The 57671-nt window shown below is 72.9% G+C and carries 44 protein-coding genes (1 of these 44 running past the window's edge); 15 read left to right on the top strand and 29 right to left on the bottom strand.

Features of this window, described 5'->3' with window-relative positions; all coding sequences use genetic code 11:
* Nucleotides 1-66 precede the first annotated feature (66 nt).
* The 3 genes from ACIGAN_RS02775 (at nt 67) to ACIGAN_RS02765 (ending at nt 3930) form a co-directional block, all read left to right on the top strand.
* Nucleotides 67-1290, top strand: coding sequence for an arginine deiminase (locus ACIGAN_RS02775; RefSeq protein WP_365092010.1), 1224 nt, complete (start codon nt 67-69; stop codon nt 1288-1290).
* Between the two features lie 97 nt (nt 1291-1387).
* Complete coding sequence (gene argF / locus ACIGAN_RS02770; RefSeq protein WP_365743382.1) at nt 1388-2395, top strand: ornithine carbamoyltransferase; 1008 nt, start codon at nt 1388-1390, stop codon at nt 2393-2395.
* A gap of 104 nt (nt 2396-2499) precedes the next feature.
* A complete protein-coding gene (locus ACIGAN_RS02765) occupies nt 2500-3930 on the top strand; it encodes an amino acid permease (RefSeq protein WP_365092006.1) in 1431 nt (476 codons plus the stop codon).
* Here the strand turns inward: ACIGAN_RS02765 and ACIGAN_RS02760 are convergent.
* Nucleotides 3887-4354, bottom strand: coding sequence for an ATP-binding protein (locus ACIGAN_RS02760; RefSeq protein ID WP_365092140.1), 468 nt, complete (start codon nt 4352-4354; stop codon nt 3887-3889). The two genes, ACIGAN_RS02765 and ACIGAN_RS02760, sit on opposite strands and share 44 nt — an antisense overlap.
* A 307-nt stretch (nt 4355-4661) precedes the next feature.
* On the opposite strand from ACIGAN_RS02760, the gene ACIGAN_RS02755 reads away from it, so the two are divergent.
* Together ACIGAN_RS02755 and ACIGAN_RS02750 are read left to right on the top strand one after the other, a co-directional pair.
* Nucleotides 4662-5489: an enoyl-CoA hydratase family protein gene (locus ACIGAN_RS02755; RefSeq protein WP_365092004.1), complete on the top strand. Its 828-nt coding sequence runs from the start codon at nt 4662-4664 to the stop codon at nt 5487-5489.
* Entirely contained in the window at nt 5474-7837 is a 2364-nt protein-coding gene (locus ACIGAN_RS02750; RefSeq protein WP_399854538.1) for a bifunctional salicylyl-CoA 5-hydroxylase/oxidoreductase, read from the top strand. Before ACIGAN_RS02755 ends, ACIGAN_RS02750 begins: the two co-directional genes overlap by 16 nt.
* Here ACIGAN_RS02750 and ACIGAN_RS02745 read toward each other — a convergent pair.
* From ACIGAN_RS02745 to ACIGAN_RS02735, 3 genes are all read right to left on the bottom strand, one after another.
* Entirely contained in the window at nt 7834-8415 is a 582-nt protein-coding gene (locus ACIGAN_RS02745; RefSeq protein ID WP_399854537.1) for a cysteine hydrolase family protein, read from the bottom strand. The two genes, ACIGAN_RS02750 and ACIGAN_RS02745, sit on opposite strands and share 4 nt — an antisense overlap.
* Before the next feature lie 106 nt (nt 8416-8521).
* Nucleotides 8522-9334: a PaaX family transcriptional regulator gene (locus ACIGAN_RS02740; protein WP_399854536.1), complete on the bottom strand. Its 813-nt coding sequence runs from the start codon at nt 9332-9334 to the stop codon at nt 8522-8524.
* Between the two features lie 15 nt (nt 9335-9349).
* A complete protein-coding gene (locus ACIGAN_RS02735) occupies nt 9350-10948 on the bottom strand; it encodes an AMP-binding protein (protein WP_399854535.1) in 1599 nt (532 codons plus the stop codon).
* 125 nt (nt 10949-11073) lie between these two features.
* Here ACIGAN_RS02735 and ACIGAN_RS02730 point away from each other — a divergent pair, with 125 nt between their 5' ends.
* Together ACIGAN_RS02730 and ACIGAN_RS02725 are read left to right on the top strand one after the other, a co-directional pair.
* Nucleotides 11074-12273, top strand: coding sequence for an acyl-CoA dehydrogenase family protein (locus tag ACIGAN_RS02730; protein WP_399854534.1), 1200 nt, complete (start codon nt 11074-11076; stop codon nt 12271-12273).
* A complete protein-coding gene (locus ACIGAN_RS02725; protein WP_399854533.1) occupies nt 12270-12668 on the top strand; it encodes a RidA family protein in 399 nt (132 codons plus the stop codon). The genes ACIGAN_RS02730 and ACIGAN_RS02725 overlap by 4 nt, the downstream gene beginning before the upstream one ends.
* Nucleotides 12669-12681: 13 nt before the next feature.
* Here ACIGAN_RS02725 and ACIGAN_RS02720 read toward each other — a convergent pair whose 3' ends face one another.
* The gene (locus ACIGAN_RS02720) at nt 12682-12876 is read right to left on the bottom strand and encodes a DUF5999 family protein (RefSeq protein ID WP_365091986.1); all 195 of its coding nucleotides are present in this window, start codon (nt 12874-12876) and stop codon (nt 12682-12684) included.
* Between the two features lie 246 nt (nt 12877-13122).
* Between ACIGAN_RS02720 and ACIGAN_RS02715 the strand changes: the two genes are divergently transcribed.
* The 6 genes from ACIGAN_RS02715 to ACIGAN_RS02690 all read left to right on the top strand — a co-directional run bounded on the left by ACIGAN_RS02715 (nt 13123) and on the right by ACIGAN_RS02690 (nt 18871).
* Complete coding sequence (locus ACIGAN_RS02715; RefSeq protein WP_365738618.1) at nt 13123-13557, top strand: DUF6299 family protein; 435 nt, start codon at nt 13123-13125, stop codon at nt 13555-13557.
* A gap of 172 nt (nt 13558-13729) precedes the next feature.
* Nucleotides 13730-15319, top strand: coding sequence for an ABC transporter substrate-binding protein (locus ACIGAN_RS02710; protein WP_399854532.1), 1590 nt, complete (start codon nt 13730-13732; stop codon nt 15317-15319).
* Nucleotides 15320-15339: 20 nt separating this feature from the next.
* Nucleotides 15340-16308: an ABC transporter permease gene (locus ACIGAN_RS02705; protein WP_399854629.1), complete on the top strand. Its 969-nt coding sequence runs from the start codon at nt 15340-15342 to the stop codon at nt 16306-16308.
* Nucleotides 16298-17197: an ABC transporter permease gene (locus ACIGAN_RS02700; protein WP_365091978.1), complete on the top strand. Its 900-nt coding sequence runs from the start codon at nt 16298-16300 to the stop codon at nt 17195-17197. Before ACIGAN_RS02705 ends, ACIGAN_RS02700 begins: the two co-directional genes overlap by 11 nt.
* A gap of 98 nt (nt 17198-17295) precedes the next feature.
* Nucleotides 17296-18225 (top strand): ABC transporter ATP-binding protein, encoded by a 930-nt coding sequence (locus ACIGAN_RS02695; RefSeq protein ID WP_399854628.1) that lies wholly within the window; start codon nt 17296-17298, stop codon nt 18223-18225.
* Nucleotides 18218-18871, top strand: coding sequence for an ABC transporter ATP-binding protein (locus ACIGAN_RS02690; protein WP_399854531.1), 654 nt, complete (start codon nt 18218-18220; stop codon nt 18869-18871). Before ACIGAN_RS02695 ends, ACIGAN_RS02690 begins: the two co-directional genes overlap by 8 nt.
* Nucleotides 18872-18883: 12 nt before the next feature.
* Here ACIGAN_RS02690 and ACIGAN_RS02685 read toward each other — a convergent pair whose 3' ends face one another.
* The 18 genes from ACIGAN_RS02685 to ACIGAN_RS02600 all read right to left on the bottom strand — a co-directional run bounded on the left by ACIGAN_RS02685 (nt 18884) and on the right by ACIGAN_RS02600 (nt 41897).
* On the bottom strand, nt 18884-19183 hold the full coding sequence (locus ACIGAN_RS02685) for a hypothetical protein (RefSeq protein WP_365738610.1): 300 nt from the start codon (nt 19181-19183) through the stop codon (nt 18884-18886).
* Between the two features lie 136 nt (nt 19184-19319).
* Nucleotides 19320-20084, bottom strand: a complete 765-nt coding sequence (locus ACIGAN_RS02680; protein ID WP_365091972.1) for a class I SAM-dependent methyltransferase — start codon at nt 20082-20084, stop codon at nt 19320-19322.
* Nucleotides 20085-20174: 90 nt separating this feature from the next.
* Entirely contained in the window at nt 20175-21371 is a 1197-nt protein-coding gene (locus ACIGAN_RS02675; RefSeq protein ID WP_399854530.1) for an aminotransferase class V-fold PLP-dependent enzyme, read from the bottom strand.
* 5 nt (nt 21372-21376) lie between these two features.
* A complete protein-coding gene (locus tag ACIGAN_RS02670) occupies nt 21377-22696 on the bottom strand; it encodes a pyridoxal-phosphate dependent enzyme (RefSeq protein WP_365738602.1) in 1320 nt (439 codons plus the stop codon).
* Nucleotides 22693-24174: a Y4yA family PLP-dependent enzyme gene (locus ACIGAN_RS02665; RefSeq protein ID WP_399854529.1), complete on the bottom strand. Its 1482-nt coding sequence runs from the start codon at nt 24172-24174 to the stop codon at nt 22693-22695. Before ACIGAN_RS02665 ends, ACIGAN_RS02670 begins: the two co-directional genes overlap by 4 nt.
* A 290-nt stretch (nt 24175-24464) precedes the next feature.
* Nucleotides 24465-25160 (bottom strand): MOSC domain-containing protein, encoded by a 696-nt coding sequence (locus tag ACIGAN_RS02660; RefSeq protein ID WP_399854528.1) that lies wholly within the window; start codon nt 25158-25160, stop codon nt 24465-24467.
* A complete protein-coding gene (gene gntA / locus ACIGAN_RS02655) occupies nt 25157-25861 on the bottom strand; it encodes a guanitoxin biosynthesis heme-dependent pre-guanitoxin N-hydroxylase GntA (RefSeq protein WP_399854527.1) in 705 nt (234 codons plus the stop codon). The genes ACIGAN_RS02660 and gntA overlap by 4 nt, the downstream gene beginning before the upstream one ends.
* A gap of 124 nt (nt 25862-25985) precedes the next feature.
* Nucleotides 25986-27863, bottom strand: coding sequence for a non-ribosomal peptide synthetase (locus ACIGAN_RS02650; RefSeq protein WP_399854526.1), 1878 nt, complete (start codon nt 27861-27863; stop codon nt 25986-25988).
* Nucleotides 27860-29179, bottom strand: a complete 1320-nt coding sequence (locus tag ACIGAN_RS02645) for an MFS transporter (RefSeq protein ID WP_399854525.1) — start codon at nt 29177-29179, stop codon at nt 27860-27862. The genes ACIGAN_RS02650 and ACIGAN_RS02645 overlap by 4 nt, the downstream gene beginning before the upstream one ends.
* Nucleotides 29176-30051, bottom strand: a complete 876-nt coding sequence (locus ACIGAN_RS02640) for an alpha/beta hydrolase (protein WP_365738590.1) — start codon at nt 30049-30051, stop codon at nt 29176-29178. The genes ACIGAN_RS02645 and ACIGAN_RS02640 overlap by 4 nt, the downstream gene beginning before the upstream one ends.
* Entirely contained in the window at nt 30048-30467 is a 420-nt protein-coding gene (locus tag ACIGAN_RS02635; protein WP_365091951.1) for a RidA family protein, read from the bottom strand. Before ACIGAN_RS02635 ends, ACIGAN_RS02640 begins: the two co-directional genes overlap by 4 nt.
* Nucleotides 30464-36658 carry an amino acid adenylation domain-containing protein gene (locus ACIGAN_RS02630; RefSeq protein ID WP_399854524.1) on the bottom strand — a complete coding sequence of 2065 codons (6195 nt, stop codon included), beginning with the start codon at nt 36656-36658 and terminating at the stop codon, nt 30464-30466. Before ACIGAN_RS02630 ends, ACIGAN_RS02635 begins: the two co-directional genes overlap by 4 nt.
* Nucleotides 36659-36942: 284 nt before the next feature.
* On the bottom strand, nt 36943-38166 hold the full coding sequence (locus tag ACIGAN_RS02625) for an ATP-grasp domain-containing protein (protein WP_399854523.1): 1224 nt from the start codon (nt 38164-38166) through the stop codon (nt 36943-36945).
* Nucleotides 38167-38778: 612 nt separating this feature from the next.
* Complete coding sequence (locus tag ACIGAN_RS02620) at nt 38779-40308, bottom strand: helix-turn-helix domain-containing protein (protein WP_365091942.1); 1530 nt, start codon at nt 40306-40308, stop codon at nt 38779-38781.
* An 85-nt stretch (nt 40309-40393) separates the two neighbouring features.
* Complete coding sequence (locus ACIGAN_RS02615) at nt 40394-40594, bottom strand: DUF4236 domain-containing protein (protein ID WP_365091939.1); 201 nt, start codon at nt 40592-40594, stop codon at nt 40394-40396.
* A gap of 171 nt (nt 40595-40765) precedes the next feature.
* Nucleotides 40766-41182, bottom strand: coding sequence for a nuclear transport factor 2 family protein (locus ACIGAN_RS02610; protein WP_399854522.1), 417 nt, complete (start codon nt 41180-41182; stop codon nt 40766-40768).
* Between the two features lie 81 nt (nt 41183-41263).
* A complete protein-coding gene (locus ACIGAN_RS02605; protein WP_399854521.1) occupies nt 41264-41395 on the bottom strand; it encodes a hypothetical protein in 132 nt (43 codons plus the stop codon).
* 70 nt (nt 41396-41465) lie between these two features.
* Entirely contained in the window at nt 41466-41897 is a 432-nt protein-coding gene (locus tag ACIGAN_RS02600; RefSeq protein ID WP_399854520.1) for an Rrf2 family transcriptional regulator, read from the bottom strand.
* A gap of 300 nt (nt 41898-42197) precedes the next feature.
* On the opposite strand from ACIGAN_RS02600, the gene ACIGAN_RS02595 reads away from it, so the two are divergent.
* Complete coding sequence (locus ACIGAN_RS02595) at nt 42198-44996, top strand: aconitate hydratase (protein ID WP_365738575.1); 2799 nt, start codon at nt 42198-42200, stop codon at nt 44994-44996.
* A 99-nt stretch (nt 44997-45095) separates the two neighbouring features.
* Here ACIGAN_RS02595 and ACIGAN_RS02590 read toward each other — a convergent pair whose 3' ends face one another.
* Genes ACIGAN_RS02590 through ACIGAN_RS02570 form a run of 5 tightly spaced genes read right to left on the bottom strand, consistent with a single transcriptional unit; the run spans nt 45096 to nt 52831 of the window.
* A complete protein-coding gene (locus ACIGAN_RS02590; protein WP_399854627.1) occupies nt 45096-46481 on the bottom strand; it encodes an ABC transporter substrate-binding protein in 1386 nt (461 codons plus the stop codon).
* Between the two features lie 29 nt (nt 46482-46510).
* On the bottom strand, nt 46511-47797 hold the full coding sequence (locus tag ACIGAN_RS02585; RefSeq protein WP_399854519.1) for a sugar ABC transporter permease: 1287 nt from the start codon (nt 47795-47797) through the stop codon (nt 46511-46513).
* Nucleotides 47788-48567 carry an ATP-binding cassette domain-containing protein gene (locus ACIGAN_RS02580; protein ID WP_399854518.1) on the bottom strand — a complete coding sequence of 260 codons (780 nt, stop codon included), beginning with the start codon at nt 48565-48567 and terminating at the stop codon, nt 47788-47790. Before ACIGAN_RS02580 ends, ACIGAN_RS02585 begins: the two co-directional genes overlap by 10 nt.
* Nucleotides 48568-48581: 14 nt before the next feature.
* Entirely contained in the window at nt 48582-49658 is a 1077-nt protein-coding gene (locus ACIGAN_RS02575; RefSeq protein WP_399854517.1) for a sugar ABC transporter substrate-binding protein, read from the bottom strand.
* Nucleotides 49655-52831 carry a SpoIIE family protein phosphatase gene (locus ACIGAN_RS02570; RefSeq protein ID WP_399854516.1) on the bottom strand — a complete coding sequence of 1059 codons (3177 nt, stop codon included), beginning with the start codon at nt 52829-52831 and terminating at the stop codon, nt 49655-49657. The genes ACIGAN_RS02575 and ACIGAN_RS02570 overlap by 4 nt, the downstream gene beginning before the upstream one ends.
* 452 nt (nt 52832-53283) lie before the next feature.
* Here ACIGAN_RS02570 and ACIGAN_RS02565 point away from each other — a divergent pair, with 452 nt between their 5' ends.
* Entirely contained in the window at nt 53284-53655 is a 372-nt protein-coding gene (locus ACIGAN_RS02565) for an MmpS family transport accessory protein (RefSeq protein ID WP_399854626.1), read from the top strand.
* Nucleotides 53656-54010: 355 nt separating this feature from the next.
* Here the strand turns inward: ACIGAN_RS02565 and ACIGAN_RS02560 are convergent, their stop codons facing one another.
* Nucleotides 54011-57671, bottom strand: the 3' portion of a protein-coding gene (locus ACIGAN_RS02560; RefSeq protein WP_399854515.1) for a GH92 family glycosyl hydrolase. 140 nt of this gene lie beyond the right edge of the window; the window shows 3661 of its 3801 coding nt (coding positions 141-3801); the start codon falls outside the window, past its right edge; the stop codon is at nt 54011-54013.

The following is a 57671-nucleotide window of genomic DNA, read 5'->3' as shown; positions in this document are numbered from 1 at the left end:
GAAACGGTGCGGCCGGAAACGCGCGCGGGGTGCGTCAAGACGGGCTCCGGCGGTCAGGATGAAGGCATGGCATACCACGTCCACTCCGAGGCCGGGCGGCTGCGCCGCGTCATCCTGCACCGGCCCGACCTGGAGCTCAAAAGGCTCACCCCGAGCAACAAGACCTCGCTGCTCTTCGACGACGTGCTGTGGGTGCGCAGGGCCCGCGCCGAGCACGACGGGTTCGCCGACGTGCTGCGCGACCGGGGCGTCGCCGTCCACCTCTTCGGTGACCTGCTGGCCGAGACGCTGGAGGTCCCCGAGGCCAGATCCCTGGTCTTGGACCGGGTCTTCGACGAGAAGGAGTACGGCCCGCTGGCCACCGACCACCTCAGAGCCGCCTTCGAGCACCTGCCCGGGCGGGAGCTGGCGGAGGTGCTCGTCGGCGGCATGACCAAGCGCGAGTTCCTCGACGTGCACCCGGAGCCGACCTCCGTGCGCTTCCACGTCATGGAGCTGGACGACTTCCTGCTCGGCCCCCTGCCCAACCACCTGTTCACCCGGGACACCTCGGCCTGGATCTACGACGGCGTGTCCATCAACGCCATGCGCTGGCCCGCCCGGCAGCGCGAGACGGTGCACTTCGAGGCGATCTACCGGCACCACCCGCTGTTCCGCGACGAGAACTTCCGCGTCTGGTCGCAGGGGCAGGCCGACTACCCGTCGACGATCGAGGGCGGTGACGTGCTGGTCATCGGCAACGGGGCCGTGCTCATCGGCATGAGCGAGCGGACCACCCCGCAGGCCGTGGAGATGCTCGCGCACAAGCTGTTCGCCGCCGGCTCGGCCGAGACGATCGTCGCCCTCGACATGCCCAAGCGCCGCGCGTTCATGCACCTCGACACCGTGATGACGATGGTCGACGGCGACACCTTCACCCAGTACGCGGGCCTGGGCATGCTCCGCTCGTACACCATCGAGCCCGGCGTCGGCGAGAAGGAGCTGAAGGTCACCGACCATCCGCCGGAGCACATGCACCGGGCGATCGCCGCGGCCCTCGGCCTGAACGAGATCCGCGTGCTGACCGCGACCCAGGACGTGCACGCGGCCGAGCGCGAGCAGTGGGACGACGGCTGCAACGTCCTGGCCGTCGAACCCGGCGTCGTGGTCGCCTACGAGCGGAACGCCACCACCAACACCCACCTGCGCAAGCAGGGCATCGAGGTGATAGAGATCCCGGGCAGCGAACTGGGCCGGGGCCGGGGCGGACCGCGATGCATGAGCTGCCCGGTCGAGCGCGACCCGGTGTGAGCACCCCGTTCCGTATAGGCATGCTGAGCTTCGTATAGTATTCCAGGGAGTCAGTGTCCCCGTTCCGTCACCGTCCCCGTATCCCTGGAGCGCCCCCATGGCGACAGTCCCGACCGCCCTCGCCGGCCGCCACTTCCTCAAGGAGCTGGACTTCACCGAGGAGGAGTTCCGCGGCCTGGTCGCGCTGGCCGCGGAGCTGAAGGCCGCCAAGAAGGCCGGGACCGAGACGCCGTACCTGCGGGGCCGGAACATCGCCCTGATCTTCGAGAAGACCTCCACCCGCACCCGCTGCGCGTTCGAGGTCGCGGCCGCCGACCAGGGCGCCTCGACCACGTACCTCGACCCCTCCGGCTCCCAGATCGGGCACAAGGAGTCGGTCAAGGACACCGCGCGGGTGCTGGGCCGGATGTACGACGCGATCGAGTACCGGGGCGACAGCCAGCAGAAGGTGGAGGAGCTCGCCGCGCACGCCGGGGTGCCCGTCTACAACGGGCTCACCGACGACTGGCACCCCACCCAGATGCTCGCCGACGTGCTGACCATGACCGAGCACTGCGCCAAGCCGCTGACCGAGGTCGCCTTCGCCTACCTGGGCGACGCCCGCTTCAACATGGGCAACTCCTACCTGGTCACCGGCGCGCTGCTCGGCATGGACGTACGGCTTGTCGCGCCGAAGGCCTACTGGCCCGCCGAGGAGGTCGTCGACCGGGCCCGCGCGCTCGCCGGGCGCAGCGGCGCCCGGATCACGCTCACCGAGACCGTGGACGAGGGCGTCCGCGGCGCCGACTTCGTCGCCACCGACGTGTGGGTCTCCATGGGCGAGCCGAAGGAGGTCTGGGACGAGCGCATCACCGCCCTCGCCCCGTACGCCGTGACCATGGACGTCCTGCGCGCCACCGGCAACCCGGACGTGAGGTTCCTGCACTGCCTGCCCGCCTTCCACGACCTCGGCACGAAGGTCGGCCGGGAGATCCACGCCTCGCACGGCCTGGACCACCTGGAGGTCTCCGACGAGGTCTTCGAGTCGGCCCACTCGGTCGTCTTCGACGAGGCGGAGAACCGGATGCACACCATCAAGGCGGTCATGGTGGCAACCCTCGCCTGAACAGGCCTTATGCTGACCGGCGGCCCGGAACCACCCCTTCTCCGCGGCCGTCCGCGCGACGCACCCGTCGCATCCGAGCACCACCAGAAACGAGCACCACCCGCATGCCCCGCTACAAATCGCCCCACCTGCTGGTGGCCGAATCCGGAGCCGACCGCGAAGGCCACGGCCTGAAGCGCACGATGGGCCTCTTCCAGCTCGTCTGCTTCGGCGTCGGCGCGATCGTCGGCACCGGCATCTTCGTCGGCCTGTCCGACTCGGTCGCCCAGGCCGGCCCCGCCGTCGTGATCTCCTTCGTCCTGGCCGCGATCACCTGCGTCTTCACCGCGTTCGCCTTCGCCGAGCTGGGCGGCGCGATCCCGGTCTCCGGCTCCTCGTACTCCTTCGCCTACGCCGGACTCGGCGAGGGCACGGCCTTCCTCGTCGGCTGGTGCCTGCTGCTGGAGTACGGCGTGTCGGTGTCCGCGGTGGCGGTCGGCTGGAGCCAGTACGTCAACGAGCTCCTCGGCAGCCTCGTCGGACTGCGCCTGCCCACCGCCCTGTCGGGCGGCCCCGCCGAGGGCGGCGTGGTCAACCTGCCGGCCGTGATCGTCATCGCCATGGCCGCCGTCCTGCTGGTCCGCGGGGTGCGCGAGAGCGCCCGGGCCACGGCGGCGATGGCCGTCCTCAAGCTCGCCGTGCTCGTGGCCTTCGTCGCGATCGGCTTCACCGCCTTCGAGGACGGCAACCTCACCCCGTTCTCGCCGGAGGGCCTGGCCGGCATCGGCGCGGGCACCACCGCCGCCTTCTTCTCGTACATCGGCTTCGACGCGATCACCACGGCCGGCGAGGAGGCGAAGAACCCGCGCCGGGACATCCCGGTCGCGATCCTCGTCTGCATCGGCCTGGTCACCGTGCTCTACTGCGCGGTCGCGCTCGCCGCCATCGGCGCCATCGGCGGCGACGCGGTCGGCGGGCGGCCCGCCGCGCTGTCCTACGTGGTCAACCAGGTCACCGGCTCCACCGTCGGCGGCGGCGTGATCGCCTTCGGCGCGGTCGTCGCCATCGCCTCGGTGGTGCTCGCCGTGATGTACGGCCAGACCCGGATCCTCATGTCCATGTCCCGCGACGGTCTCGTCCCGCGGGTCTTCGAGCGGGTCTCGCCGAGGACCTCCACGCCGGTCGCCGGCACGCTGCTCGTCGCGCTCGTCTTCGCGCTGCCCGCGGCGTTCGCGCCGCTGGACGCCGTGGTCAACCTGTGCACCATCGGCACGCTCGCCGTCATGGCCGTCGTCAACGTCGCGGTCATCGCCCTGCGCCGCCGCGAGCCGGGCCTCGCCCGCACCTTCCGCGTGCCGCTGTACCCGCTCACGCCGCTGCTCGGCGTCGGCTTCTGCCTGTACCTGATGTACGAGACGGGCCCGGCGACCTGGCTCCAGTTCGCCGTGTTCCTCGCGGCGGGCCTGGCCCTGTACCTGCTCTACGGGCGCCGGAACTCGCGGCTGGCCCGGCTCACGCCGGCGGACGCCGCTGAGCGGGAACCGCAGGCAGTCTGAACCACACGGCCTTGCCGGACTCCGTGGGCCGGTGTCCGCAGGAGGAGCTGAGGGCGCGGATCAGCAGCAGACCGCGCCCGTGTTCCTGCCAGGGGTCGGGCGGCCCGCAGGCCGGACGGGTGAGGTCGCCGGGCGGGGCCGGGTCGGTGTCGTGCACCTCGACCTGGCAGCCCGACGGCATCAGCTCCACCACCAGCTCTATCGGCGTCTCGCCCGGGGTGTGCTCCACGGCGTTGGCCACCAGCTCCGCCGTGAGCAGCTCGGCGGTGTCGCAGTCCGCCCCGTGCTCCAGCTCGGCCAGCGCCGTACGGACCAGGGCACGGGCCGCGGGCACCGCCGCGGCGGTGTGCGGCAGCGCGACGCGCCAGGAGGCGGGGGCTGAGGGGAGTTCGTACAAGGCGGGTCCGTTCATGGAGCAGGACATCCTGCTGTCAACCTTATGCATGGTACGGCGCCACTTCCCGGACGCGTCCGAGGGGCACCGGCGGGGGCACCGTCGCCCTCCTCGCCGACGGCTTACCCAGGTGAACGCGGTGCCGCGCACGGCTGCTCCCACCGTTACGCCGGTGTGGACGAGCTGTGACGGATGTGACCGGCCCGGAGCACTCCCGGCCTCACCGGAGTCCTACCCGGTCCTTCTATCGCGCACTCATGACGGCGGTCACGGATGAGTGATAGCTTCGGGGGGTAGAGCTCAGTGAGGCAGTGCCCGTCCGAGGAGGCCGCCCGTCATGAGTCCCTTCACCGGCTCCGCCGCCCGCACCCCCCGCTGGGAGCACCTGCGCGTCGACGTCGCCGACGGCGTCGCGACCGTCACCCTGGCCCGCCCCGCCAAGCTCAACGCGCTCACCTTCGGCGCCTACGCCGACCTGCGCGACCTGCTGGCCGAGCTCTCCCGGGAGCGGGCGGTGCGGGCCCTGGTGCTGGCCGGCGAGGGACGCGGCTTCTGCTCGGGCGGCGACGTCGAGGAGATCATCGGTGCCACGCTCGCCCTGGACACCGCCCGGCTCCTCGACTTCAACCGGATGACCGGCCAGGTGGTCCGCGCGCTCCGCGAGTGCCCGTTCCCGGTGATCGCCTCGCTGCACGGCGTGGCGGCGGGCGCCGGGGCGGTCCTGGCCCTGGCCGCCGACTTCCGCGTGGCCGACCCCACCACCCGCTTCGCGTTCCTCTTCACCCGCGTCGGCCTGTCCGGCGGCGACATGGGCGCGGCCTACCTCCTGCCCCGGGTCGTCGGCCTGGGCCACGCCACCCGACTGCTGATGCTGGGCGACCCGGTCCGCGCCCCCGAGGCGGAGCGCATCGGCCTGATCAGCGAACTCACCGGGGAAGGCCAGGCGGACGAGGCGTCCCGGCAGCTGGCCCGCCGCCTGGCGGAGGGCCCGGCCCTCGCGTACGCCCAGACCAAGGCCCTGCTGACGGCCGAGCTGGACATGCCCCTGGCGGCCTCGGTCGAACTGGACGCCGCCACCCAGGCCCTCCTGATGACCGGCGAGGACTACGCCGAGTTCCACGCGGCCTTCACCGAGAAGCGCCCCCCGAAATGGAGCGGACGCTAGTGGACGTCCCCGAAGGGGCGCGGGGAACCGCGCGACGAACCACCACGCACCCGCGGCCGCGGCACGGCACCGGTCGCCCCCTGCGCGTCGCTGTCATCGGCGGCGGCCCCGGCGGCCTCTACGCCGCCGCCCTGCTCAAACGCCTCGACCCCACCCGCGACATCACCGTCTGGGAACGCAACGCCCCCGACGACACCTTCGGCTTCGGCGTGGTCCTCTCCGACGAGACCCTCGGCGGCATAGAACACGCCGACCCCACCGTCCACGAGGCCCTGCGCAGGGACTTCGTCCGCTGGGACGGCATCGACATCGTCCACCGCGGCGTACGGCACACCTCCGGCGGCCACGGCTTCGCCGCGCTGGGCCGCCGGCGCCTGCTGCAGATCCTCCACGGCCGCTGCCGCGACCTCGGCGTCCGCCTCCGCTTCCGCACCGAGGCCCCCGACGGCCTCTGCGCCACCCACGACCTGGTCATCGCCGCGGACGGCATCCACAGCACCACCCGCGACGCCCGTGCGGACGTCTTCCGCCCCCGCGTCACGGCCCACCGCTGCCGCTACATCTGGCTCGCCGCCGACTTCGCCTTCGACTCCTTCCGCTTCGACATCGCCGAGACCGAGCACGGCGTGATGCAGCTCCACGGCTACCCCTACGCGCCGGACGCCTCCACCGTGATCGTCGAGATGCGCGAGGAGGTCTGGCACGCGGCCGGCTTCGACCGGCTCGGGGAGGCGGAGTCGATCGAACGCTGCGCCAAGATCTTCGCCGACACGCTCCACGGCCGGCCGCTGAAGTCGAACAACTCCACCTGGACGACCTTCCGCACGGTCGTCAACGAACGCTGGTCGCACGGCAACGTCGTCCTGCTCGGCGACGCCGCCCACACCGCCCACTTCTCCATCGGCTCCGGCACCAAACTGGCCGTCGAGGACGCCCTGGCGCTCGCCGCCTGCCTGGCGGAACAGGACTCTCTGCCCGAGGCCCTGGCCGCCTACGAGGCCGAGCGGCGTCCGGTCGTCGCCTCCACACAGCGCGCGGCACGCGCCAGCCTGGAGTGGTTCGAGAACCTCGCCCTCTACCTGGACCAGCCGCCCCGCCAGTTCGCCTTCAACCTGCTCACCCGCAGCCGCCGCGTGACCCACGACAACCTCCGGCTGCGTGACGCGCGCTTCACTCAGGCGGTGGAGCGCGAGTTCGGCTGCCCGCCCGGCACGCCCCCGATGTTCACCCCGTTCCGGCTGCGCGGCCTCACCCTGCGCAACCGGGTCGTCGTCTCACCCATGGACATGTACTCGGCCGTCGACGGCGTCCCCGGCGACTTCCACCTCGTCCACCTGGGCGCGCGGGCACTGGGCGGGGCCGCACTGGTGATGACGGAGATGGTGTGCGTCAGCGAGCGGGGGCGGATCACGCCCGGCTGCGCCGGCCTCTACACCGGACGGCAGGCCGAGGCATGGAAGCGGATCACCGACTTCGTGCACACCCGGGCCCCCGGCACGGCCATCGGCGTGCAGCTCGGCCACAGCGGCCGCAAGGGTTCCACGAAGGTGATGTGGGAGGGCATGGACGAGCCGCTGCCGGAGGGCAACTGGCCGCTGGTGGCCGCGTCGCCGCTGCCCTACAAGCCGTCCGGCCAGACGCCCCGTGAGCTCTCCCGCGCCCAGCTCACCGATCTGCGCGAGCAGTTCGCCGCCGCCGCCGTGCGCGCCGCCCGGGCCGGTTTCGACCTGCTCGAACTGCACTGTGCCCACGGTTACCTGCTCTCCGGCTTCCTCTCCCCGCTGACCAACCGCCGCACCGACGCCTACGGCGGCACCCTCGACAAGCGGCTGCGCTTCCCGCTGGAGGTCTTCGACGCCGTCCGCGGCGCGTGGCCGGGGGAGCGGCCCATGACGGTCCGCATCTCCGCGACCGACTGGGCCGAGGGCGGGACGACCGCCGAGGAGGCCGTGGAGATCGCCCGGGCCTTCGCCGCGCACGGCGCCGACGCGATCGACGTGTCGACCGGGCAGGTCGTGGCGGACGAACAGCCCGAGTTCGGACGGTCGTACCAGACGCCCTTCGCGGACCGCATCCGCAACGCCACCGGCGTCCCGGTGATCGCGGTCGGCGCGATCTCCTCCTGGGACGACGTCAACTCGCTGATCCTGGCGGGCCGTACGGACCTGTGCGCGCTGGCCCGCCCGCACCTGTACGACCCGCACTGGACCCTGCACGCGGCGGCCGAACAGGACTACACGGGCCCGGCCGCCCCCTGGCCGCCCCCCTACCGCGCGGGCAGCCGCCGCCCCCGCACGGGCCGCACGGACGCCCCGAAGCCACGGCTGAGCCTGTCGGACACGCCCTAAGGCACCGGGTGCGGGGCGGCGCGGGTGAAGTCGAGGTCCTCGGCCGTGACGATCCGGGCGCCCATGTTGCGTTCCATCATCTCCAGGGCCGCGTCGGCCAGGTGCGGATGGATGGAGGCGACGGCGTCCCGGGGCACGGTGACCTCCAGGTGGCGGATGTGCGCGTCGAGAGCGGAGTACAGGATGCACTGCTCGGTGACCTGGCCGATCAGCACCACGTGCCCGACGCCCAGGTTGCGCAGCAGGTAGGCCAGGGGCGTCTCGAAGAAGACCGAATGGCGGGCCTTCACCACGAACAGCGACTCCTCGTCGGGCCGGATCGGCTCGATCAGACGGGCCTGCGGCCGGGCGAGCGCGGCGTCGACCAGCTCTCCGTGGTGGGAGCGCCACCGTCCGAAGTTGTCGTTGGCGTAGATGACCGGCACGTCCGCCTTGCGGGCCCGGTCGATCAGGTCCGCGACGACGGGTACGATCTGCTCGACGGACGGCACGAGCAGCTCGGCGTCCTCGTGGTCGTAGGTGTTGATCATGTCGACCACGATCAGGGCCGGCCGCGTCGAGCCTTCCTGGCGTTCCATGGCCGTCTCCCGTGTGCAGGGGGTGGTGCGGGTGCCGAGGCGTGCTGCCGAGTACCCGGGGGCGTGGCGGAGCTAACGGGGGACACGGAGCGGGTCCACCGCGCCGTCACACCCCCACGAACCCCGCCCCCGCCTCCCGCAGCCGCTCGTGCAGCCCCCGGAACACCGCCGACGAGCGGACCCCCGGCCAGTCCTCCGGCAGAAGCGCGGCGGGCAGGCCCGGATCGGTGTAGGGGAGGTGGCGCCAGGAGTCCAGGGCGAGCAGGTAGTCGCGGTAGGCCTCCTCGGGTGGGGTGTCCTCGCGCTTGTCCCAGGCGCGCAGGACGTGTTCGTGGCGGTCGAGGAACGCCTCGTGCTCCTTGGCGATGGCGGCCAGGTCCCACCAGCGGGCGACGGCGTCGGCGGTCGGCGCGAAACCGAGGTGGTCGCCGCGGAAGAAGTCGACGTACGTGTCGAGCCGCAGCCGCGCCAGGGTGTGCCGGGTCTCCTCGTACAGCCGGGCGGGCGCGATCCACACGCCCGGGGCGGCCGTGCCGAAGCCGAGTCCGGACAGGCGGGAGCGCAGCACGTGCCGCTTCTGCCGCTCCGACTCCGGCACCGAGAACACCGCCAGCACCCAGCCCTCGTCCTCCGGCGGAGCCGCCGCGTAGATGCGCCGGTCGCCGTCGTCGAGCAACTGGCGGGCGTCCGGGGACAGTGCGTAGCCCGCCGCGCCCTGGGTGGTGCGGGCGGGCACGAGCAGCCCGCGTCTCTTGAGCCGCGACACCGAGGAGCGTACGGACGGGGCGTCCACGCCGACCGCGGCCAGCAGCCGGATCAGTTCGGCTACGGGCACGGGGCCCGGGACGAAGCGTCCGTACGCGCCGTAGAGCGTGACGATGAGAGACCGTGGTGCATGCTGGTCGGACACGTTGATCATCTTAGGTCGTACGGATCAGTCCCGGCCGCCTTCCGTGCGCAGCCGGAACCGCTGGAGCTTGCCGGTGGCCGTGCGCGGCAGCGCGTCCAGGAAGACGATCTCCCGCGGGCACTTGTACGGGGCCAGTTCCTCCTTGACGAAGGCGCGCAGGGCCCCGGCGTTACGTGCGGCGCCCTCCCTCAGCACGGCGAAGGCCACCACGACCTGGCCGCGCTCCTCGTCGGGCCGTCCGACGACCGCCGCCTCCACCACGTCCGGGTGGCGCAGCAGCGCGTCCTCGACCTCGGGGCCCGCGATGTTGTACCCGGCCGAGATGATCATGTCGTCGGCGCGGGCGACGTACCGGAAGAAGCCGTCGGGTTCGCGGACGTAGGTGTCACCGGTGATGTTCCAGCCGTCGCGCACGTAGAGGCTCTGCCGCGGGTCGGCGAGGTAGCGGCAGCCGACCGGTCCGCGCACGGCGAGCAGCCCGGGCCGCCCGTCGGGCACCGGTGTGCCGTCGGCGTCCTGCACGCGCGCCTGCCAGCCCGGCACGGGAACGCCCGTGGCGCCCGGGCGGATGTGCTCGTCGGCGGCGGAGATGAAGATGTGCAGCAGCTCGGTGGCGCCGATGCCGTTGATGAGGCGCAGCCCGGTGCGCTCGTGCCAGGCCCGCCAGGTGGCGGCGGGCAGGTTCTCGCCCGCCGAGACGCAGCGGCGCAGGGACGACAGGTCGTGGCCGTCGAGCTCGCCGAGCATCGCGCGGTACGCCGTGGGGGCGGTGAACAGCACGGAGACCCGGTGCCGGGCGATGGCCGGCAGCAGTTGCTTCGGGCCCGCCTGCTCCAGCAGCAGCGCGCTCGCCCCGGCCCGCAGCGGGAAGACCACCAGCCCGCCGAGGCCGAAGGTGAAGCCGAGCGGGGGACTGCCCGTGAAGACGTCGTCGGCGCGGGGCCGCAGCACGTGCCGGGAGAAGGTGTCGGCGATGGCCAGGACGTCCCGGTGGAAGTGCATACAGCCCTTGGGGCGGCCGGTGGTGCCGGAGGTGAAGGCGATCAGCGCCACGTCGTCGGCCGCCGTCGGGACGGCCTCGAAGGGGGTCTCGGGCGCCGGGCGGTGGAGCAGGTCGCCGGGCGCGTCACCGCCGAAGGTCGTGATGCGCAGGCCGGGGATCTCGGCCTTGGCGAGGTCGTCGACGGAGCGGACGTCGCACAGCGCGTGCCGCACCCGGGCGATCTCGCACATCGTGCTCAGTTCGTGCGGGCGCTGCTGGGCGAGCACGGTGACCGCGACGGCCCCCGCCTTCAGCACCGCGAGCCAGCAGGCGGCGAGCCAGGGCGTGGTGGGGCCGCGCAGCAGCACCCGGTTGCCGGGGACGACGCCGAGCTCGCCGGTGAGCAGATGGGCCACGCGGTCGACCCGGGCGCGCAGCTCGGCGTACGTCCACGGCGCACCGGTGGGGGTGTGGAACGCGGGGCGGTCGCCGGGCTGGCCGGTGAGCAGTTCGGCGGCGCAGTTGAGCCGGGCGGGGTAGCGCAGCTCCGGCAGGTCGAAGCGGAGCTCGGGCCATTGGTCGGGGGGTGGCAGATGGTCGCGCGCGAAGGTGTCGACGTGGGCCGTGCGCCGTGCATGCATACGGTTCGCCCCCTCGGCGTGGTGGGCTCGCCTCTGGAGCGTATCGTGTTGGTGACGGCAGTCAACGGTTCGCGATAGCCTCGGAGTGCCCGGCCGGACGCAGGGTGGCGGAGAAGGGACCGGCGATGACCGCATTCTCGCTCGAACCGGCACAACTCGCCTGGTGCGCCGAGCTGCGCGCCCTGGCCGCCGAGCGGCTGCGCCCCCTGGCCGAGAAGGGCGAACCGGGCCGGGTGAACCGGCCCCTGGTCGCCGAACTGGGCCGGCTGGGCCTGCTGCGGCGCGTGTTCGCCTCCGGCGCCCTCGACCTGTGCCTGATGCGCGAGTCCCTGGCCCGGGCCTGTACGGAGGCCGAGACGGCCCTGGCTCTCCAGGGCCTGGGCGCCCACCCCGTCCACGCGCACGGCACCGCGGCCCAGCGGGCCCGCTGGCTGCCCGGGGTCACCGACGGCACGGCCGTCGCGGCCTTCGCGCTGAGCGAGCCCGGGGCGGGCTCGGACGCGGCGGCCCTGGAGCTGACCGCCCACCCGGACGGCACGCCCCACACGGAGGGAACCGCCCACCCCGACGCCACCGCCCGCCCCGACACCACCGCCCACCCGGACGGCACCGGCCGCTGGCGGCTCACCGGCGAGAAGTGCTGGATCTCCAACGCCCCGGAGGCCGACTTCTACACCGTCTTCGCGCGGACCACCCCGGGCGCCGGCGCCCGCGGGGTCACGGCGTTCCTGGTGCCCGCCGACCGCCCGGGCCTGACCGGACGCGGGCTCGACATGCTCGCGCCGCACCCCATCGGCGCACTCGACTTCGACGGCGTGCCGGTGACCTCCGGCGACGTGCTGGGCGAGGTCGACCGCGGCTTCCGCGTCGCCATGGGCACGCTCAACCTGTTCCGGCCCAGCGTCGGCGCCTTCGCCGTCGGCATGGCGCAGGCGGCGCTCGACGCGACCCTCGCCCACACCGCCCGCCGCGGTGCCTTCGGCGGCACCCTGCGCGACCTGCAGGCCGTCTCCCACCAGGTCGCGGAGATGGCCCTGCGCACGGAGGCGGCCCGGCTGATGGTCTACGCGGCGGCGACCGCCTGCGACGAGGGCGCCCCGGACGTGCCCGCGCGCTCCGCCATGGCGAAACTGCTCGCCACCGAGACCGCGCAGTACGTCGTCGACACGGCCGTCCAGCTGCACGGCGCCCGGGCCCTGCGCCGCGGCCACCTGCTCGAACACCTCTACCGCGAGGTCCGCGCGCCCCGCGTCTACGAGGGCGCCAGCGAGGTCCAGCGCGGCATCATCGCCAAGGAGCTGTACGCCCGGCAGGAGGCCCGGTGAGCGCCGAACGCGTCAACCCGCCCGGCCTGTCGCCACCGGCCGGCTTCTCCCACGCCGTCGTCGTCACCGGCTCCCGCGTGGTGTTCCTGGCGGGACAGACCGCGCTGGACGCCGGCGGCAAGGTGGTCGGAGCGACCCTGCCCGAGCAGTTCGAGCGGGCCCTCGCCAACCTGCTGAGCGCCCTCGCCGCGGCCGGCGGCACCCCGGCCGACCTGGCCCGTGTCACCGTCTACGCAACGGATGTCGCCGCCTACCGCGCCCACGCCCCCGAACTGGGCCGCCGCTGGCGGAAGCTGGCGGGCCGTGACTACCCGGCCATGGCGGTCGTCCAGGTGGTCCGGCTGTGGGACGAGGAGGCACTGGTGGAACTCGACGGCTTCGCGGTCCTGCCCTGAGGCGGTGCTCCGGTCAGGCCGCGGCGGCCAGTCGCTCCCCGCCCGTCCGGTGGGGCTCCACCACACGTCCGTCCGGCAGCAGTTCGCCGGTGTCGTCGAAGACGATCGCCCCGTCGCAGCGCAGGCTCCAGCCCTGCTCGGGGTGGGCGGCGACGACGTGCGCGGCGGGGGAGCCGGTCGCGGGGCACAGGGGCTGGTGGGCACACATGGCGCACCTCCACGTCGGTAGGGCCGTCCGAACGGTTCGGACGACGCGTACAGACAGACCATCCTCCCGCCCCGCACTCATCGGAACGGCGCGGCCGGAAGCGTGACACGCCCCGGACATGTGCCGGACCGTTCCACGACGCCCGGCGCCAACTCGCCACCGAAGGGGTGAGGGTCACCGGCCGCGGCCCGGAGGGCCGGTACGAGTGGTAGTACGACATTCCGCTCATTACGGGAGGTTTCCCCCATGCGTGTGCGTTCCCTGCTCGGCGCGGCGGCCGGTGCCGCGCTGCTGGCGCTGACCGGCGCCACCCCCGCCACCGCCTCCGTCCTCGCCCCGTACGACTCCGTGACCGTCGACGCGGTCGCCGGTGTCGCCGCCGACGGCACCGTCACCCTGTCCGGCACCTACCGCTGCGCGAGCTCCAGCGGCCCCGTCTTCGTCAGCTCCTCCGTGCGCCAGGGCATCTCCACCACCCGCTACGGCGTCGGCGGCACCCGGGCCGTGTGCGACGGCGCCGTGCACCGCTGGGTGAACACGGGCCGGCCGGCGCCCGGCGTGCTCGTGCCCGGCGCGGCGCACGTCGAGGCCACCCTGATGGAACTGCGCACCTTCAGCGGCCTGCCGCTGCCCACGTTCCACGCCGTCACGGAACAGGACATCACCCTGACCCGCAGCTGAGCCGGCGGGCGAACGGGCCGGTGGCACACCCGCGTTCGGGGTGCGCCACCGGCCCGCGCGCGTCGACGACCCGGCTCTCGCGCACCGCGATGGTGCGCGACCCTCCCCCTTGGCTGTTTAATTGCGAGGTCTTGGCAACAACCTGACTAGCGCAACAAGGGTGTGAGGTCACATGTCGACCCGTCGGATACGAGGGGCCGCCATCACGGCGGCGCTGGCCGCGGCGGTCACCGCCTGCTCCGCGCCGAGCAGTGGCGGCTCGGACGACGGCACGTCCGCCGGATCCGTCGTCATCGGGGTGGCCTCCGAGCCGGACACCCTGAGCCCGCTGCTCGGCTACGGCAAGGACGGCAACTCCAAGATCTTCGACGGGCTCCTCGCCCGCGACGCCGGCCTGAAGCTGAAGCCCGCCCTGGCGGCCGCGCTGCCCGAGGTCACCGACGGCGGCCGCACGTACACCTTCACCCTGCGCGAGGGCGTCGAGTTCAGCGACGGCGAGCCGCTGACGGCCGCCGACGTCGTCTACACCTACCGGACCGTGCTCGACGCGAAGACGAACAACACCTTCAAGAGCGAGCTGGACGCCGTCGAGGAGGTCCGGGCCAAGGGCGACGACCAGGTCGTCTTCACCCTCAAGTACCCCTACGCCCCCTTCGCCGCCCGCACGGTCCTGCCCATCGTCCCCGAGCACCTCGCGGGCAGGCAGGACCCGAACACCGGGTCCTTCAACACCAAGCCGGTCGGCACGGGACCGTACGTGCTGTCGAAGTGGAGCAAGGGCGAGAAGCTCACCTTCAAGGCCAACCCCCGCTACTGGGGCGGCGCGCCGAAGGTGAAGAGCTTCACCATGGCGATCGTCGCCGACGACAACGTCCGCGCCACCCGCCTGCGCTCCGGCGACCTCGACGGCGCCGTCCTGCCGCCCAACCTCGCCGCCACGTTCAAGAACGAGGACGGCAAGCGCACCTACCAGGCCCGCTCCTACGACTTCCGGGCCGTCACCCTCCCCACCGCCGGCGAGGTCACCGGCGACCGCGCGATCCGCCGGGCCCTCGACGCCGCCGTCGACCGCGAGGCCATGGTCGACCGGATCCTGGACGGCGCGGGCCGCCCGGCCTACGGGCCGCTGCCCGTCGACGACCCGGCCTTCAGCAAGGCCGTCGAACGCGCCCACGACCTCGGCAGGGCGAAGAAGATCCTGGACGAGGCCGGCTGGAAGCCCGGTGAGGGAGGCATCCGCGCCAAGGACGGCCGGCGGGCCTCCTTCACCCTGCTCTACCCCTCCGGCGACAAGGTCCGCCAGGACCACGCCCTCGCCTACGCCTCCGACGCCAAGAAGGCCGGCATCGACGTCCGGGTGGAGAGCGCCACCTGGGAGGTCATCGAGCCGCGCATGAAGGACACCGCCGTCCTCGCGGGCTTCGGCAGCACCGGCGACCCCGACTTCGGCCTCTACACCCTGCTGCACTCCTCCCTGGCCGGCGACGGCTTCAACAACATGGCCCGCTACGACAACCCGGCCGTCGACCGCGCCCTCGACGAGGCCCGCCGCAGCCAGGACCCCGACCAGCGCCGCTCCGCCTACGCCACGGTGCAGCGCGCCCTGGTGCAGGACCCCGGCTACACCTTCCTCACCCACATCGACCACCTCTACGTGCTGGCCGACCGCTGGGACGGCCTGACCACCCAGCTGGAGCCGCACGAGCACGGCTTCGCCAGCGGCCCCTGGTGGAACATCGAGGACTGGCAGCCGAAGAAGTGAGCCGCGTGCCCTGGGGAGCCATGGCACGGCTGGCGGGACGGCGGGCGCTGTTCGCCGTCCCCGTCCTGCTCGTCGTCACCTTCGGCGTGTTCGCCATCGCCGCCGCCTCCCCCTTCGACCCCGTCAAGGCCTACGCCGGCACCGCCGCGCTCGGCGCCGACCAGGAGACCCTGGACCGGCTGCGCGAGAACCTCGGCGTGGACCGGCCGTTCGCCGTCCGCTGGTGGGACTGGCTGGCCTCCGCGCTCACCGGCGACCTCGGGCACTCCAGCGTGCTGCGCCAGCCGGTCGCCCAGGTGATCGGCGAACGGCTGGTGTGGTCCGCGCTGCTGTGCGCGGCCGCCTTCGCCGCCGCCGTGCTGGTGGGCACGGTCCTCGGTGTGCTCGCCGCCCGCCGCCCGGGCTCGGCCGTCGACCGGGCCGTCACCTCCGTCGCCTACACCCTGGAGGCGGCCCCGGTCTTCTGGATCGCGCTGCTGGCGATCTGGCTGTTCGCCCTGCGGTGGGACGTCCTGCCGGCCGGCGGCCTGACCGACACCGGCAGTGAACAGGTGACGTTCGGGCAGGTCACGAGCCACCTCGTGCTGCCCGCCGGAGTCCTCGCGATCTCCCAGCTGCCCTGGTTCACGCTGTACGTCCGCCAGGGCGTCGGCGACGCGCTGGCCGAGGACCCCGTGCGCGGCGCCCGCGCCCGCGGCCTGAGCGAACGCACCGTGCTGCTCGGGCACGCCCTGCGCTCCGGGCTGCTGCCGGTCATCACGCTCATCGGCTCGCGCGTGCCCGAACTCATCACCGGCGCCCTGCTGGTGGAGAGCGTCTTCAGCTGGCCGGGCATCGCCGCCGCCACCGTCGAGGCCGCCACCGCCGTCGACTTCCCGCTGCTCGCCGGTCTGACGGCCCTGGCCACGGCCGCCGTGCTCGCCGGCAACCTGCTCGCCGACCTGCTCTACGGACTGTTCGACCCGAGGGTGAAGCTCAGTGACATGTGACGCACCGGCACCCGCCGGCTCCCCGGCCGAGAGCGCGTGGCGGTCGCACGGGCCGAGGCGCCGCTCCACCCGCGCCCTGCGCGTGCGCACCTCCGCCGCGCTGGTGGCCGTGACCGTCCTGGCCGTGCTGCTCGTACCGCCGCTGGCCCAGCTCGACCAGCAGGCCGTCGACCTCGCCGCCAAACTGGAACCGCCCTCCCTGCAGCACCCGTTCGGCACCGACGACGTCGGCCGCGACCTGCTGCTGCGCTGCGTCTACGGACTGCGCGTGTCACTGCTGGTCGGCGTGGCGGCGGCGGTGACGGCGACCGTCGTCGGCACCGCCGTGGGCGCCGCGGCCGGGGCGCTGGGCGGCTGGGCCGACCGGGCCCTGATGCGGGTGGTCGACACGTTCTCCTCCGTACCGCACCTGCTGCTCGGCATCTTCATCGTCGCGATGTTCCGGCCCGGCGTGTGGCCGGTGGTCATCTCGGTCGCGCTCACCCACTGGCTGTCCACGGCCCGGATCGTGCGCGCCGAGGTGCTGTCGCTGCGCTCGCGGCCCTACATCGACGCGGCCGTCTCCGGCGGGGCCTCCCGGTGGCGGGTGGCCGTACGGCATCTGCTGCCGGCCGTGCTGCCGCAGGCCGCCCTCGCCGCCGTGCTGATGGTGCCGCACGCCATGTGGCACGAGTCGGCCCTGTCCTTCCTCGGCCTGGGCCTGCCCACGCACACGGCGAGCCTCGGCACCCTCATCCAGACGGCCCGCGGCTCCCTCCTCGCCGGCCAGTGGTGGCCCACCCTCTTCCCGGGCCTCTTCCTCATCGTCCCCACGCTGGCCATCGCCGGCCTCGCGGGCGCGTGGCGGGAGCGGCTCCACCCCCGTCACCGATCGGAGCTGATGCTGTGAGCACCTCAATCGGCCCCGGGCCGGCGGACACGGGAGCGGACCCGGCCCCCCGGCGCGCCCCCGTGCTGTCCGTGCGGGACCTCTCCGTGCGCTTCCTCATGCCCGCCGGGCGGCGCGTCGCGGCCGTCACCGGGGCCCGGTTCGACGTCGCGCCGGGGGAGTGCCTCGCCCTCATCGGGGAGAGCGGCTGCGGCAAGTCCGTGCTGGCCTCCGCGCTGCTCGGGCTGCTCCCCGGCAACGCGCAGACCGCCGGCTCGGCCCTGCTGGGCGACCTGGACCTGCTCACGGCGGGCGAGCGGACCCTCGCCCGCGCGGTACGGGGCCGGCTCATCGGGCTCGTACCGCAGAGCCCGGCCGCCCACCTGACGCCCGTGCGCACCGTCCGCTCCCAGCTGGAGGAGACCGTCGCCGCCCTGACCGCGACCCGGGGCCGCGCCGCTCTGCGCGCCGCGGCGGAGGCGGCCGCCGAACGGGCCGCGTTCCCCGCCTCCCACCTCGACCGGTACCCGCACGAACTCTCCGGCGGCCTCGCCCAGCGCGCCGCCACCGCCCTCGCCCTGGTCGGCGACGCCCCCCTGCTGCTCGCCGACGAACCCACCACCGGACTCGACCGCGACCTGGTGGACCGTACGGTCGACGAACTGCGCCGGCACGTCGACGACCCGGGCGGGACGCGCGACGGCGGACGCGCCCTGCTGATGATCACCCACGACCTGGCGGCGGCGGAGCGCATCGCCGACCGGGTCGCGGTCATGTACGCGGGGCGGATCGTCGAACTCGCCGACGCCACCGCCTTCTTCGGCGACCCCGGCCCCCGCCACCCCTACAGCCGCGGCCTGCTGCAGGCCCTGCCCGACCGCGCCTTCACTCCTGTCCCGGGCATGCCGCCGGAGCTGGGCGACCTCCCCGACGGCTGCGCCTTCGCCCCGCGCTGCGCCCGCGCCACCGGCCTGTGCACGGGCCAGGAGCCCCCGCCCGGTCCGGTCGCCTGCCACCACCCGCACGTGCCGGAGGACGTCCGTGCTTGAACTGCGCTCCATCACCGCCGGATACACCAGGAAGGCCCCCGTCGTGCGGGACGTCTCCCTGGCCCTGGCCCCGGGCGAGTCGGTCGGACTGCTCGGCCCGAGCGGCTGCGGCAAGTCCACCCTGGCCCGGGTCGCCGCCCTGCTGCACCGCCCCGACGCGGGCACCGTCCTGCTGGACGGCACCCCCGTACGGCACTGGCGCCACCGCGCCCCGCGCGACCAGCGCACCGCCTTCGGGGTGGTCTTCCAGCAGGCCAGGCTCTCCGCCGACCCCCGGCTGCCGCTCACCGACCTGATCGCCGAACCCCTGCGCGCCACCGGCCGCGCCCGGCAGATCCCCGAGCGGATCGCCGAACTGGCCCCCGCCGTCGGCCTCACCCCCGACCTGCTGACCAGGCGGCCGCACGAGGTCAGCGACGGCCAGCTGCAACGGGCCTGCCTGGCCCGCGCCCTGGTGCTGCGCCCGCGCGTGCTGGTGTGCGACGAGATGACCGCCATGCTCGACGCGTCCACCGCCGCCGCCCTGGTCGCCGCCGTCGAGGACTACCGCGCCGGGACGGGCGCCGCGCTGCTGGCCGTCGGCCACGACCGCACGCTGCTGGAGCGGTGGTGCGACCGGACGGTCCACTGGAGCGGTCTGTCCTGAGCCCCGTTCGGGTCAGTGGTCGTCCCAGTGCCCCTCGTGGGCGGCGTGGCGGTGCCCGTCGTGCACGTAGTCGGTGTGGTCGCCGTGCCGCACGGCCAGGTGGCCGCAGGTGTCGCCGTGCTGGTGGTCGTGGTTGTGGTGCACGGTGTGGCCGCCGGTGGCGCACTCGTCCACATGGTCCCCGTGCATCCGGTGGACGTGGCCGTCGTGGGCGTAGTCCGTGTGGTCCCCGTGGGGGAAGGCGAGGTGGCCGCAGTCGTCGCCGTGGGTGTGTGCGTGGTCGTCGTGGGTGGTGTGCTCGGCGGTGGTCATCGGGGCTCCTCGTGTGGGCTGGTGGCCGCCGGGGGACCGGCAGGGCGGCATGCCGAGGGGCGGCACCTGCCTCCATGGTCCGCCGGCCCGCGCCCGTCCACCATCCGGCGGCCGCGGACGGGTGAGCCCGGGCGGGTCAGCGGACCGCGACCAGCACGCAGCTCTCGCCGTACTGCCAGACCTGGCCGGCCTGGCGGAAGCCCGCCCGCCGGAGCAGGTCGAGGTGCACGGAGAGGGGGAGTTCGGCGGGGCGGCCGGTGCCGGCGGGTTCCGCGCGGCGCCGGCGCTCGGCGAGGAGGTCGGCCAGCTCGGGGTCCTCGGCGACGGCGGCCCACCACGAGCCCCAGTCCTCGTGCGCGAACACCCGCTGCCGCCCGGCCCGGCACCGCCCCACATGGGCGGCGATCCCGGCCGGGCCCGCCTCGTCCTGGGGGAGGTGGTCGCCGTTGACGAGCACACCACCGGGGCGCAGCAGCGCGGCGAGTTGCCGGTAGGTGCGCTGCAGGGCGGCGTGGTCGAGGTAGTGCAGGGCCGTGGTGGAGACGGCCGCGTCCAGCGGCCGGTCCAGGTCCAGGGCCGCGGTCCAGCCCGGAGCGCCGATCTCCGCGTCGACGTAGCGGGCCGCGTCCGGGTGGTGGGTCCGGCCCAGTTCCAGCAGGAGGGGGTCGCGGTCCACGGCCACGATCTCCGCGTCCGGCAGCCGCCGGACCAGCCGGGCCGCGAGCGAGCCCGGCCCGCAGCCCAGGTCGACCACGAGCGGCCGGCCCTCGCGCCCCGCCGTGACGTGCTCCACCACGTCGGCGATCACCGTGAACCGCTCCTCGCGGTCGACGGCGTACCGCTGCTGCTGGAGCTCCCAGCGCTCCACCCACCGCTCCGCCGTCGCCAGACTCAGCCCCATCCGGTCGTGCCACCTTGCCGTCTCGCACCTGACTCCTGCCGGGACGAGCCTACAGGTGGAAACGGTTCTCATTACGCCGAGCGGATGCGGTCACCCGAGTGAGGCGAGAACGGACAGCAGCCGGTCGATCTCCTCCACGGTGTTGTACACATGCAGACTCACCCGCACCGAACCGGTCTTCTCGCCCGCGTCGCCCTGGCAGTGGTGGTCCGAGCGCACCATGAAGCCGTGGCTGAAGAGGATGAAGCCCAGGTCGCCCGAGTCGATGGCGCGGTGCCGCAGGGAGACGATGCCCAGGCGCCGCTGCACCGGCGAGTCGGCGGCCAGGCTCAACGGGCAGCCGAGGATCTCGTAGGCGTCGAGCCGGCGCAGCCCGTCGGTGAGCCGGGACGCCAGGCCGGCCGTCCAGCGCTCGATCCGGTCCACCCCGGCCGCGTCCAGCCAGTCCAGCGCCGCTTCCAGCGAGGCGATGCCCACCGTGTTCGGGGTGCCGCTCCACCCGCCGGGCACGAACGCCGGCCCGCGCGCCTGGCGCGCCCACACCGCGCCCGAACCGGGCAGGGCCATCGCCTTGTGCCCGGAGAAGACGACGAAGTCGACGTCCAGCCCGGCCACCGACACCGGCACATGACCCACGCTCTGCGCCGCGTCCAGACAGATCACCGCGTCCGGGCCGACCGCCCGGCGGATGCGCTGCACGTTCATGTCGCCGCCGTAGACGTGGTGCACGTGCGTCGTGGCGACGAACCGGGTGCGCGGCCCGGCCCGTTCCGCCAGCGCCCGGTGGTCGTAGTCCCCGGAACCGCTCTGGTACGGCATCGGCACCACCCGCACCCGCACGCCCTCCCGCGCGAGCTGCCGCTGCGCCTCCAGCCACGGCACGATGTTGGCCTGGTGGTCGGCCTCGGGCACGACGATCTCGTCGCCGTCGCGCAGGAATCCGGGCAGCCAGTCACGGGCGATCGTGCGCAGCCCCTCGGTCGTACCGCCGGTGAAGTGCACGACCGAGCCGCCGGTTCCGGGATCGCCCAGGAACCGGGCGACGCGCTCGCGGGTCCGCTCGACCAGCTCCGTGGTCCGGTTGGCCCAGGTGTACGTGCCGCGCGCGGCGTTGGCGTTGGACGTCGTCAGGTAGCTCTGCACGGCGTCCAGGACGGCCTGCGGCTTCTGCGCCGTGGCCGCGCTGTCCAGGTACGCGAGCTCCGGATGCCCGGTGACGATGGGGAACCGGGCGCGCAGCTCCCGCTGCCACGCGCCGAGGTCCTCGAACGCGGTCGGTGCCGTCATGCCCGTCAGCCCCGCACCAGGGGAGCGCCCGCGTCCCGCCAGGCGATGATGCCGCCGGCCAGACTGCGCACGTCCGGGTGGCCCATCCGGGTCAGCAGCGCCGCGTACCGGGCGGACTGCTCGCCGACCGGGCACGCCAGCAGCACCGGCCGGCTCCGGCTGAACGGCAGCCCGCCCCGCACGAGTTCGGCGAACAGCTCGTCCACGATGTTGACCGACCCGTCGATGTGCAGCGCCGCGAACGCGTACGGGCTGCGCAGGTCGACCACGAGCGGCGCCTCGGCCTCGATCCAGCGCCGCGCCGCGGCCACCGTCACCGACGGCGCGGCACCGACCTCCGCCTCCGACAGGTCGGCCGGCGCGTTCTTCCGCGGCGGCCGGCCCAGCAGGTCCGGCCGCCGCTGCCGGACGTAGCTGAGATAGCTCTCCACCCGGTCGCAGACGATGAACACCGCCGTGCGCCGCTCCTGCGACTCCTCGTCCAGGGCGCGCAGATGACGGACCGCGCCGAAGTACGCGGCCCCGCCGGTCGGCCCGCCCAGGATGCCGCAGCGGCGGTTCAGCGTGAGCATCCCCTCGATCGCCTCGTCGGCGGTCACCGACGCCATCGTGTCGTAGGTGTCCGGGTCGAACAGGCCGACCTCCTGCACCTCGTCGAGGGTGCGGATGCCGGGGATGAAGTCGGACTTGGCCGCGACCAGCCCGACCACCCGCACCGACGGGTCCTGCTCGCGCAGCGCGCGGGCCACGCCCGTGGAGGAACCGGCCGTGCCCACGCAGGCGACGAACCAGTCCGGGACCCGGCCGTCCAGGTCCTTCACGATCTCCGGACCGGTGCCGGTCAGATGGGCCTCGGTGTTGCGCGGGTTGAAGTACTGGTCGGTGTGCAGATAGGCGCCGCCGGACGCCGACAGGGTGCGGTGGAACAGGGTCAGCGGATCGTCCGTCGCCGTCGGGTCCAGGCACTCGCTCTGGCCCGGCAGCTCCTCGATCTCCGCGCCGAGCAGCAGCAGGAGGTCCTTGATCTCCGGGATGCGCATCCGGTTGGTGACGCTCTTGAAGCCCAGGCCGTGCATGCCCGCGACGACCGCCAGCGCCTTGGCGGTGTTGCCGCTGGACAACTCCACGACCTGGCTGCCCCGTTCGACCGCCTCGTCCAGCAGAGGGCGCGCCATGTTCCAGGCGGCCCGGTCCTTGACCGAGCCGAACGGGTTGAGCATCTCCAGCTTGGCGTACAGGTCGATGTGGCGCAGGCCGTGCACGGCCGGGTCGATCCGCACCAGCGGGGTGTTGCCTATCGCCTCCGTGATGCTGTCGTACCTCACTGGACTCCCCCCGAGGGCGTGATCGGCCAGAACTGGTCGTCGAGGCACCACCGCCAGGCGTCGCCGTCCTGCCAGGCGGCGACCTTGCGGGCGGCGGGCTGCTGCTGGGCGCGCGTGGCGTGGAAGTCCATGGCGTAGCCCGCGGTGTTGGCGAAGGCCAGCAGGTCGCCGGGGGCCGGGCGGCGCGGCAGGAACACCGTGCGCCGGGTGATCAGATCGCTCTCCAGGCACAGGCTGCCGAACAGGTGCACCGCGACGGGCCCCTCGCCCTTAGCCGCACCGCCGCGGGGGACGACGACCGGGTCCATCAGCACGCCGTGGTCCTCCAGGGCGATGTCGTCCGCCTTCGCGGCCAGCCGTACGAGCAGGGCCCCGTCGGTGCCCTGCGTCCGCACCTCCAGCACCTTCGCGAGCGTCAGCCCGCACTGGTCCAGCAGGGCCCGGCCGGGCTCGGTGTACAGGTCGTAGAGGTGCTCCAGCAGCAGCGCGGCCAGCGGGCGGCCGCCCAGGGAAGGGGCGGGCTGGGCCAGCAGCTCGTCCAGGTAGTCCGCGCCGGCCACGGACCGGTGGGCGGGATACAGGCCGAGCGCGCCGCGCAGGGTGCCGGACTCCTCGCGCAGCCCGTAGCCGTGCCCGCCCCAGGCCAGCGGCGGACGGCGGCCCATCACCGCCGCGGTCAGCTCGCTCGTGTACGTCTCCCACTGCTCCCGGTGGGCGAGGTAGCTGACGCCGAAGCCGCCGCCCACGTCCACCGCCCGGGGCCGCAACCCCCGGCTGCGGCACGCCTCCAGGACCGCCAGGCACCCTTCGAGGGCGGTCGCCTTCTCCGCCACGCTCATGGTGTCCACGTGGAAGGCGACCCCGGTCGGTTCGACCGCGTCGCCGTGCCGTTCCACCGCCTCCAGCAGCTCCTGCGCCTGTGCCACGGGCGTGCCGAAGCGGCTGCGCCTGCTCAGCACCCGCACACCCGAGGTCTCGAACCCCGACAGCCGCAGCAGGACCGGGACCCGGTCGAGGGAGTGCTTGCGCACCAGCGTGGCCAGCTGGTCCAGCTCGGCGGGCCCGTCCACGCCGACCGTGACGCCCGAGCGGGCCGCGAGCCACAGGAACTCCGGGTTCTTCGGGCCCGTCGCCACGATCCGGGCCGCGGCGAAACCGGCGCCCAGCGCGTGCTGCAGCTCCTCCAGCGACGCGACGTCCACGCCCGCGTCCGTGGCGGCCAGGCGGCGCAGCAGGGCGCTGGACCGGTTGGCCTTGTGGGCGTAGAAGATCTGCCCGGACAGGTGGTGCGCGCGGTACACCGACCGGAACCGCTCCACGTTCTCCGCGATCCGGTCGGGCACCACCACGTGCAGCGGAGAGCCGAGCGCGTCGGTGAGCGTGTGCAAGGTCTCCGCCGCCGCCACGAGCGACCTCAGCCGTGGCTCCAGCCGCGGTTCGAGAAACAGCGGTTCGAGATACAAGGGCCGTCCGTCCACGCGCGCGCTCCCTCCCCTGAAGCCGCTGCGCCCGGTATCCGGGCACGTCGGACACTCCCCGCGTGTCGCCGTATGACCCCTATCCATTCTTCGGTCGCTTTACGCCCTGTAAGGCCAGGGCCCGTCCCGCGGCCGGTGCGCAGCGGATCACGACGCCCGGGGGCGGCGCGCGCCGGGCGCCCGGTACGCGCCCCCACCGCAGGACGGGCGCGCGCCGCAGCCGGTCACCCCCGCCGGGCGGGTCCCGGGGCGGTCGTCCGGGCGGGCCAGGCCACCGTCCGGGCAGCGGGTCACCGGCCCTTGCCGGCCGGGTACTTGGCGGTGTACCGCTGGGCGATCTCCAATTGCTCGCGCTCCATCCAGGGGGCGGCGACCAGCACGTCCGGCAGCATCGTCCGCTCGGTGGTCACCGCGCGGAACAGACGGGAGACGGTGACGTCGTGGTCCGGGCGGTGCACGACGGCGATGCGGTCGCCCGCGCGGACGTCGCCCGCCTCGACGACGCGGAGCATGGCGCCCGGCGACGCCGCCCGGGTGAAACGGCGCACCCAGCCCTTCTCGCCGAGCCAGCCGGCGAAAGTGCGGCAGGGGATGCGTCCGCCGGTCACCTCCAGGACGGTGGAGGGACCGACCCGCCAGCGCTCCCCGATCAGCGCGTCGCGCAGGTCCATGCCGAGGACCGTCAGGTTCTCGCCGAAGGAGCCGTTGCCCAGGACCCGTCCCAGGTCCCGCTGCCAGCCGTCCAGGTCCTCGCGGGCGAAGGCGTACACGGCGCGGTCGGCACCGCCGTGGAAGCGCAGGTCGCAGACCGTGTCACCACTGACCCCACCGCCCGCGAGGCCGGGCGGCCCCGCGGGGGCCACCCGGACCGGTCCGTCGACCGGACGCTTGTCGATTCCGGTCTCGCCGCCCGGGGCGTCCGTGAACGCCACCGCGCGGGCCCGGCCGACGTTGACGCTGAGCACGGAGCCGTGCGCACCGCTCACGCGTCGGGCCGCCGCGTGACCGGCCGCGCGCCCGCCGCCGGGCCGGCCCCGGGGGCGAACGGGCAGCGCCATTGCGCGTCCGTGCGCATACCCGAGTACTGACGCGCCTCGGACGCCTCGCCGAACTCGGCGAGGTTGGGGTTGATGGAGCCCTGCAGGCGCATGTCGCGCTCACGGATACGGCGCTGCAGCCCCTGGTAGACGCCGTTGCCCACCAGGCGCTTGAACTGGTGGTGGGAGTTGAACGCCATCGCGGGGAACGGGAAGCGGCGCGTGACCCGCGACGCGTTCTCGTGCAGCCCCACGATGAAGAACGGGTGTCCTGCCACGCTGAAACCGAACCGCGGGGAGGCGGGATCGGTGTCCGCGCCCTCCGCCCAGGCGAAACCACGCTCGGCGTCCACGGCGTGCAGCTCGGTCAGCTGCTGCCACAGCAGGGTGTGGAAGTCCGGCTCCGCGAGCCCCAGCGGCCCGTCGAAGACCGCGACGACGGTGGCGAAGTTCTGCTCGGGGGAGAGGTCGCGCGAGACGAACTCGGTGAGGGCGTCGTGGAGCGCCGTCGTCGCACTCCCGGTGCCCATGGTGCCCACGTGGACCTGGCGCAGGCTCCCGCGGCGCAGGGCCGACTTCGCCCCCAGGCAGGAGAACTCCTCGCTCTCTATCCACGCCGTCAACTGGTCATGGACGGACACGGCTGTCATCGAACCTTCTCCCTCGGTGTATCGGCCAAAGTGCTGTGCTGTACCGCGCTGTGCTGTGGTTTGGTGTGCTGCTGCGCTGAGGCGCTCGTGCCGCCGCCGCTCGTCGTCCGGCACCGCGTCCTCCTCAGCACCGCACGACACGGGCCGCCGCGGAGCGCGCGTCGCGCGCCGTCAGGAGGTCCGACGGCCGCAGGCGCCACCCGCGTTCGCGCATCGCGCCGCTCACCCGCAGGGCGGCGAGCGAGTCGCCGCCCTGGGCCAGGAAGTCGTCGTCGGGCCCGAAGGCGGAGATGCGGAGCTGGGCCCGCACCAGGTCCAGGAGCAGGGCGAGTTGCTCGGCCTGTTCCGCCGGGCCGGCGTCGGCCGCGGGCGCGGCGGCGGGCGCGGTGGACGCGGCCGAGCCGTCCCGGGCCGCACCGGACGCGGTGGCCCGCGGCACGGACGCCGCGAACTCCTGGGCGAGGAGCGCCGCCACGGCGCGGCGGTCGATCTTGCCGGAACCGGTCAGCGGCAGCACGTCGTGGACCCGTATCAGTCCGGGGACCAGATGCGAGGGCAGGCGTCCGCGCAGGTCCGCGCGGATCTGCTCGGCCGTCGGGCCGCCCGCGGTCACCGAGAGCGCGGCGGCCAGGACGCGCCCGCCGGTGCCCATCCCGTCGTCGAGCGCCACGGCAGCGGCGGCGGTGACGCCCGCGGTGGCGGTCAAGTGCCGGTCGACGTCGTCGAGTTCGATCCGGTAGCCACGGACCTTGACCTGATTGTCCAGACGGCCGAGGAACTCCAGGGCACCCTCCGCGTGGCGTACGACCTGGTCCCCGGTGCGGTACATCCGCGCGTCGGCGACCGCGGCGAACGGGTCGGGACGGAAGCGCTCGGCCGTGCGCGTCGGGTCGTCGAGGTAGCCGTGGGCGAGCGGACTCCCGCCGACCCACAGCTCACCGGGGCCGCCGTCCTCGCAGGGGCGCCCGTCGGGGTCCAGGACGTAGAGCCGGCGGGCGCCCACCGGCCCGCCGATGGGCAGCCCGGTCGTCGCCGGGACCGGCTCGTCCGCCCGCAGGACGAACGCCGTGCAGGTCACCACCGTCTCGGTCGGGCCGTAGCCGTTGACCAGCGTGCTGTGGCCCAGTGGTCCGTCGCGGTGCGCCCGCACGTCCTTCGTGACCGCCGCCTCGCCGCCGATCACGACGGTGCGCACGCCCTCGAAGGAGAGTCCGGCGCCGTCCGGCCCCTGCATCTGGGCGCAGACCAGGCGCCAGTACGCGGTGGGCAGCTGGAGCACGGTCACGCCCAGGTCCCGCACCCGGCGGGCGAGGTCCGCCGGGCTCAGGGCGCGGTCCGGGGTGTCCAGGAAGGCCACCGTGCCTCCGACGGCGAGCGTCGGCCAGATCTCCTCCTGGGCGACGTCGAAGCCGAGCCCGGCGAACTGCAGCACGGTGTCGGTGTCGCGCAGTTCCAGGAGATCGCCGATGCCGGTGGCGTGCTCGGCGAAGGCGTCCTGGCCGACGAGCACGCCCTTGGGGGTGCCGGTCGACCCCGAGGTGTAGATGACGTAGGCCGGCCGGTCACCGGAGGGGCCGATCGCCGGGCGCGCGGGCGAAGCCGTGCCCACGAGGGCCCGGGGGCCGCCGGCGTCGACCACGGCCCTGGCTCCCGAACGGCTCAGCAGCCGGTCCCGGTAGGCGTCGGGGGCCGCGGCGTCCATGGGCAGGAAGGCGGCGCCGAGATGCCAGCAGGCCAGCATGGCGACGATCGCCCCGGGGCCGGAGGGCAGGCGCAGCCCGACGACGTCGCCGGCGCCCACGCCGAGCGACGACAGCTCGGCGGCGGACTTCCGCGCGCGCTCCGCCAACTCGGCGTAGGTGACGGCCGTGTCGGCGGTCCGCAGGGCGACACGCTCGCGGACGGCCGGATCGGGGTGCCCGGCCCTCGCGGCGATCCGGTCGGCCACCCGCGGGGAGGCGGTGGTGGGGACGGCAGGACGGATGATGCTGATGGAGGTCATCGGATACCTGACTCGGTGGGAAGGTTCGGACGATCGTCGGCGGCCGGGGCGTCCGCGGGCTCGGCGTCCGCGCGCTCGGCGTCCGCGGGCTCGGTGTCCGCGGGCTCGGTGTCCGCGGGCTCGGTGTGCGCGGGCCGCAGCCGGCGGCCGCCGGTCAGGGCGACCAGGAAGCCGATCCCGCCGCACAGCGCCGCGAAGGCGTAGGCGGCCTGCGCGCCGCGGGAATCGGCGACGTGGCCGCTCACCGAGGAGCCGATGGACACCCCCAGCCACAGGGCCGTGGACTGCCAGGCCAGCGCCTCCGTGCGGTGCGAGGCGGGCACACCGTCCACGACCAGCATCATGGCGACGATCATGGCCGGGCAGGAGCTCGATCCGGCCAGCAGGAGCACGACGCCGGCCCCGGCGAAGTTGTCGACCACGAGCATCGGCAGGATCCCGACCGCCATGACCAGCGTCGAGACCCACAGGATCCGCGGCAGCGGGGCCGACCACTCGCGCGCGCCGTAGACCACTCCCGCCACCGAGCTGCCGATCGCGTAGATCCCCAGCAGGATGCCCGTCATGAACGGCTGCTGCTTCTCGTCGGAGAACGCCACGGTGGCGATGTCGATCGAGCCCCACATGCCGCCGAAACACAGGTTCAGTGCCGCCACGAGAGCGACCGGTCCCAGGAACAGGGCGCTCCTGCCCACCCGGGGCCCGGGCTTGCGCTGCGGCTCCGTGCGCCGGCTGAGCGCGAGCAGGACACTGCCACCGCACACCAGGATCAGCGCGCTGACGAGACCCGCGGCCGGGCTCACCCCGACGGCGAGCGAGGTGGCGATGACCGGGCCGACGATGAAGACCAGCTCGTCGACCAGGGACTCCAGCGCGAAGGCCGTCCCCTTCAGTGACGAGCCCTCCAGCAGGCCGCTCCAGCGCGCCCGGACCATCGAGCCGAAGGCGGGAGTCGCGGCACCCGTCAGCGCCGCCGTGACGAACAGGACCCACAGCGGCGTGCCGTCCCTGAGCGTGCTCACGACGAACGCGCCGCCGCTGACCGCGCACAGCACCGCGCAGCAGAGCAGGACCTTGTGCTGCCCCACCCGGTCGGCCACGCGGGCCAGTTGCGGCGCGGCCACCGCGTACCCGACCGCGGAGACGGCCGACAGCGCCCCCGCGGTGCCGTAGTCGCCCCGCGTCGCCGAGACGAACAGCAGGATGCTGATGCCGGTCATCCCCAGCGGGAATCGGGCGAGCATGCCGGGCAGGAAGAACCCCCACGCCCCGGGGGTCGCCAGGACCGTGCGGTAGCGCGCGACTCCCGTGCTCATCGCTTCAGCTCGGCCACGAAGCCCGCGACCAGGCGCGTGAGGGCCTCCGGCTCCTCGAAGTGGACGGCGTGGCCGGCGTCGAGGTCGCGCGTCTGCAGATCGGGGTGGCTGCGCAGGAAGTCGCGCACCCGGCCGTTGTCGACCAGCTTGTCCCGGGTGCCGAACACCGCCCGCACGGGCAGCCGCCCGATCCGCCCGTACTCCGTCTCGGACTTGACGGCGATGGCCTCCCAGGCGTCGATCGTGCCGACCGTCACGTGCGAGAGCTTCAGCTTGTCGTCCTCGATGGCCGCCAGCCACTCGGCCCGGTCGGTGAAGTCGGACGGACGCAGCGGCACCCTGATGAAGGGACGCGTCTCCTCGACGGTGATGCCGAGCTCCTCGACGACCTCCAGGGCGGCGTCGATCGAGCGGTCCAGCACGTCGGAGTAGCGGTCGTTGAAGAAGAAGCCGGGGCAGACCATGAGCAGGCTCGCGAGCACGTCGCGGTCCGCGAGCCCGGCCGCGACGACCGTCGCGACCTGGGCGCCGAAGCACCAGCCGGCCAAATGGAGGCGGGTCGCGGGGCGGGCCTCCTTGAGGCTGCCGAGCAGCAGCGCGATGTCCCGCACGGCCAGGTCGCCGTCCGGGATGTGCCCGCGCAGCGCGTTCAGCCCCGAACCGCGCAGGTCGACGGCGAGGAAGGCGACGTCGTGGCCGAGCCCGGCCAGTCCGGCGCCGAGCGGCGCCTGCCAGCCCGCGTGGCTCATGCCCCCGTGGAGCATCACCACGAGGTCGGCAGCGGTCTCGGAGCCCCACCGCCGGTAGTGGGTGACGTAGCCGTCCGGCTGCTCGAAGGTGTGGACGCCTTCCAGAGTGGTCTGGGTGATCACTGCTGCTCGCTCCTCTGTGTCGCCGTGGTGTCCTCGGTGCACGCGAGCGCCTCGACCTCGACGCGCAGCGCGGGCGTGGCCAGTGCGGCCACCGTCATGACGGTCATGCAGGGGCGCAGGTCGCCCAGCCACTCGCCCATCCGGCGGCGCCGGCGCTCCAGGTCGATCTCGCCGGCGAAGCAGAACGTCAGCTTCACCAGGTCCTCGTGGCGCATGCCGGCCGCCCGGAGGTTGGCCGTGACGTTGTCCAGGGCGACGCCGAGCTGCTCGACCGGGTCGTCGGGCAGCTCTCCGGCCGGGGTCATGCCGATCTGGCCGGAGATCACGAGCCACCGGACCGGGCCGGTGATCTCGGCCTGGTGCGAGTACGCGGCGAGCGGCGCCGCGATCCCCTGGGGATTTCGGAAGGTGTTCACGGTGTTCCCTCGGTTCCCTTGCGGACGGACGGCTCGCGGCGCGCGCCGACGCCGTCCACACACGCCTCGATCAGGCCGGTGGTGTCGCCGACGGAGCCGCCGGGGTCTTCGGCGATCTGCGTCAGGACCGCCTCGTACAGGCGCCCCAGTCCGTCGACCGCGCTCTGCGGCAGGAGCCGGCCGTCGGCGTTGAGGGTGATCTCCAGCGCGGCACCGTCCGGGTCGCGGCCCACGGTGGCGAGGTACGGCGCGTCCGTGTGCTCGAACCACCGGACACCGGTGAGGTGCCCACCGCCGTGGGCGTCCGTGTACGCGGGGAAGTCCGTGTAGTTGAACAGCGCGGAGTAGCGGGGCCAGTCGTCGGGGCCGTCGCCGCTCGCGGCGCAGCGGCGGTGGGCGAGCGCGCGCATCTCGAACGCGAACACCTGGTCGATGAGTTCCGGCCACGTCTGGTTGCCGACCCGGACCCGGTGCGGCTGGAAGTTGAGGAACATCCCGACCAGGTCCTGCGCGTCGTCGGTCTCGGGGCGGCCGTGCGTGAACACCCCGGTCAGGACGTCCGGTTCGCCCGTGACCAGGGCCAGCACCTTCACATGTGCCGCCAGCAGCAGGTACTTGAGCGGGTGGCCCGTTCCGCGCGCGATCTCGCGCAGCCTGCCCTCCCGGCCGGCCGGCAGGACGACGGTCGCCTCGGCCCACCGGGATCCGCCGTCGGACGGGTGCCGGGGCAGCCGTGCTCCCGGGTGGCCCGCGAGCACGTCGCGCCAGAACGCGCGCGACTCGGCGGAGGTGCGGGCCGCCGCCTCGGCCAGGGCGTAGGAGCGGAACGAGCCGGCCGCTCCGCCGGACCGGACGGGTCCGGCCCCGGACACCGCCCCGGCATCCGCTCCCGTGACCTGGGAGGCGTACCAGAGGAGGAGGTCCCGCACGAGCAGGGAAAGGCTCCAGCCGTCGACGATCGCGTGGTGGAAGCTCATCGAGAGCACGAAGCCGTCCGGCGCCGTGCGGTGTGCCGCGAAGCGTATGAGGCCGGGGCGCTCCCAGCGGAAGCCCGAACCGCGTTCCCGCGCGAACCACTCGTCGGGCGCCGAGGGGTCGTCCACGGCGTCGATCACGGTGAGGTCGGGTTCGACCGAGGCGTACACGAGCTGCCGGGGCACGGGCGCCGCCAGGTCGACGGCGGCCCGCAGGGTCTCGCAGGACGCGATCATCCGCCGCAGCCCGGCTCGCAGCAGCCCGGCGTCCAGGGGCAGCGCCACGGAGTAGGCGAAGACGTCGTGGTAGGCGGACTGCGCGGGGTCCCGCCGCGTCGCCCTGATCATCCGCAGCTGGGTGGCGGTGAGCGGATAGGCGTCGACCACTCCCGGCGCGAGCCCGTCCGGCGACGCGCCCGAGGCGTCCTGGGCGCTGCCCGCCGTCCCCGTGGTCCCGGGCCCGGACGCCGCCAGCCTGCGGACGAGGGCCCGTACCGTGCGCGCCTCCATGACGTCGCGCAGTTCGGCACCGGGGTGGCTCCGGCGCAGCTTGGCGAGGATGCGGATGGAGCTGATCGAGTCCACTCCCGCGTCGAGGTAGTTCTCCTCCACCCCGAGGGTCTCGCTGCCGACCACCTTCGCGATGATCGCGGCGACGGCACGCTCCGCGGCGAGCGCGGCACCGTCGGCCGGCTCCTGGCCCGCGTACCGTTCCAGGGCGGCGAAGAACTCGCCCGCGTACTGCTCCGCCGTCGAGGTCTTGATCCGCGCCCCGTCGTGGGACACGGCCAGCTGCGTCCCTCCGGCGAAGTGGTCGCGGTGCACATGGACCGTCATCGGGAAGCTGGTGAGTTCGAAGTACCGGGCGCTCTCGATCGACACCGCCTCCCGCGGGGCACCGGCCGGGTCGCCGGCCGGCGCGTAGGAGTGGAAGTCGGTGTAGTTGAAGACCACGTCGAAGAGCGCTCCCCCGTGCTGCCGCTCGATGTCGGCGAGGGGGAACCGCTGGAGCGGGACGAGCGCCCGCTCCCGCTCGAAGACCGAGGCCGGCAGGCCCGCGTCGTCCGGCTCGCCCACCTCGACGGGCAGCGGAAGGGTGTTCAGGAACAGGCCGACCATCTCGCTGCCGCCGGGCACCTCCGGACGGCCGTTGCCGACCAGCCCGGTGATCAGGCGCGAACGGCCGGTCAGGTTCGCCAGAGCGGCGCAGTGGGCCGCCAGGTACAGCGACTTGAGCGGCAGCCCGCGGGCCGCGGCGCTGCCGCGCAGCCGCTCCTCCAGCCCGGAGGGGACGGCCCGCTCCAGCACGGCCGTCTCGATCGCCGCCGGCGCCGCGGAGCCGAGGTGGCCGGCCAGCAGGGTGGCGGAGAAGCCGTCGAGCATGCCGCGCCAGGCCTCCCGGTCCGCCGGACGCGATGCGCTCTCGCGCTCCAGCGCCACGTAGGTGCCGTAGCCGGGAGCCGGGACGTCCCCGGCCGCCGGGCCTGCCGGGAGCCCGGCACAGCGGCGCCGGATCTCCTCGACGACGAGGGCGACGCTCCACCCGTCCAGGATCAGGTGGTGGAACGAGAAGGCCAGATTGACCCGGCCCCCGCCCCGCAGGTGGACGCGGAAGCGCAGGGGCGGCCTGCCGAGGTCCAGCGGGCGGCCCTTCTCGTCCTCGATCCACTCCTCGATCGCCCGGTCCTGCGCGTCGGCGGGCAGTCCGGTGAGATCCACGACCTCCAGGGACGGTGCGGCGCCGGCCGCGTCCGGGCGGAGCACCACCTGCAGAGGTTCGTCGTAGCGCTCCAGGTCGAAGAGGGACCGCAGTTGGGGGTGGTGGGCCACGGTCTCCCGCACGGCACGCGTCAGTCCGTCCGGATCGGCCACGCCGGCCAACTCGTAGTCGAAGATGTCGTGGTAGACGGGCGAGGTCTCGTCGAGCAGCGAGTGGTAGATCATGCCCGACTGCAGCTTCGTCAGCGGCCAGGCGTCCTCCGCCGCCGCCGGGAGCGCCCGCCTGTCGTCCTCCGACAGCAGCCCGAACGCCTCGGTGAGCGCCGGTCCGGACGACCCCGGGTCCCGGTGGGTCAGTGACGCGGCGAGTTCCGCGATCGTGGTGTGGGCGAACACCTCGCGCAGGTCGGCCTCGTACCCTGCCGCGCGCAGCCGGGAACTGACGCGCAGGGCCATGATCGAGTCCCCGCCGAGGGCGAAGAAGTTGCTGTCCGCGCCGACCGGTGCCCGCAGCCCGAGGACGTCCGTCCAGGCCCGGGCCACGTCCTGTTCGGCGGTGGTGGCGAGCGGGCGGCCGGCCCGGCCGGCTGCCGGTGCCGCCTGGGCCGTCGGCGCCGGCAGCGCACGCCGGTCCAGCTTGCCGTTGGGTGTGGTGGGCAGCCGCGGGACCTCGACGAGGTACTGCGGCACGAGGAACTCGGGCAGCAGCGTGCGCAGCCGGGCCCGCAGGTCCTCCGGGTCGAACGCGGAGCTCACGACGTAGGCGGCCAGCGCCTGCGTGGGACCCGAGGTGTCCACGATCACGGCCGCGTCCTGGACGGCGGGCAGGTCGCGCATGACCGCGGCGATCTCGTCCGGCTCGACCCGCAGGCCGCGCAGCTTGACCTGGTTGTCGATGCGTCCCAGGTACTGGATCTGACCGTCCGGCAGGAACCGGGCCAGGTCGCCGGTGCGGTAGAGACGGGCTCCCGGCGCCGTTCCGTAGGGGTCGGGGACGAACATCCTCGCGTTGAGGTCGTCGCGCCGGTGGTACCCGGTCGCCACGGCGACGCCGCCGATGCACAGCTCGCCCGGAACGCCGATCGGCTGGAGCCGCAGGTCCCGGTCCAGGACGTAGAGCCGCACGTTGTCGATGGGCTTGCCGATCGGGACGAGCTCGCCCGGGTAGTCGGTCCGGCAGGGCCAGTGCGAGACGTCGATCGCGGCCTCGGTCGGGCCGTAGAGGTTGTGCAGTTCGCAGGAGGGGAGCGTGGCGGCGAAGACCTCGATGGTCTTGCGCGGGAGCGCCTCGCCGCTGCAGACGACCCGCTTGAGCGGCGCGCAGTACCGGGCCAGTTCCTCCGCCTCGAGGAACACGTTCAGCATCGAGGGGACGAAGTGCACGGTCGTCACGCCCCGGGACCGGATGAGTTCCTTGAGGTAGTCGGGGTCGCGGTGCCCGCCGGGCCGGGCCACGACGATGGCGGCACCGGTCATCAGCGGCCAGAAGAACTCCCACACCGAGACGTCGAAGCTGTACGGGGTCTTCTGCAGCACCCGGTCCGCCGCGGCGCCGCCGGCCAGCGGGAAGGCCGACTGCATCCAGTGCAGCCGGTTGGCCAACGCGTCATGGCGGTTGATCACACCCTTGGGCTGCCCGGTGGACCCGGAGGTGTAGATCATGTACACGGGCGAGCCGGGATCGAGGTCCCGGACGGGATCGGTGTCGTCCTCCTGATCCAGGGACGCGTCCGGCAGCACGAGGACCTGGGCGGTGGCGCGGTCGAGCGCCGGGCGGTGGCGCTCCTGGGTGAGGATCAGCGGGACGCCGGCGTCCTGGATCATGAACTCGATGCGGGCGGCCGGGTATTCGGGGTCGATGGGCACGTACGCGCACCCCGCCTTGACGATCGCGAGCAGCGCGATCACCATCTCCGCGGAGCGCTCCATGAACACCCCGACGAAGGGACCGGCCCCGGTGGTGTCGAGGGTGCCGCGGATGCGGTGCGCCACCTGGTTGGCCCGCCGGTTCAGCTCGTCGTACGTGTACGACTCGCCTTCGAACTCGACGGCCAGGCTGCCGGGGCTGCGCCGGACCTGCTCCTCGATGACGTCGACGACCGTGCCCTGCGGGTGGGTGACGCGGGTGTCGTTCCAGTCGCCGAGGATCAGGTCACGTTCCTCGTCGCGGGTCATCGACGGGGCGCCCACCGGCGCGTCGACGCCCTCCTCGGCCAGCGAGGTCAGCAGCCGGAGGTAGTTGCGCAGGATCCGCTCCGCGGTGTCCCGCGTGAACAGGTCCGTGTTGAACTCCAGCTCGAACTCGTACGCGTCGTCCGCCCGGCTGACGTACAGCATCAGGTCGAACTTGGCGGCGGTGCGGCGTACGGGGTGGTAGACGGAGGCCGTCCCGGGGCCGAGGTCGAGGCAGGGACGGCCGTCGAGCAGCGTGAGCATGGTCTGGAAGACCGGGTTGTGGTTGCGGGCCCGCTGGGCACCGAGCGCCTCGAGGACCTTCGGCAGGGGCGCGTCGCCGTCGTCCAGCAGCCGCTCGGCGGCTTCCTGGGCGTGGGACAGCAGGGTGCGGAAGGTGTCGTCCGGGTCCACCGGCACGAACAGGGGCAGGGTGTTGACGTAGCACCCGACCTGTTCCAGGTCGTCGGGGTTCGGCCGGTTCAGCACCGTGGTGCCGATGGCGAAACCTTCCTGCCGGGTGTAGCGGTGCAGCAGCAGCGCGTACGCGGCGAGAAACACCGGGAAGGCGGTGCTGCGGCAGGTGCGGGCGCACTCCTTCAGCAGCGGTTCGACGTCCGCCCCGGGCACGCGGACGGTCAGGCTGTCGCCGCGGAACGTCTGCGCGGCGGGGCGCGGCCGGTCCAGCGGCATGCCGAGCAGGTCCGGGGCGTCGGCCAGCGACCGGCGCCAGCGCTCGACCGCGGCCGACCGCCTCCCGTCCGCGTCCGCCGCCCGGCTCTCCGCGACGAAGGCGCGGAACGCGGCACCGGACACGGGCCGTCGGGGCAGGCGCCCGTCGTCCACCAGGGCCCGGTAGTTCTCCGCGATCTCGTCGAGGACCAGGCGGATGCTCCAGTCGTCGACGACGATGTGATGGGCCGTCAGACCGAGCAGCCAGGTCCTGCCCGGCAGCGCCACCACGACCGCCCGCAGCAGGGGCGCCGAGCCCAGGTCGAACGGCCGCCGGTGGTGCTCGGCGAGCACCACCTCCGCCCGGGACCGGGCCTCGGCGGAGGTCAGGTCCCGCAGGTCGACCACGGCCGTGGTGTCCGCCAGGACGTCCCCGCCGGCGTGGTGGACGCGGGCCCGCGGTCCGCCGGGGGTCTCGTGGAACGACGTACGCAGGGCGTCGTGCCGCAGGACGGTGGCGTGGACCGCGCGGCGGAACGCGTCCGGATCGAGGTCACCGGACGTCTCGAAGGCCACCGACTCGTTGTAGGCGGGCTCGTCGGAGCCGGCGAGCTGGTGAAAGAGCCAGAGGCTTTCCTGGGTGTACGAGAGCATGCTTGCGCCTGTGTCCGGTTCCCCGGCCATACCGCACTCCAAACTCGGAACGAATGTCGGCTCGTTGACGTGACGAGTGATGTGGATGCAAGGGATCGGCGCCCTGTCGCGCGAGGTCCGGTGCGCTCTGTTTCCGGACGCGCGCTCGGTGCGGTGCCGTCCCGGGGACGCGCGCAGTGCCGCGTCCGTGTCCGGGCACGACGACCGGCCCGGCCAGTTCGGTGTCCGGTACAGCGGGGCCGATCCGGCGGGACCCGGCCGGAGGGCCGGATCCCGGACCGCGGTCAGGATGCGGTGACGCCCTTGTGGAACGGGTCGAAGACCTCGTCGTAGGGACGCAGGATCGAGCTGAGCGTGTCCGGCGCGTCGGAGCCCGGACAGTCGCCCTTGAAGGGCTCGGTCTCGATCGAGATGTGTGCGGCGACCGTGCGCGCCAGACGCACGGCGGCGCCGGCGTCGTCGGCACGGACGATGACGTGCCCGCAGCGGTCGTCCGACCAGCGCAGTTCGGGCACCGTGTCGCCGGCCTCCACGCTCACGGACACCTCGACCACCCCGTCGGCGGCGCGCGCCGCCTCCAGGCCGGTGACGGCGGTGACGACCCCGGGGGCCGCGGTGAGGAAACGGATGGCGGCCGCGCCGCGCGCGGGGTGCAGTTGCCCGTCCAGGGGCGCACCGTCGCCGACGAGGCGGTAGGCCGCCTCCTCCATGTCGACCCCGTACACCATCCTGACGAGATCGTTGATCCGGTCACCTCCGCGACGGGTGTGGGACTCGACGATGCGAGGTCCCTCGTCGGTGAGGATGATCTCCGTGTGCGACGGGCCGTCCTCCAGACCGACGGCGTCGAGGAGCTGCACCGTCAGCTCGCGGATCCGGTCGAGCTGATCCCCTTCCAGGGGCGCCGGGGTGACGTGTCCCAGCTCCACCGTGCCGCCGTCGGTCTCCTTGGCGGTCACCGCGATGATCGTGTGCCGCCCCGCCTCGGAGAAGGCCTCCACGCTCAGTTCGGGCCCGACCAGGAGCTTCTCGACCTGGAACTCGCCGAGTTCGAACTCCTGGCACCAGGCCCACACCGCGTCGACGTCCTCGGCGGTCTCGATCCGGCGCACCCCGAGGCTGCCCGAACCCTTGGTCGGCTTGACGATGGACGCCCCGTGGGAGGCGACGAACGCCCGGAGTTCCGCCTGCGTGGGATCGACCGCGTAGGGAACGGGGCCGATGCCCCGCTCGTTCAGCAGCGCCCGCATCGCGGCCTTGTCGTGCAGCAGCCGCGCGCACCGTTCCGAAGTGCCTGCGATGCCCAGGACGTCGGTGAGATGGCCGGCGACCAGCTGGGCCGCCTCGGTCTGCGTGATGATCCGTGTGATCGGCGCGATCCGGTGCAGTGCGGTGGCCATCGCGACGGCGCTGGGCACGTCCTGGTAATCCACCAGGGCGAGCTGCTCGCAGTGCGGAATCAGTGCCGGGTCGAATTGCGAAGGCTTCTGCAGATAGGCGACATCCACGCCCGCTGACTTCGCCTTTGAAACTAATCGGATGCTGTCCCCAATGACCAGCACTCGCCCCCGTGCCACGATCATCCCCCGTTTCAGATCGTTCTTTCCCGCTAGCCGTCGGCGAGGTTAGCACAGCCTTGGCGGCCGACCCAGGGATTCCGCTGAGATCCGCCGAGCGCCGGCCCAAGCAGGCCTCCTGCCTGCTGGAACAGTCAGTTGACGACGGGAGATGTTCGCTTTGCCGACGGTACTCCGTAACCGTTCCACGGCGAAGTTCCGCTTCCGCTTCCGTCTTTGCCGCGTGGCGCGATCACAGAGTCCGGCAGGAGGTTATCCGATGCCTTTCGGCCAATTACTCGACAAGGGTTGCGGACATCGGCCGGCATTGTCCGCGGAAGGCCGGACGCGGCCCCGGGTGTTCTGCTGGGTGGCTGAATTCGCTGTACCACCCGAGTCGTTCACGCACTGCGCGGAACCGGTGGTGCGGTGGGAGAGGGCCGGTTCCGGGCGCGCGTCTGCCGTCCGGCCGGAGGTGCCGCGGATGCCCTGAAAGCGCCGATGCGTCGCCCCCTGCCGCGGGCGTGCGGGCAGGGGGCGAGGAGGTGTTGCGGTCCCGTCCGGTCAGATGTCCCGGAAGATCTCGATCTGCGCGCCGATGGAGTTCAGCCGCTCCGCGAGGTCCTCGTAACCCCGGTTGATGACGTACACGTTGCGCAGCACCGACGTGCCCTCGGCCGCCATCATCGCCAGGAGGACGACCACCGCGGGGCGCAGGGCCGGCGGGCACATCATCTCGGCGGCGCGCCAGCGGGTGGGGCCCTCGACCAGGACGCGGTGGGGGTCGAGCAGCTGGAGGCGGCCGCCGAGGCGGTTCAGGTCCGTGAGGTAGATCGCGCGATTGTCGTAGACCCAGTCGTGGATGAGGGTCTTGCCCTGGGCGACCGCCGCGATGGCCGCGAAGAACGGGACGTTGTCGATGTTCAGGCCGGGGAACGGCATGGGGTGGATCTTGTCGATCGGCGCCTCCAGCTTGGAGGGCCGTACGGTCAGGTCCACCAGCCGGGTGCGGCCGTTGTCCGCGAAGTACTCCGGCGTGCGGTCGTGGTCGAGGCCCATCTCCTCCAGGACCGCCAGCTCGATCTCCAGGAACTCGATGGGGACCCGGCGGACCGTCAGCTCCGACTCCGTCACGACGGCCGCGGCCACCAGGCTCATCGCCTCGACCGGGTCCTCGGAGGGGGAGTAGTCCACGTCGACGTCGATGGTCGGCACGCCGTGCACGGTGAGGGTGGTGGTGCCGATGCCGTCGACCTTGACGCCGAGCGCCTCCAGGAAGAAGCACAGGTCCTGGACCATGTAGTTGGAGGAGGCGTTGCGGATGACGGTGATGCCGTCGTGCCGGGCGGCGGCCAGCAGCGCGTTCTCGGTGACCGTGTCGCCGCGTTCGGTCAGGACGATCGGGCGGTCGGGGCTGGCCGAGCGGTCCACCTGGGCGTGGTACTGGCCCTCGGTGGCGGCGATGTCCAGGCCGAACCGGCGCAGGGCGATCATGTGCGGCTCGACGGTGCGCGTACCGAGGTCGCAGCCGCCGGCGTAGGGCAGCTTGAAGTGGTCCATGCGGTGCAGCAGCGGGCCGAGGAACATGATGATGGAACGGGTGCGGCGGGCCGCGTCCGCGTCGATCGCCGCCAGGTCCAGCTCGGCCGGCGGCACGATCTCCAGGTCGACCCCGTCGTTGATCCAACGGGTGCGCACGCCGATGGAGTTCAGCACCTCCAGGAGGCGGTACACCTCCTCGATGCGCGCGACGCGGCGCAGCACTGTGCGCCCCTGGTTGAGCAGGGAGGCGCACAGCAGCGCCACGCACGCGTTCTTGCTCGTCTTGACATCGATGGCACCGGACAGCCGGCGGCCGCCGACCACCCGCAGGTGCATCGGACCGGCGTAGCCCAGCGAGACGATCTCGCTGTCGAGGGCCTCCCCGATACGGGCGATCATCTCAAGGCTGATGTTCTGGTTGCCGCGCTCGATGCGGTTGACGGCGCTCTGACTGGTGCCGAGCGCCTCGGCAAGCTGCGATTGCGTCCAGCCCCGGTGCTGCCGGGCGTCACGGATGAGCTTACCGATGCGTACGAGGTAGTCGTCTGCCATGCGATGCAGGTTATCTCAGATATGAGATGAGGCCCGCACGAGGGGGTCCGTACGGGTGACGGGGCGTCACTCCGGCCCCGCAGCCTCAGTGTCGCTTGGACGTCGTGGTGCGCCGCCACCCGAAGGGCCCGGGCAGATCCATCGAGGTCGTACGACGTCCGGTGCTGCTGCGGGTGTACCGGGGGCCGTTCTTCCCGCCGCCGGTCGTGATGGACCAGGAGCGCTTGTTGATGTTGAGCCGCACGCCGGGAAGAATCCGGAAACTCTTACGGAATGTGAGGGGCATTCAGGGGCTCCTTTCGGTGTCACCGGGGGTTCCCGGTTCCGTTCGGTTACCCCGAGTTCCCGTTCCGATGGCCCCGTCGAACCGTTTCGGCTTCGGCTGGGTCTCCGCCGCACCTCTGCACGCACGCCCGGCCGGATCGCCCCGGTCCGCGGGGCCCCAGAGTGCCCCCTCTCATCCGGCGTCGAACGCCTCGGCGACGGCCAGCGTGTCCTCGTACAGGTGCATGCGGACGATCCGGCCGCGCTCGACCGTCAAGTGCATGGCCGCCGGCGTGGTGAACTCCTTGCCGCTGGCCACGGCGGTGTGCGTGAAGACCGCCAGCAGCACCACGTCAGCACCGTCCACGATGAAGCGCTCCAGCACGACCTTGCTCCTGCCGGACGCGAAGTGCGGCCACATCGTGGTGAAGTACGGCGCGACCTCCTCCCGGCGGGTACGGCGTCCGGTCCAGGGCAGCGCGTCACTGCCGGGCACGTACCAGTCGATCTCCTCGGCGAACAATTCCTGGATGCCGTCGGGATCCTGCTCGCCGAGGCGCTGCAGGAAGTTCTCGGCCACGGTTCGCGATGTCTGAGTGTCTGTCGCCATTGTCCTTGTCCTTGTCCCTGTCCCTGTCCCTGTCCCTGTCCCTGTCCTTGTCACTTGTCACTTGTCACTTGTCACTTCGTCTCAGTGGCCCGCCGGCCAGGTGGAGGGCGGTGCCGTGCCCTTGATGTCGGTCGAGGCGGTGCTGGCGCCGAGCGGGCCGTCGTCCCCGACCCCGGTGGTGGCGCCCTCGGCGGAGACTCTGCGACTCCTCAACGTAACAACTTCGGTTACATCGGTGGGCGTGGAAGGCGATCCCCCGGGAAGGGAGATCGGCGGTCCGAGGTCAGGCGGCGTGCAGGATGTCCCGCAACACGTCCTCCAGCGTGGTCTTGGCCAACTCCCTGCGCAGGGCGGACTCCACTTCGTCGTACACGGCGGCCATCGCCGGTCCGATGCCGTGGCCCACGACGCACTCGGGGTCCGGTGCCGCGCGATGCAGGGCGAAGACCGGTCCCGGTTCGATCGCCCGGTAGACATCGAGCAGGGTGATCGCCGCCAGGTCCCGCGCGAGCATCCAGCCCGCCCCGGCCCCCCGGCGGGAATCGACCAGGCCGGCCTTGCGCAGCTCGCCCAGCAGGCGGCGGATCACCACCGGGTTGGTGTTGGCGCTCGTCGCGATCTGCTCGGAGGTGGCGACCTCGTGGCCGCGCCGCTGATACAGCCCGATCCATGTCAGGGCGTGCGCCGCGATGGTCAGTCTGCTGTTGGCGCTCACGTCGGGCTCCACCTCCTTCGCCCCTCGGTTCTGATCGTAACCGTAATTGTTACGACCGCATGGGGCAAGTCCCGCGGGACGGGCTGGACCGGCCGGCCGGGTGGCAGCGGACGGTCGCCCGGGCATGACCAACCGCCCCGGGTGTACTAGAGTTATCTCGACATCGAGATATCTGCCGAGGAGCACCGCAGCCGTCACCCTGGTAAGGGTTACCTAACTTAGCCTTACCTTAGCGGATCGGTCGAGAGGCCAGGGCGGCAGGATCGTGGTGGAACGCGCACATCAATGAAGGAGACTGTCGTGTCGGCGAACAGCTTCGACGCCCGCAGCACGCTGCAGGTGGGCGACGAGTCGTACGAGATCTTCCGGCTGGACAAGGTGGAGGGCTCGGCCCGCCTCCCCTACAGCCTCAAGGTCCTGCTGGAGAACCTGCTCCGCACCGAGGACGGCGCGAACATCACCGCCGACCACATCCGTGCCCTCGGCGGCTGGGACTCGCAGGCCCAGCCCAGCCAGGAGATCCAGTTCACGCCGGCCCGCGTGATCATGCAGGACTTCACCGGCGTTCCCTGCGTCGTGGACCTCGCGACCATGCGTGAGGCCGTCAAGGAGCTGGGCGGCGACCCGGCGAAGATCAACCCGCTCGCGCCGGCCGAGCTGGTCATCGACCACTCCGTCATCGCCGACAAGTTCGGCACGAACGACGCCTTCAAGCAGAACGTCGACCTGGAGTACGGCCGCAACAAGGAGCGCTACCAGTTCCTGCGCTGGGGCCAGACCGCCTTCGACGAGTTCAAGGTCGTCCCGCCCGGCACCGGCATCGTCCACCAGGTCAACATCGAGCACCTGGCCCGCGTCGTGATGGTGCGCGACGGCAAGGCCTACCCGGACACCCTGGTCGGCACCGACTCGCACACCACCATGGTCAACGGTCTGGGCGTCCTCGGCTGGGGCGTCGGCGGCATCGAGGCCGAGGCCGCCATGCTCGGCCAGCCGGTCTCCATGCTGATCCCGCGCGTCGTCGGCTTCAAGCTCACCGGTGAGCTGCAGCCCGGCACCACCGCCACCGACCTGGTGCTCACCATCACCGAGATGCTGCGCAAGCACGGCGTCGTCGGCAAGTTCGTCGAGTTCTACGGCGAGGGTGTGGCCGCCACCTCTCTGGCCAACCGCGCCACCATCGGCAACATGTCGCCGGAGTTCGGCTCCACCGCCGCGATCTTCCCGATCGACGACGAAACGATCAACTACATGCGGCTCACCGGCCGCAGCGAGCAGCAGCTCGCCCTGGTCGAGGCCTACGCCAAGGAGCAGGGCCTCTGGCTCGACCCGGCCGCCGAGCCGGACTTCTCCGAGAAGCTGGAGCTCGACCTCGCCACGGTCGTCCCGTCCATCGCCGGCCCGAAGCGCCCGCAGGACCGCATCGTCCTCGCCGAGGCCGCCCAGCAGTTCGCCAAGGACGTCCTGAACTACGTCGAGGTCCCCGCCGCGCCGCAGTCCGGCACCGCGGCCTCCCCGGTCGACGAGGCCAGCGACGAGTCCTTCCCGGCCTCCGACGCCCCGGCCTACGGCAGCCAGGAGAACGGCGCCGGCGCCCCGCAGCACGCCGACGGCACCGGTGCGGGCGTCCCGTCCAACCCGGTCACCGTGACCGCCCCCGACGGCACCTCGTACGAGCTGGACCACGGTGCGGTGACGGTCGCGGCCATCACCTCCTGCACCAACACCTCCAACCCGTACGTCATGGTCGCCGCCGCCCTGGTGGCCAAGAAGGCGGTCGAGAAGGGCCTGACCCGCAAGCCGTGGGTCAAGACCACCCTCGCCCCGGGCTCCAAGGTCGTCACCGACTACTTCGAGAAGGCGGGCCTGACGCCCTACCTCGACAAGGTCGGCTTCAACCTCGTCGGCTACGGCTGCACCACCTGCATCGGCAACTCCGGCCCGCTGCCGGAGGAGGTCTCCAAGGCCGTCAACGACCACGACCTCGCCGTCACCTCGGTCCTGTCCGGCAACCGGAACTTCGAGGGCCGCATCAACCCCGACGTCAAGATGAACTACCTGGCGTCCCCGCCGCTGGTCGTCGCGTACGCCCTCGCGGGCTCCATGAAGGTGGACATCACCAAGGACGCCCTGGGCACCGACCAGGACGGCAACCCGGTCTTCCTGAAGGACATCTGGCCCTCCGAGGCCGAGGTGAACGACGTCGTCGCCAACGCCATCGGCGAGGACATGTTCGCCAAGTCCTACGCGGACGTCTTCGCGGGCGACGCCCAGTGGCAGGCCCTGCCCATCCCGACCGGCAACACCTTCGAGTGGGACGCCGAGTCCACCTACGTCCGCAAGCCCCCGTACTTCGAGGGCATGCAGATGGAGCCGGCCCCGGTCCAGGACATCTCCGGCGCCCGGGTGCTCGCCAAGCTCGGCGACTCGGTCACCACCGACCACATCTCCCCGGCCGGTGCCATCAAGGCCGACACCCCGGCCGGCAAGTACCTCACCGAGCACGGCGTCGAGCGCCGCGACTTCAACAGCTACGGCTCGCGCCGCGGCAACCACGAGGTCATGATCCGCGGCACGTTCGCCAACATCCGCCTGCGCAACCAGATCGCGCCGGGCACCGAGGGCGGCTACACCCGCGACTTCACGCAGGACGGCGGCCCGGTCTCCTTCATCTACGACGCCTCGCAGAACTACCAGGCCGCCGGCATCCCGCTGGTCGTCCTGGCCGGCAAGGAGTACGGCTCCGGCTCGTCCCGCGACTGGGCGGCCAAGGGCACCGCGCTCCTCGGCGTCAAGGCCGTCATCGCCGAGTCCTACGAGCGCATTCACCGCTCGAACCTCATCGGCATGGGCGTCCTGCCGCTGCAGTTCCCGGAGGGCCAGTCCGCCGACTCCCTCGGCCTGACCGGCGAGGAGTCCTTCTCCATCTCCGGCGTCACCGAGCTCAACGACGGCACCACCCCGCGCACGGTGAAGGTCACCACCGACACCGGCGTCGAGTTCGACGCGGTCGTCCGCATCGACACCCCGGGTGAGGCGGACTACTACCGCAACGGCGGCATCATGCAGTACGTGCTGCGCAGCCTGATCCGCAAGTAAGCGGACCGGCCAGGCAGGCCACGGCGGTTCGAGGGCCGCGTTCCCGGGTGACCGGGGGCGCGGCCCGCGCCGTTCCCCCCGCCTTCGCCGCCGCGCCGTTCACTCCCCCCGGTACTTCGCCGCCGCGGCGTGCGCGAGGTCCTGGGACTTCTCCAGGGCCGTGTCCACCGACTGCCGCCCGGCGATGGCCGCGGCGATCTGCTCCGAGACCGCCGTCCCGAGCACGGCGAACTCGGGGATGCCGAGGAATCCGATGCCGCTGTAGGGGCGCGGGGCGACGCCGGGGTTGCGCGGGTCGGCGGAATCGGTGGCCGCCGTGTACTCCTGCCGGTACCAGGCACCGGCCGCCTGCTGGTACTCCGGGTCGGCGTACAGCGACCGGCGGTTGCCGGCGGGCACCGACGTCCAGCCGAGTTCCTCTCCGACCAGCTCCTGGTAGTCCTTGGAGGAGGCCCAGGAGATGAACTCCCAGGCGGCGTCCTTCTGCCGCGAGGCCTGCTGGACGCCCCACGCCCAGGTCCACAGCCAGCCGGCCTTCTCGGTCCGCTCGTGCGGGGCCGGGACGTACCCCACCTTGCCCTTGACGGCCGAGGTGTCGGCCTCGATCGTCGAGGCCAGGGAGGTCGCGTCGTACATCATGGCGCAGCCGCCCTCGACGAAACGGTCGAGGATCTCCAGGACGCCCATCCGGTCGGCGCCGGGCTGGCCGTGCTCGCGCAGCAGACCGACGTAGAAGCCGACGGCCTCCCGGAACTCCGGCGTGGTCAGGCGGGCGTTCCAGTCCATGTCGTACCAGGCGCCGCCGAAGGTGTTGACGACCGTGTTGACCGGGGCGAGGTTCTGGCCCCAGCCGGGCAGGCCGCGCAGGCAGATGCCGCTCGCGCCGTCCGTGCCGTCGACCTGTTCCGCGAGGTCGGCGACCTGCCGCCACGTCGGGTTCGGCGGCATGGTCAGACCGTCCTTGCGGAACAGGTCCTTGCGGTACATCAGGAAGGAGCCCTCGCCGTAGAAGGGCTCGGCGTAGAGCCTGCCGTCCTCCCCGGTCAGGGAGGCGACCAGGTTCGGGAAGACGTCGTCCTGGTCGAAGTCCTCGTCCGCCTTCACGTAGGAGTCCAGCGGGGCGAGCCAGCCGTTGTCCGCGTAGATCGGCACCTCGTACGCGCTGACGCTCGCCACGTCGTAGGTCCCGGCCTGGGTAGCGAACTCGCGGTTCATCCGCTCGCGCGCCTCGTTCTCCGGGAGCAGCGTGTAGTCGACCGTGATGCCGGTGCGCGCGGTGAAGTGCCGCTTGGTGAGCCGCTCCAGGGTCTGCATCTGGGGCGCGTCCGTCGCGAGCACGCTGAGTTCGGCCCGCTCCTCCTCGGAGCCGGGCGGGTCGGTGTCACCGCACCCGGCGAGGGCCAGGCCCGCGACGACCGTGGCGGCCACGGCCATCCTGACGAGGCGGCTCCGTGTCCTGACCCGGCCCTTGCCCAGCTCCCACATACCCACACATAGAGGGTATTCCGCCCACCTCAGGAGTGGCCTCTCCGGGCCGCCGCCCGTCTGGAGAGGGCGTCGGCCGCGACGGCGGCCAGCAGCACCCCACCGGTGATCATGAACTGCACGGCGTCCTCCACCCCCAGCAGGCCCATCCCCGAGGCGATCGACTGGATCACCAGCACCCCGAGCAGCACCGACCAGGGCGAGCCCCGCCCGCCGAACAGGCTCGTACCGCCGATGACCGCCGCCGCGATCGCGTTGATCAGCAGCATCCCGGAACCGGCCGCCCGGGCCGTGGTCGGGCTCGCCGAGGTCAGCCCCGAGGCAACGAACAGCCCGCCGACCGCGGCCAGCGTCCCCGACACCATGAACATCGCGACCCGTACCCGCTCCACGCCGATGCCCGCGCGGCGCGCCGCCTCGACCCCGCCGCCGAGCGCGTACACCCGCCGCCCGTGGCGGGTGCGCCGCAGCACGTAGTCCGAGACGACCAGCACCACCAGGAAGATCAGCAGCGCGAGCGGCAGGCCCTGGAAGCGGTTGAGGGTGTGGGCCGCGGCGAAGGAGGCCACCGCGAGCAGTGCGGTACGCACCCAGATCTCGCTCTCCGGCCGGTACGGCACCCCCGCCGCCCGGTGGCGGCTGCGCCGGCGGCGCGCGGCCAGCAGGTACCCGGCCGTGCCGAGCGCCGCGACCGCGTACGCCGCCCCGTCCGCGCCGAAGTGCCGGCTGGTCAGGGACGCCACCAGCCCCTCCTCGTCGATGTTGATCGTGCCGCTCGCGCCCAGCAGGTAGAGCGTCAGGCCGTTCCAGATGAGCAGTCCCGCGAGCGTCACCACGAACGCGGGCACGCCCAGCCAGGCGTGGAAGACACCGTGGAAGGCGCCCACCGCCGTGCCCGCGGCCACCGCCACGACCACCGCGAGCCACTCCGGCACCCCGTGGTTCACGTTCAGCACGGCGAACGCCGCACCCGCCAGACCGCTGACCGAGCCCACCGACAGATCGATCTCCCGGATCAGCAGCACGAAGACGATGCCGACGGCGACCAGGCCGGTCCCCACGATGTCCACCCCGATGTTGGACAGGTTGCGCGGCGAGAGGAACTTGTCGTCCAGCGCCTGGAAGACGCACCAGATCACGATCAGCCCGGCGACGACCAGCACCGGCCCGCGCTCGCCCGCCCGCACGCTCCCGCGCACCTCCAGGGCGTACCCGCGCAGGTTCTCCTGCCAGCCGCGGCCGCGCGCCTCCCGGCCGGCGGCGACCGGCCCGGCCCCCGGCCCGTCGCGCCGCGGCCCGCCGCCGGTCACGGCCACGCCTCCTCGTCGCCCCTCGCGCGATGCGCCACGGCGTTGTCCGCCGCCCCGGTGACGGCGGAGATGATCTGCTCCTGCGTCACGGTGCTCACGTCGAACAGGCCGTTGTTGCGCCCCAGCCGCAGCACGGCCACCCGGTCCGCCACGGCCTTGATGTCGCCCATGTTGTGACTGATCAGGATGATCGCCATGCCGCGGTCACGGACCTCCTCGATCAGGTCGAGCAGATGGCTGGTCTGCTCCACGCCCAGCGCGGCGGTGGGCTCGTCGAGCAGCAGCACCTTGGGCTCGGCCATCAGCGACCGGGAGATCGCGACGGCCTGCCGCTGCCCGGCCGACAGCGCGGCGACCGGCGCCCGCACGTCGGGGATGCGGATCGACAGCGTGCGCATCAGCGCGCGCGCCCGCCGTTCCATCTCCACCTCGTCGAGGACGCCGAGCCGGTCGATCTCCCGGCCGAGGAAGAGATTGCCGACGACGTCGAGGTTGTCGCACATCGCGAGGTCCTGGTAGACGGTCGCGATGCCCAGACTGTGGGCGTCGTGCGGACGCTTGATCTGCACCCGGTGCCCCTCCCACTCGATGACGCCCCGGTCGGCCGGGCTCACCCCGGAGATCACCTTGACCAGCGTGGACTTCCCGGCGCCGTTGTCACCCGCCAGCGCCACGACCTCACCGGCACGGACCCGCAGGTCCACGTCCACGAGCGCCTGCACGCCGCCGAACCGCTTGCAGATGCCGCGCAGCACCAGCACGGGCGGATGGAGCACGGCGGCCACCTCCCTCACCGCGTGAGCCCGATCCGGTCGCAGGCGCCCCGGAGCTTGGGGGTGCAGATCTGGTCGACCGTGTAGACGCCGTCCCGGACGAGCGTCCGGCCGATGCTGTCCCGCGTCACGGCGGCCGGGGCGAGCAGCACCGCCGGGACGTCCCGGGTGGTGGGGCTGTCCACGGTCGTCGTGACGAGCGCGTCCACGTCGTCGCCGCGGGCCAGCGCGACCGCCAGCGCGGCCGCCGCGTCCGTCTCGAGCCGGAAGGGCTTGTAGACGGTCATGTACTGCTCGCCCTCGACGACCCGCCTGACGGCGTCGAGGTCGGCGTCCTGACCGGTGACCGGGGGCAGCGGGGAGACCCGGGCGCTCTTGAGGGCCGCGATGACACCGGCGGCGATCGAGTCGTTGGCCGCGAGGACCCCGTCGATCCGGTGCGGGCCGAGCGTGCTGATCGCGGCGGACATGCGGTCGTGCGCGTTCTCCGAGCGCCACCCCAGGGTGTGGTACGACCTGAGGATCCGGACCCGGTCCCGCAGAACGGATCTCGCCCCGCGTTCGTACCAGGCGGCGTTCGGGCTGGACGGGTCGCCGTTCATCATGACGACACCGCCCCCGCCGGCCCGCGCGCCCATCGCCGTGAGGAGCGCCGCGCCCTGGAGCCGGCCGACCTGATGGCCGTCGAAACTGACGAAACCCGAGATCGGACCCTCGGCGAGCCGGTCGTAGGCCACCACCGGCACGCCCTCGCGGTGCGCCTCCCGCACCGAGGAACGCAGCGCCCCGGGGTCGACGGCGTCCAGGATCAGCACCGAGGCACCCCTGGTGATCATGGACGTCATCTGCTGCCGCTGGCTTGCCGCGTCGTTCTCGGCGTTGGCGTACATCACCGTGCACTCGGCGCACAGCTCCTTCACCCGCTTCTCGATCATGGGCTTGTCGGACTGCTCCCAGCGGGGCACGGCACGGCTCGGCAGCAGCACGCCGACGGTGGGGCCGTCCCGGCCCTCGCCGCCGTCCCCGGTGCAGCCGGCCCCCGCGAGGACGGCCGCCATCAGCAGGGCGGCCGCACGCCCCGCACGCCCTCTCACGACACCCCTCCGTCCTCGGCCGCCGGCCCGGACCGCCGGAAGGCGGGGACACGGCTCCGGCGCAGGCCGCTGTTCCGTTCGCCGTCTCCACCGCCGTCACCACCGCGTCCGCGCGCGCCGCCACTACCGCGTCCGCGCGCGTCGCCACCGTGCGCGTCGCCACCGTGCCCGCCGGAGCCGGTGCCGTCGCCCCGGCCCCGGTTCCGGCCGCGGGTGCGGCCCATGCCCCAGCCCCAGCCGCCGGTCCGCTCCCGGGGCCGGTCCTCGGGCCGGTCCGGCCCGGGCGGCTCCGGGTCCGGCTCCGCCCGCGGCCCGGCCCCCGGCCGGGGCTCCTCCTCCGGGCGGGAGACGACGATCTCGCTCCACACCTGCTTGCCACCGCCGACCGGCACCGACCCCCAGGCCGCCGACATCGCCTCGACGAGGAACAGCCCCCGCCCGCCCGTCGACTCCCAGTCGACCACCACCGGCTTGGCGGGCGCGCGCGGAGAGGAGTCGCTCACCGTCACCCGCAGCCGGTCGGCGGCCAGGGTCAGGTCCAGCCGGACCGCGCCCTGCGTGTGCACCAGCGCGTTGGTGACCAGCTCCGACACCACCAGCAGGACGGCGTCGGCCTCGGCCACCACGCCCCACGAGCGCAGCGTGCGGGCGCTGAACCGGCGCGCGTGCATCACCGCGTCCGGCAGCCGCCACACCACCCACCCGGCCCGCACCGGCCTGACCCGCATCCCGTCGTAGCGCAGCAGGAGCAGGGCCACGTCGTCCTCCCGGCGCCCCGCCTCGCCCAGCAGTTCGTCGGCCATCCGCCCCGGGTCGGCGGGATCGGCCGCGGCCAGCGCCCGACGCACCAGCCGCATCCCCTCGTCCAGGTGCAGGTCGGCCGACTCGACCAGACCGTCCGTCACCAGCACGAGGACCGAGCCGGGGGCGAGCGCGAGCGCCGTCAGCGGGAACTCCGCGTCGGCCAGGACCCCCAGGGGCAGCCCGCCCTCGACCGCGATCTCCGCGGTGCCGCCGTCGGGATCACGCACCAGCGGCGCCAGATGCCCGGCCCGCACGAACAGGGCGTTGCCCTCCTCCAGGTCCAGCTCGACGTAGCAGCAGGTGGCGAACAGGTCGGTCTCCATGCCGACGAGCAGCCGGTTGGCGTGCGCGACGACCACGTCCGGCGGATGCCCCTCGACGGCGTAGGCGCGGACCGCGGTCCGCATCTGGCCCATGATCGTCGCGGCCCCGGCGCTGTGCCCCTGCACGTCCCCGATGACCAGGGCCACCTTCCCCTCCGACAGGGCGATCACGTCGTACCAGTCGCCCCCCACCTGAAGGCCGCGCCGGGCGGGCAGGTAGCGGGCCACGGCGATGCCGCCGGGCAGCCGGGGCAGGCGACGGGGGAGCAGGCTGCGCTGGAGCATCGTCGCGAGCTCCTGCTCGGCGTCGTAGGCGTGGGCGCGTTTCAGGGCCTGCCCCACCAGGCCGGCGGTCGCGGTGAGCAGGGCCCGCTCCTCGGGGGCGAACTCGTGCGGGGCGTCCCAGCCGACCAGGCACACCCCGGCCACGCCGTTCTTCGCCGGCAGCGGCAGGACGGCCAGTCCGCCGGGGCCGACGCCGGCGAGCCCCGGTTCCAGCGCGCTGCCCGCGGGCCACAGGCTCATCCGGCCGTCCCGCAGCGCCGCCTGCAGCGTGGGCAGGGCGCTCACCGGGGCGTCGGGCCACTCCGAGCGCCACTCGGAACGCCACAGCTCCGGCCAGGCGCCGGCTCCCGGCGGATCGAGCACCGTGACCGCCAGCCGGTCCTCCAGCACCTCGGCGAGCGCCACCCGGTGCGCGCCGAGCGGTTCGCGCAGGGCGGCGACGACCACGCGGCTGACGTCCCGGACGGTCGTCGCGTCGTCGAGCGCGGCCGTCAGCCACTGGACCCGGGCGACGTCGCCGGCGCCCCGGCGCAGCACCGGGGCCGCGGTGACCACGCCCAGCACCCGCCGCGGGACACCGTCGGGCTCCTTGAGGACGCGGCAGCCCAGGCGCAGCCAGCACAGTTCCCCGGTGGGCCGGCGGATGCGGAACTCCAGCTCGCGGCGGCCCGGGGTCTGCGCGGACGGTTCGATGACCGACAGCAGGGCGGGGACGTCCTCCGGGACGCTGTACGACAGGAGGGTGTCGGTCTTGCCGTCGAATCCGTCCTCGGGGACGCCGAGGAGTTCGCGCAGGGCCCGGTCCGTCTCGACCAGCCCGGTGCCGGGCGTCAGGGCGAAGGAGCCGACGCCCATGGCGCGCAGGGCGGAGTCCAGCAGCGGGGCGGGCGCGGACCGGTCGGCCTCGCCCCGCAGCCGCCCGGTCACCGCCTCGGCGTACCGCTCCAGGAACTCCCGCTGCTCGCCCCCGAACCCTTTCCCGGCCTCTCCCACCACGGCCAGACAGCCCAGCCACCCACCCGCCGCCCCCAGCGGCACCGCCCCGAACGGAACGGGGGCGGCCCCGTCCTCTCCCCGGGCGGCGGCCCCCCCGCCGTCGAGCCACACGGCCCGGCCCCGCACATAGGCCTCGACGACGGCGGCCGCACGGTCTCGACCCTCCGCGGACCAGCCGGACGGAGCGCCCCGGACACCGCGCGTGACGTCGCTTTCCGGCCGCGGCGCGTCGAGGCCGGGGGAGGGGGTGGGAGGCGGTTCGTGTCCGGCAGCGGTGTGGCTTTCCGGCAGCGGCGCGTCGAGGCCGGGGGAGGAGGCGGGACGTGGTTCGTGTCCCGGGGCGATGCCGCTCTTGGGCCGTGGCGCGTCCGGGCCGGGGGACGGGGCGCTGTGCGGCCCGGGTCCGTCAGCGGCGGCCGTCCGCTGAGGGGCGTTCGTGCCGGAGGCCTCCCTGCCGTGCCCCTGACCCGGTGCCTTCGCGACCGGCCCGCGCGGTCCCCTCCTCGCCCCGACCGTGCCGCTCGCCGGCAGCCGCACCCCGCCCGGCAGGCCGTACCGCTCCGGATCGCCCCCGGCCGACTCCGCCACCCGGAGTTCCGTCCCGTCCTCGCTGCGCACGTACACCGCCGCCAGCTCCACCCCGGCGAACGCCAGCACCCGCTCCCTCGCGGCGGGCTCCGGCAGGGGGCGGGGCGGACCGGCGTCCCCGCTCCCCGGCGCCCGAAGGCCGGGGGCCTCGGCCCGGGTCTCGCCGTCCTGGGGCATGTCCGCATCCACCTCCCGTCCATGCCGCGGCCACCGGCAGGTGGGAGTCCCCGGAACTCAGGCGACGACGACGCGGGCACGGGACCGGCGGCGCCGGGTCACACCGACATGGCGGAACCACGCCGCACATGAGCGGCAGGGCACCCACCAACAGAATCCCACACCTGGATATCCCCGACATTCGGGGCGAAGGTCATCCCGGGCCGTCCACGGCCGGCCGCCCGGGCCCGGACCGGGGCCGGGCGGGATGGGGGCGACCTCGAGGGCAGGTTCCGGTCCGCCCTGTGGGAGCGCTCCCACCCCGCTTGCTGCGGAAGGTAGCACGACCGACGGAGCCGCGCCCAGGCCGAGTTGACTCGGCCTGCCCGGTGCGGTTGGCTGCCGGTCCGACCGTCATGATCCGGGGGGATCCTGTGCATCACGCCATCCGTGCCACCGTCTGCTCCGTCGTGATGACCGGGCTCGCGTTCGGCCTCGGCGCCTGCTCGGAGGCGGTCGACCAGGTGGACGAGGCCGTGGACCAGACGTACGAGGTGACCTACGAGGTCACGGGGAAGAACGTCGACTCGATCGAGTACCACGGCGGTGGCGGCAAGGCGATGGAGCCGAAGATGGAGTCGGTGTCGAAGCCCGAACTGCCCTGGCGGAAGACCGTCACCCTGCGCGGCATCATGCCCACCGCCGTCATGCCGGTCGCCGCGGATCCCGAGGGTGCACAGCTCACCTGCAAGATCATCCACAAGGGCGAGGTGCTGGCGGAGCAGAGCGCAAAGGGCCTGGTCACCACCGGCGGCTGCACGGCGGAGTCCCCGATCACGGGGTGACCCGCGCCGGTCCCGACGGGGTGGCGCTCGGCGCGCCCCCCGGCGCTTACGACGGCAGTTCGACCCCGCCCGAGGCGGAAGCACTCTTCACCGAGGCCCTCCTCACCGAGGCCCTCCTTGCCCAGGCCCTCGTCCCCGGTTCCGCCGACGGCGAGGACCGGGTCGAGCGCGCCGCCGTCCGGCGTGTACCGCTCGACCCGGCCCCCGAACCGCCGGCAGGCCTCGGCCACCTCCCCGCGCACCCTCTCCACCAGGGGAGCCGACCCCCGATCGGCGTCCGGCGGCAGCCGGGCCGGGTCGACTCCCCAGGGCGGGACGGGCACGGGAAGGGGCACGAGGCCCCCGACTCGGAACGTCAGCCCAGCAGTTCGACCTCCGCCAGGGTCGCCTCGCCGTCGAGGACCAAGCGGTACTTTCCGTACGTCCCCGGTGACGTCACCGAGAACGCGCGGGTCTGCCGGTCCCAGGCGAAGGCCTCCCCGGAGCGCCGGTCCAGCGTCTGCCAGGTCTCACCGTCCGAGGAGCCCTGGAGCGTCCAGCCGGCCGGTGCCTTCGTCCGGTCCGCCGGCGACGTCAGGGTGTACTGGACGGCCTTCGCGCCCTCGCGGACCGGCAGGTCCACGGACGTCACCGCGGCGTCGGTCGCCGACGTGTCGTCGAACAGGGCGCCGTCGCCGTCCAGCAGGTCCGCCCGGGGCGCGGGCACCTCGTCGTCCTGTGTGATCGACACGGGCGCCGCGTCCTTGCCCGTGCCCCACGACGACGGCCGCGGACCCATGTCGAACTCCAGGACACCGCCCTTGGCGACCACCGCATGCGGCAGGGACGTCTTCGACCAGGTGCGGCCGTTGACCTTCAGCCCCTGCACGTAGACGTTCTTCGCGCTGTTGCGCGGCGCCTTCACCACCAGCTCCCGCCCGTTCTCCAGGTGCACGGTCGCCTTCGTGAACAGGGGCGAGCCGATCGCGTACTCGCCGCTGCCCATCACCAGCGGGTAGAAGCCGAGCGCGGAGAACAGGTACCAGGCCGACTGCTCGCCGTTGTCCTCGTCACCGTGGTAGCCCTGCCCGATCTCGCTGCCGGTGTAGAGCCGGGACAGCACCTCGCGGACGTTCTTCTGCGTCTTCCAGGGCTGCCCGGCCGCGTCGTACATGTACAGCGCGTGGTGGGCGACCTGGTTGGAGTGCCCGTACATGCCCATCCGCACGTCCCGCGCCTCGGTCATCTCGTGGATGACACCGCCGTAGGAGCCGACGAACTCGGGGGAGGCCGTCTCCGGCGTGGACAGGTACTCGTCGAGCTTGTCGCCGAGGCCCTTGCGGCCGCCGTAGAGGTTGGCCAGGCCCCGGCTGTCCTGCGGGGCGGTGAAGGCGTAGCCCCAGCCGTTGGTCTCGGTGTAGTCGTGGCCCCAGACGCGCGGGTCGTACTTCGACGACTCGACCCGCCAGTCGCCCTCGGCGTCACGGCCCTGGAAGAAACCGGCCTTCTTGTCGAAGAGGTTCACGTAGTCCCGGGCCCGGTTCAGGAAGTACTCCGACTCCTCCTTGTAGCGCCGCTCGCCGGTCTCCTCGTACAGCTTCCGGCCCATGCGGGAGATGCCGTAGTCGTTGAGGTAGCCCTCCAGTGCCCAGGACAGGCCCTCGTGGGTCTCGGTGCTCGTGTAGCCGAGGAAGGGGGAGGTGGCCATGCCCTTGCGGCCGACACCCGAGCTCGGCGGCACGACCGTGGCGTTCTTCACGGCCGCGTCGTAGGCCGCCTTCGCGTCGAAGTCGACGCCCTTGACGTACGCGTCCGCGAACGCCACGTCCGAGGAGGTGCCCGTCATCAGGTCCGCGTAGCCGGGGGAGGACCAGCGCGAGGTCCAGCCGCCGTCCTTGTACTGCTGCACGAACCCGTCGACCAGCTCACCGGCCTGAGAGGGCGTCAGGAACGAGTAGGCGGGCCAGGTGGTCCGGTAGGTGTCCCAGAAGCCGTTGTTGACGTACACCTTGCCGTCGACGATCTTCGCGCCGGTGTGCGTCGGGGTGTCCGGGTTCGGCATGCGGGAGAACGGCGAGGCGTACTGGTACTTGCCGTCGACCTTCTCGAATCCGGAGTTCGGGTACAGGTACAGCCGGTACAGGCTGGAGTACAGGGTCGTCAGCTGGTCGGGCGTCGCGCCCTCCACCTCGACCTTGCCGAGCAGCCGGTCCCACTGCCGCTGGGCGCTCTTCTTGACCGCCTCGAAGGACCGGCCCCGCGGGATCTCCTGGCGGAGGTTGTCCTTGGCCTGGTCGACGCTGATGAGCGAGGTCGCAAGGCGCAGGGTGACGGTCCGGTCGTCGCCGGCCCGGAAGCGCAGATAGCCCTTGACGCCGCTGGAGTCGCCCTCGGTCACCGGCTTGTCGAACTCGCCGTAGACGAACAGCCGGGTCGCGCCCGTGGACAGCCCGGACTTCACGTCCGAGTAGCCGGTGACGATCCCGTTCTCCTTGTCCAGGGTGAGCCCCGCCTGGTCGGTGACGTTGTCGAACAGGACGCTCGCGTCGTCGCCCGGGTAGGTGAAGCGCAGGGCCGCCGCGTGGTCGGTCGGCGCCATCTCGGCCTTCAGCCCGTTCTCGAACCGCACCCCGTAGTAGTACGGCCGCGCGGTCTCGTTCTCGTGCCGGAAGGCCAGCTCGCGCGCCTCCCGCCCGTACTCCGGGGTCCCGCCGGCGATGGACGGCATCACCTGGAAGGTCTGCCGGTCGCCCATCCAGGGGCTCGGCTCGTGGCTCGCGCTGAACGCCTGGATCGTCGGCAGGTTGTCCGCGTTGTTGGACCGCGCGTAGTCGTACAGCCAGCTCAGCGAGCCCGCGTTGGTCACCGGCGTCCAGAAGTTGAAGCCGTGCGGGACGGCCGTCGCCGGGAAGTTGTTGCCCCGCGAGAAGCCGCCGCTGGAGTTGGTGCCGCGGGTGGTCACCGCGTAGTCCGACAGGTGCGCCTTGGGCCGCTCGGGCGCGACGGAGGCGATGCTGACGTCGTCCAGCCAGCCGCGGAACTTCGCCGGGCCCTTGGGCGAGTCGTAGGCCACCAGGATCCGGTCCACGGTCTTGCCGGCCGCGACCGAGCCGATCCGTGAGGCCACGTTGTTCCACTGGTTGACGTACAGGATCTTCGAGGCGCCCTGCCCCCGCGGTGTCAGCGGGAAGCCGTGCTGGTCGGTGGCGCGCAGGTCGCTCAGCCGGGTGCCGTCGGTGAAGGCGAGGTCGACCGAGACGTTGGTGGCGTCGTAGTCCAGGTCGCCGTCGGCCATGGACGGGAAGATCCGGTACGACAATTGCGTGTTGCGGCCGACGGCCACGTTCACGTCGAAGACCTTGTTGTACGAGTACGCCCGCCCCTCGGCGGTGTGCCGGCCGGCGTAGCGCAGCGCCCGCTTGCCCGTGAACCCGGCGCCCGCCTTGGCGGTCGGGGAGCCGCTCGGGCCGCGGTCGACCAGCGAGAGCATGTCCGGCGGGACCGGCCCGTCGCCGCCGCCCGTGGACAGCTGCAGGTCGGCGAGCTGCAGGATGCCGCCGCCGTTGTTCCGGGTGATCTCCAGCCGGAAGTGCCGGTACTCGGCGGGTTCGGCCACGTCGTACGTCTTCGTCTGGAACCGCTCCGGGAAGGACTCGCCGGAGCGCGTGTCGAGCGTCGTCCACTCCTTGCCGTCGGCCGACCCCTTCAGGGTCCAGTCCTTGGGGTCGCGCTCAGCGGCGTCATTGGCCGAGGTCAGCGCGTAGCGCGCCAGTTTGACGGGTTTGTCCAGGTCGAGCTCCACCCAGCCGGTGGGCTCGAAGGCGAGCCACTTGGTGCTCGGTTCGAGGTCGACCACATTCTCCTTCACCTCCCCGCCGCCGGTGTTCTCGGCGCTGGCCCGGACGTTCGTGACCTGGTCCGTCACATTGCCCGGTATGCCGCTGCTGTAGCCGCCGTCCACGCCCGAGGCGCGCTTGGCGCCGTCGGGACCGGTGTCGACGGTGTTCAGCCAGTCCGGAAGCGGGTCGTCCGTCTCG

The sequence above is a fragment of the Streptomyces sp. NPDC085931 genome (assembly GCF_044540565.1).
Classification (GTDB): Bacteria; Actinomycetota; Actinomycetes; order Streptomycetales; family Streptomycetaceae; genus Streptomyces.
The sequence above is the reverse complement of the archived record's forward strand: the minus strand, read 5'-3'. Positions and strand labels throughout refer to the sequence as shown.

What these genes read in the sequence shown, in the direction of transcription:
- ACIGAN_RS02775 (WP_365092010.1), top strand. Translation starts at nt 67, where the DNA reads ATGGCATACCACGTCCACTCCGAGGCCGGGCGGCTGCGCCGCGTCATC.
- argF (WP_365743382.1), top strand. Translation starts at nt 1,388, where the DNA reads ATGGCGACAGTCCCGACCGCCCTCGCCGGCCGCCACTTCCTCAAGGAG.
- ACIGAN_RS02765 (WP_365092006.1), top strand. Translation starts at nt 2,500, where the DNA reads ATGCCCCGCTACAAATCGCCCCACCTGCTGGTGGCCGAATCCGGAGCC.
- ACIGAN_RS02760 (WP_365092140.1), bottom strand. Translation starts at nt 4,354, where the DNA reads ATGTCCTGCTCCATGAACGGACCCGCCTTGTACGAACTCCCCTCAGCC.
- ACIGAN_RS02755 (WP_365092004.1), top strand. Translation starts at nt 4,662, where the DNA reads ATGAGTCCCTTCACCGGCTCCGCCGCCCGCACCCCCCGCTGGGAGCAC.
- ACIGAN_RS02750 (WP_399854538.1), top strand. Translation starts at nt 5,474, where the DNA reads ATGGAGCGGACGCTAGTGGACGTCCCCGAAGGGGCGCGGGGAACCGCG.
- ACIGAN_RS02745 (WP_399854537.1), bottom strand. Translation starts at nt 8,415, where the DNA reads ATGGAACGCCAGGAAGGCTCGACGCGGCCGGCCCTGATCGTGGTCGAC.
- ACIGAN_RS02740 (WP_399854536.1), bottom strand. Translation starts at nt 9,334, where the DNA reads ATGATCAACGTGTCCGACCAGCATGCACCACGGTCTCTCATCGTCACG.
- ACIGAN_RS02735 (WP_399854535.1), bottom strand. Translation starts at nt 10,948, where the DNA reads ATGCATGCACGGCGCACGGCCCACGTCGACACCTTCGCGCGCGACCAT.
- ACIGAN_RS02730 (WP_399854534.1), top strand. Translation starts at nt 11,074, where the DNA reads ATGACCGCATTCTCGCTCGAACCGGCACAACTCGCCTGGTGCGCCGAG.
- ACIGAN_RS02720 (WP_365091986.1), bottom strand. Translation starts at nt 12,876, where the DNA reads ATGTGTGCCCACCAGCCCCTGTGCCCCGCGACCGGCTCCCCCGCCGCG.
- ACIGAN_RS02715 (WP_365738618.1), top strand. Translation starts at nt 13,123, where the DNA reads ATGCGTGTGCGTTCCCTGCTCGGCGCGGCGGCCGGTGCCGCGCTGCTG.
- ACIGAN_RS02710 (WP_399854532.1), top strand. Translation starts at nt 13,730, where the DNA reads ATGTCGACCCGTCGGATACGAGGGGCCGCCATCACGGCGGCGCTGGCC.
- ACIGAN_RS02705 (WP_399854629.1), top strand. Translation starts at nt 15,340, where the DNA reads ATGGCACGGCTGGCGGGACGGCGGGCGCTGTTCGCCGTCCCCGTCCTG.
- ACIGAN_RS02695 (WP_399854628.1), top strand. Translation starts at nt 17,296, where the DNA reads ATGCCCGCCGGGCGGCGCGTCGCGGCCGTCACCGGGGCCCGGTTCGAC.
- ACIGAN_RS02685 (WP_365738610.1), bottom strand. Translation starts at nt 19,183, where the DNA reads ATGACCACCGCCGAGCACACCACCCACGACGACCACGCACACACCCAC.
- ACIGAN_RS02680 (WP_365091972.1), bottom strand. Translation starts at nt 20,084, where the DNA reads ATGGGGCTGAGTCTGGCGACGGCGGAGCGGTGGGTGGAGCGCTGGGAG.
- ACIGAN_RS02675 (WP_399854530.1), bottom strand. Translation starts at nt 21,371, where the DNA reads ATGACGGCACCGACCGCGTTCGAGGACCTCGGCGCGTGGCAGCGGGAG.
- gntA (WP_399854527.1), bottom strand. Translation starts at nt 25,861, where the DNA reads ATGACAGCCGTGTCCGTCCATGACCAGTTGACGGCGTGGATAGAGAGC.
- ACIGAN_RS02650 (WP_399854526.1), bottom strand. Translation starts at nt 27,863, where the DNA reads ATGACCTCCATCAGCATCATCCGTCCTGCCGTCCCCACCACCGCCTCC.
- ACIGAN_RS02645 (WP_399854525.1), bottom strand. Translation starts at nt 29,179, where the DNA reads ATGAGCACGGGAGTCGCGCGCTACCGCACGGTCCTGGCGACCCCCGGG.
- ACIGAN_RS02630 (WP_399854524.1), bottom strand. Translation starts at nt 36,658, where the DNA reads ATGCTCTCGTACACCCAGGAAAGCCTCTGGCTCTTTCACCAGCTCGCC.
- ACIGAN_RS02620 (WP_365091942.1), bottom strand. Translation starts at nt 40,308, where the DNA reads ATGGCAGACGACTACCTCGTACGCATCGGTAAGCTCATCCGTGACGCC.
- ACIGAN_RS02615 (WP_365091939.1), bottom strand. Translation starts at nt 40,594, where the DNA reads ATGCCCCTCACATTCCGTAAGAGTTTCCGGATTCTTCCCGGCGTGCGG.
- ACIGAN_RS02610 (WP_399854522.1), bottom strand. Translation starts at nt 41,182, where the DNA reads ATGGCGACAGACACTCAGACATCGCGAACCGTGGCCGAGAACTTCCTG.
- ACIGAN_RS02590 (WP_399854627.1), bottom strand. Translation starts at nt 46,481, where the DNA reads ATGTGGGAGCTGGGCAAGGGCCGGGTCAGGACACGGAGCCGCCTCGTC.
- ACIGAN_RS02570 (WP_399854516.1), bottom strand. Translation starts at nt 52,831, where the DNA reads ATGCCCCAGGACGGCGAGACCCGGGCCGAGGCCCCCGGCCTTCGGGCG.
- ACIGAN_RS02565 (WP_399854626.1), top strand. Translation starts at nt 53,284, where the DNA reads ATGACCGGGCTCGCGTTCGGCCTCGGCGCCTGCTCGGAGGCGGTCGAC.